The following is a 54,757-nucleotide window of genomic DNA, read 5'->3' as shown; positions in this document are numbered from 1 at the left end:
CCGGCGGGGGCGGGCGACGGGGTACTGCGCGCTCACTTGGCTCTCCTTCTCGCGCCCCGGCGGTTCTGCGAGGGCCTGCGCGGGGTGTCACCCGCGGCCAGGGCCGCCTGACGCTGCTTGGCTCCGAACTCGGCCAGCGCGGCGGCCAGGGCGGAGGCGGACGGCTTGTCGGACATGACGTCGACCCGCAGCCCGAACTCCTCGGCCGTCTTGGCCGTCTGCGGCCCGATGACCGCGATCACGGTGACGTTGTGCGGCTTGCCGGCGATGCCCACGAGGTTGCGCACGGTGGACGACGAGGTGAAGAGCACGGCGTCGAACCCGCCGCCCTTGATCGCCTCACGGATCGGCGCGGGCGGCGGCGCGGCCCGCACGGTGCGGTAGGCGGTGACGTCGTCGCACTCCCAGCCGAGCTCGGTGAGCCCGGCGACGAGCGTGTCGGTGGAGATGTCGGCCCGCGGCAGCAGCACGCGGTTGATCGGGTCGAGCATCGAGTCGTACGGCGGCCACTCGGCGACCAGCCCCTCCGACGACTGCTCCCCCGACGGCAGCAGGTCGGGCTTGACCCCGAAGTCGACCAGGGCCTGCGCGGTCGCGTCGCCCACGGCGGCGACCTTGAGCCCGGCGAACGCGCGGGCGTCGAGGCCGTACTCCTCGAACTTCTCGCGGACCGCCTTGACGGCGTTGGCGCTGGTGAAGGCGACCCACTCGTAGCGGCCGGTGACCAGGCCCTTGATCGCGCGGTCCATCTGCTGCGGCGTGCGGGGCGGCTCGACCGAGATGGTCGGCACCTCCTCGGGCACCGCGCCGTACGAGGTGAGCTGCTCGACCAGGCCGCGCGACTGCTCCTTCGTCCGCGGCACCAGCACCCGCCAGCCGAACAGCGGCTTGGTCTCGAACCACGACAGCTTGTCGCGCAGCGCCACGGCCTCGCCGACCACGATCAGCGCGGGCTCGGTGAAGCCGGCGTGCTTGAGGTCGGCCTGCAGCCGGCCGAGCGAGGACACCACGGTGTACTGCTCGGTGGTGGTGCCGCCGCTGCTGACGGCGACCGGCGTGGTGTCTGGCCTGCCGTTCGCGATCAGCGCCTTGCCGATGGAGACGGCGTCACCGAGGCCGTTGTAGATGACCAGGGTGCCGCGGGTGGCGGCGTGGGCGGCCCAGTCCTGCTCCTGCGCGGCGTCGATCACGCGGAACTCGGGCACGCCGGTCGCCGCGGGGATGCCGGCGTAGGTCAGCACCGCCGTCGCGGGCGGCACGCCGGGAGAGATCTCGAAGTCCACCTCCGCCGCGGTGCAGGCCGCGACCTCCTCGACGATCGAGGAGAACAGCATGGGGTCGCCCTCGCACAGGCGCACCACCATCTGGCCGCGCGCGGCGCGCTGGACGAAGTCGCCCTCGGTGGCGACCTCGACGCCTTCGCGGCAGTGGCGCAGCAGCGGGGCGTGGGCCTCCGCGCCGAGGACCACCGCGTCGGCCTTGCCGAGCAGCTCGGCGGCGCGCAGCGTGAGCAGGTTGGGATCGCCGGGTCCCGCGCCCACGAACGCGACGAAACCGGAGGTTGGACTATCGGAGCTCAATGGGAATGCTCCCCCATCAATCTGTCGGCCCCTTCGGCGATCATCTCGGCCGCGAGGAGGCGGCCGAGGTTAGCAGCCTCCGAAGGAGAGCCGGCGGCGGACTTGCGGACCGCTTCGCGGCCGTCGATGGAGACGACAACAGCGGTCAGGTTCAGAGTGTGCCCGTCATCGACCGCGAAAGCACCCACCGGGGCGGAGCATCCCGCCTCGAGGGCGGCCAGCACGGCGCGCTCGGCCGTCACGGCGGAGCGGGTGGCCGGGTCGTCGAGCACACTCAGGTACTCGATGAGGTCGGGGCGGTCGGCGCGGCACTCGACGGCCAGCGCGCCCTGGCCGGGCGCGGGCAGCAGCTCCTCGATCTCGAAGATCTGCGCGACCTCGGCGCCGCGGCCGATGCGGGTCAGCCCCGCCGAGGCGAGCACGACGGCGTCGAGCTCGCCGGAGGCGACCTTGCCGATGCGGGTGTCGGCGTTGCCGCGGATGGCGACGTATTCGAGGTCGGGGCGCAGCGCGCTCAGCATGGCGACGCGGCGCGGCGAGCCGGTGCCGACCCTCGCCCCCGCCGGCAGGTCGGCGAACTTGCACGGGCCGACCAGGGCGTCGCGGTGGTCGTGGCGGGCGGGCAGGGCGGCCAGCGTGAAGCGCGGGTCCTGCTTGGTCGGCAGGTCCTTCAGCGAGTGGACGGCGAAGTCGACCTCGTCCTCGATCAGCTTGTCGCGCAGCGCGCTGACGAACACGCCCGTGCCGCCGAGCTGCGCGAGGTGGGCCTTGGTCACGTCGCCGAACGTCGTGATGCCGACCAGCTCGATCGTCCGGCTGGTGCGCGCGGTGTAGGCGTCGGCCACCATCTGGGACTGCGTGGTGGCCATGAGGCTGCGGCGGGTGCCGAGCCGGAGCGGGGACGTCACAGCTCCACCTCCCTCACGGCCTCGGGCATCTTGGGATCGAGGTCGAACAGCTCACGCAGCGCCTCCGCATAATGATCGCCTCCGGGGCAGGTGGCGAGCTGCTTGACACGCACGGTGGGCTCGTGCAGGAGCTTGTCGACCACGCGCTGCACGGTCATGGCGACCTCGTCGCGGGCCCGCTCGTCGAGACCGGGCAGCCGCATGCGCAGCCGGCCCAGCTCGGCCTCGACCACGTCCGCCGCCTTGCTGCGCAGCGCGACCACGGTCGGGGTGACCTTGGCCGCCCGCTCGGCGTCGAGGTAGGCGCGCAGCTCCTCGGCCACGAGGGCGCGCACGGCCTGGACGGCGTCGCCCTCGCGGGAGCCGATGCCGGACTCCTGGATCGTCTCCAGGTCGACCAGCGTGATGCCGGGCACGGAGCGGACCGAGGGGTCGATGTCGTGGGGAAGCGCCAGGTCGAGGAGGAACGCCGGCCTGGAAAGCATGTCGGGGGTGATGAGGTGACGGCCCGCGCCCGTGCAGGCGATGACGACGTCGGCCGAGGCCAGCTCGTCGGCGACGGAGGAGAAGTGCACCGCGCGCCCGCCGACCGACTCGGCCAGCCGGGCGCCGCGCTCGTACGTGCGGTTGGCCACGACGATGTCGGTGACCCCGGCGCGCGCCAGCGTGGCGGCGGCCAGCGAGCTCATGGAGCCCGCGCCGATCACCAGGGCGCGCTTTCCGGCCGGCTCGCCCGCCAGGGCGAGGCCGGCGGTGACGAGGGAGGCGCCCGCCTTGTCGATGCCGGTCTCGTGGTGGGCCCGCTTGCCGACCCGCAGGGCCTGCTGGACGAGGTCGTTGAGGGTGGCCCCGACAGTGCCCTGGCGCTGGGCGAGCTTGAGCGCCTGACGGACCTGCCCGAGGATCTGGCCCTCGCCGACCACCATGGAGTCGAGTCCGCACACCATGGAGAACAGATGCTCGACCGCCCGCTCCTCGTAGTGGACGTAGAGGTGCGGCGTCAGCTCGTCGACGGGCACGCCGGAATGCACGCCCAGCAGGTTGCTGATCGACGTGACGGCGGCGTGGAAGCGGTCGACCGTGACGTAGACCTCGACCCGGTTGCAGGTCGAGACCACCATGGCCTCCGCGACGCAGGGATCGCGCTGTACGTCGTGCAGCAGTTTGACGAGAGCGTCACCGGTCACCGAGACACGTTCGAGCAGGGCCACCGGTGCCGTCCGGTGGCTGAGTCCGATAGCCAGAACACTCACTGACTGTCCACTGCCATGAGTGGCCCCCCAGCCTTGCGTTGCTCGTGGAACGCGAGAATCTGCAGTTCGATGGATAGGTCGACCTTACGGACATCGACGGTGTCCGGGACGGAAAGAACAACCGGGGCGAAGTTCAGGATACTGGTCACGCCCACCGCGACGACGCGGTCGCAGACCTCCTGCGCCGCCGCCGCCGGTGTGGCCAACACCACGATCGAGACTCCACGCCGTTTGATCACGGCTTCCAGTTCGTCGATGTGCTCAACATTCAACCCCGCTATGGTGTCGCCCACGACTTCGGGGTCGGCGTCCACGAGCGCCGCGACCCTGAAGCCCCGGGAGACGAACCCGCCGTAGTTGGCGAGCGCGCGGCCGAGGTTACCGACTCCGACGATCGCCACCGCCCAGTCCTGCGTCAGGCCGAGCTCGCGGGAGATCTGGTAGACGAGGTATTCCACGTCATAGCCTACGCCGCGAGTGCCGTACGAGCCGAGATGAGACAGATCCTTGCGCAGCTTGGCCGAGTTGACCCCGGCTGCCGCGGCGAGATCTTCGGAGCTGACGGTCGCGATGCCCCGCTCCGCCATCCCGTGCAGCGCCCGGAGGTACAACGGAAGCCTGGCGACCGTCGCCTCGGGGATGCCACGGTCACGGGGCTGGGACGGGCTCATCACGTGCCGGTGCTCCAGGGAACGGGCGGCTTGGGGACCGCGTGAACGGAATCGAACCGTCTTTCAGGTTAAGCCCTTTGTGAACCGATGCACAAAGTCGGCCGAGGTAGCGTGGCCCTATGCATCGCATCACCTTGCTCGGCAAGCCCGGCTGCCACCTGTGTGACGACGCCCGCGAGGTCATCGCCCGGGTCGCGGGCGAGCTGGGCGTGCCGTGGGAGGAGGTCAGCATCGACTCCTCCGAGGAGCTGAGGGAGAAGTACTGGGAGATGATCCCGGTCACGCTGATCGACGGCGTGCAGCACGACTTCTGGCGGGTCGACGAGAGCCGGCTGCGCGCCGCGCTGACCGGCTAGAACATCACCGTCGGGAGCGGCACCACCTTCGCGGCGTTGACGTTGAGCTCGATGACGTTGGTGGCCAGCACCATCGCCTGCCGCTCGTTGACGAATCTCTCCATGTGCGGCTGGCGCTGGTGGTCGCGGTAGGCCACCTCGTCGCGGTAGAGCTCGTAGACGATGCGCTGCAGCGGGGCCGACTTGACGGCGTGGCAGGCGTACACGAGCGTGTCGGGCTCGCCCCTGCGCACGGCCTCGACGGTGGCCTCGGCCAGCCGGTCGAACGCGTCGCCGGCGCCGTCCATGATCGTGAAGACGGTGAGCAGGCCGTAGATGCTCGGCGACAGCTTGCCCGAGGCGGGCTGCTGCTGGGCGGGCGTGAACAACTCGGCGCCCGGGTAGACGGCGCCGGTGGCCGGGGCGGGCGAGGCCATCGTGTAGTCGGCCGCGGCGCCGTTCATGATGTAGCCGGTCGAGGGGCCGGGGTCGGACGCCGGCGCCATGCGGGCGGCGTAGTCGACCTCCCTGTCGCCCGCCCGGTATTCGGCGACCAGGTCGCCCAGCCCGGAGGCGCGGCGTGGCGGCGCGGGCGGCACGTCGGCGACCGGCACCGGCTCCGGCATCGGCCTGCGCGGCGGGTCGTCGCGGTAGAGCGGACGGTCCTCGGGGATCATGGGCCGCTCCTCGCGGTGGGAGACGCGCTCGTCACGGCGCTGAGAGCGCTCCTCGCGGCGCGAGGGCCGTTCGTCGGGCTCGGGACCGAAATCGTCCTCGTCGTCCTCGTACGGCGCCAGCGGGCGCAGCACGGTGTACCAGACCGCGGCCGCCGCCACTGCCAGCAGCGCCGTGGTGAACAGCGCGGGCACGGTGAAGCGCATCGCCCCCACGAGCGCGAGGCCCGACGGCACGACGACGGCGGTCGCGTGGAGGTTGTCGGTGTCGTACTCGTCGCCGTCGCGCCACTTCAGGCCGGCCACCACCAGCATGGCGAGCATCACGACCAGGTCGATGGTGTGCACGCCGACCAGCAGGTAGGCGGGGGGAAGGTTCCAGTGGTCGGCGCCCGGCGGCAGCGACTTGCCCATCTCGTCGGTCTTCAGCGGGTCGAAGACCATGATGACCACGGAGACGATGGTCAGCGCGATGCCGAACAGCCAGGCCAGGAACCGCGGCGGCACCTTCTCCGCCAGCAGCTGCACGAGCCCGACGGCGAGCCACAGCGGCGCCAGCAGCGATCCCGCCACCTGGTAGACCCGGAACGTCACGTCGCCGAACCCGGCCAGCGAGCCGAGACCGACCGCGCCCAGCGACAGCGCCAGCGCCACGACGGCAACGGTCCACGCGATGAGCCACCCCTCGGATTCCTCGCGTAGTCGTTGGATCAGGGCTCCGGCCGCGACCGCGGCGAGCAGGGCTCCGGCAAAGGCTAGGACAGCAACGAGGATCTCCATGGTGACTCCAATGCTGCCGGACGATGCCTCCAGGCCGGTAGCCGAAGAGGGAACGGGGTCCGGACCACGGTGAGCGCGTACGACGGCGCACCGCGGGTTTCAGGGGTGTGCGCCTCCACGGTATCCGCCGGTGAAGGGATGCCATGCCAGCACCGTGTGGATTGTGGAATTTCCCGTTGATTTCTAGAGTGTTCGAGCACGCCGCACCCCTTACCCCCAGGGATATCGGATGCCTGACTCGTCGCCGTTCGCCGGGCTGCTCGCGCCAGCGATCGCTGGACCTGCCCGGACGGGCGAGCTCGCCGTGCGCGAAGACGTGACCGACGACCTCCGTACGCTGGTGCTGCACGCCAAGAACGGGTGCACGGACTCCTTTGGCACGCTCTACGACCGCTACGTGGACCTGGTCTACCGCTACGTCTACTTCCGGGTCGGCTCCCACCCGCTGGCGGAGGACCTGACCAGTGAGACGTTCCTGCGGGCGTTACGCAAGATCGGCGACTTCACCTGGCAGGGCCGCGACTTCGGGGCCTGGCTCGTGACCATCGCCAGGAACCTGGTGGCCGACCACTTCAAGTCGGGGCGCTACCGGCTCGAGGTCACCACGGCCGAGGTGATCGACGTCCCCCTCGAAGGCTCCCACATCCCCGAGAACGCCGTGGTCACGGCCATCATCAACGACCGGGTGCTGCGCGCCGTCCGAGATCTCAATCCCGAACAGCAGGAATGCGTCGTCCTGCGTTTCCTGCACGGCCTCTCGCTCGCGGAAACCGCGCTGATCATGGGGAAGAAGAGTGGAGCGATCAAAGCGCTGCAGTTCCGTGCCATCCGAGCCCTGGCCAGGGCGCTCAAACAGGACCTGGCGTAACCTCGGCCACCGGGGTCTCGTTAGGAACGGTGTCACGACCGGAGCGGTCAGGGGGCACTCATGAGCAGGGCGCGCAGGCGGCGGGAGCGCGTGCTCGAACACCTCACCGAGCTGCGGGAGATGCCGCTCGGCGGCGGTCCCGCGCCGGCCTTCCGCGAACGTCTGCGCGCCGAACTGGCCTCCGGCGGGCTCGCCGAGCGGCCCGAGCCGGCCGGACGCGTGTCCGGCGTGACCACGGGCGCCCACCGGCGCCCGTCGCGGCGCCGGTCGCTGCTGTCGCAGCTGGCCGCGGTGGGGCTCGCGGGGGCGATGATGGTCTCGTCCTTCGCCACCTACCAGGCCGTGCCGGGCGACACCCTCTACCCGCTCAAGCGCGCCGCCGAGAGCACGTTCGTCCACCTGAGCGCCGACGACGCGGAACGCGGACAGCGCGAGCTCACCTCGGCCGAGACCCGTGCCAAGGAGGTCGCGAGCCTGCTCGGCTCCTCCAGCGGCGGCCCGCTGATCGGCAGGACGCTTAAGGACATGGAGAAGTCGACGCGGGTCGGCATCGAGCGGCTCGAACGCGTCGAGCCGCGCTCGCCGAAGATCAAGAAATTCGCGGAGAAGCAGAAAGAAACCGTCAAGCCGATGTTGCAGGAGCTCGACGACTCCCAGCTCGCCCAGGCTCAGGACTATCTGGACTACATCGACGGTCTGGTCCCCCCTGAGTAGGAAGTTAAGCTGAACCGCATGTGGCGGCTCATGCGACGACGACAGGAAGTGCAGCCGGAGGTCGCAGGCGAGGCCGCGGCACAGGCTGCGGTCACCGTTGCCCCGGTCGAGCCCGACCTGGACGCCGCGGCCTTCTTCGACGTCGACAACACCATGATGCGCGGCGCGTCGATCTACCACTTCGCCCGCGGGCTGGCCACGCGCGGGCTGTTCACCTCGTCCGACCTGTTCAAGTTCGCGGTCGGGCAGGCGGTGTTCCGGCTGCGCGGCAACGAGAACCCGGAGCACATCGCCGTGGCCAGGGAGACCGCGCTGGCGTTCGTCGCCGGCACCAAGGTCGACGACGTCGTACGCCTCGGCGAGGAGATCTACGACGAGGTCATGGCCGACCGCATCTGGGGCGGCACGCGCGCGCTCGCGCAGAGCCACCTCGACGCCGGCCAGCGGGTCTGGCTGGTCACCGCCACGCCGATCGAGCTGGCCCGGGTCATCGCCCAGCGGCTCGGCCTGACCGGCGCGCTCGGCACGGTCGCCGAGACCAGCAACGGCGTCTACACCGGGCGGCTGGTCGGCGACCTGCTCCACGGGCCGGCCAAGGCCGAGGCGGTGCGGGCGCTGGCCCGCCGCGAGGGCCTCGACCTCACCCGCTGCACCGCCTACAGCGACTCCGCCAACGACCTGCCCATGTTGTCGCTGGTGGGGCACGCCGTGGCCATCAACCCCGACAGCGAGCTGCGCGAACACGCCAGGAAGCACGACTGGCCGATCAAGGACTTCCGCACCGGCCGCAAGGCGACGATGGCCGCGTTGCCGATAGCGGCCGGCGTGGGCGCCGTGGCGGGCAGCGTGGCGGCCGGCATCGCCCTGCGCCGCCACTACCGCGACCGCTGACCGCTGCCCGCACCGCCCCCTGCTCAGCGCAGTGTGGCGAACAGCTTGTCCGCGTCCGGCTGTTTCCAGGCGATCCGGTTCTTGTCCTCCGGATGCGGCATCCACGGCACCGAGGCCACGTCGAGCCTGGCCCCCGACAACTCCGTGGCGAGCTGGTACATCGACTCCATGCTGAGATCCGTCCGCACCGACTCGCGAACCTCCTTCAGCAGTTCCTCCAGCTTGACGGGCTCGCCGAGCGCGCTCTTCACCTGGCGCACCATCGCCACCACGACCGTCTGCTGCCGCTTGATGCGGGCGATGTCCGAGCCGTCGCCGTAGTGACGCAGGCGGACGTAGCCGAGGGCTTGCTCGCCGTCGAGATGTGACCTGCCCGCGGGCAGCCTCAGCTTCGACGCCCTGTCGTCCACCGGCCTGGGCAGCGTGACCGTCACCCCTCCCAGGGCGTCCACCATGTCCTTGAAGCCCGTGAAGTCCACCTCGACCGTGTGGTCCAGGCGCAGCCCCGTGAGCTTCTCCAGCGTCGTCCGCAGGCACGCGACCCCGCCGTTGTCGTACGCCGAGTTGATCATGTCCACGCGGGGCGGGGAGGAGCCGCAGCGCGGGATGCGCACCATCGAGTCCCGGGGAACGCTGACGGCGGTCGCCGTCCTCCGGTCGGCCGGCAGGTGGACGATCATGATGGTGTCGGAGCGCGCGCCGACGCCGGCCCGGGCCTGCCCCGGCCCGTACTGCGCGTTGCCCTCCCCCTCGCGCGTGTCCGAGCCGACGACGAGCACGTTGCGGGTGCCGCTCACGTCCACGGGCTCGGCGACGATCGTGCGGTCCGGGTCGTGACGGTCGCCGACGAGCACGACGGGCACCGCGACCGCGACGGACGTCGCGACGGCCACCAGCCCGGCGGCCCACCACCCCGGCCTGCGCCGCCGGCGGCCGGTGAACAGGCGATGCCGCTGGCGGGCCAGCGTCGCCGGCGGCTCGTGCTCCAGCTCGGCCCCGAGGTCGCGGAGCAGCTTCAGGTCGTCCATCGTCACTCCTCCTCCATGGGGTTGGTGTCGCCGAGCGCGGCCCGTACCTTCCGCCTGCCCCTGTTGAGGCGGGAGCGCACGGTGCCCACGGGGATGCCGAGCGCCTGCGCGACCTCCTCGTACGTGAGGTCGCCCCAGGCGATCAGCAGCAGCACGTCGCGGTCCTTGGCGGGCAGCGCGGCCAGCGCGCCGGCCAGCTCCGCGCGCACGGCACGCGCGGTCACCCCGGCGGCCACCCGGTCGGCGGGCGACTCCACCGCGGAGTCGACGGGGGCGCGCAGCAGGGCGCGGTAGCGGGCGGCCTCCTTGCGGTGGTGCCGCGAGACGAGCTTGGTGAGGATGCCGAACAACCACGGGCGGGCGTCGGCGTAGGCCAGGTCGTAGCTCCTGCGGCGGGCGAACGCGATCAGGAACGTCTCCCCGACGAGGTCCTCGGCCTGTTCCGGGCCGAGGCGTTTGGAGACGTAGCGGTAGAGCATGGCGGAGTAGCGGTCGAAGAGCTCGGCGAACGCCTCGGGGTCGGTCCACGAGGCGCTCACGAGCTCGGAGTCCGCACCCCTGACGGCGGGTTGCGTGATCATCTCCGCCCTTCTGTGGGGGATCGGTCACGCATGTCTTGCCGCGACCCGCCTCGCGGGTTCACGGGAGCCGCTCAGAAGAACGGCGGGAAGGCGTGGCCCCGGCGCAGCCGCAGCTCGTTGAGCAGCTGCTGGATCGCCTCGCGGACGTGGTCGGTGAGGTTGAAGACCAGCATGGGGTCGTCGGCCGCCGCGTGGTCGTACTCGTCGGTACGGATGGGCTCGCCGAACTCGATCAGCCACTTCGACGGCAGCGGCACCAGGCCGAGCGGCCCGAGCAGCGGGAAGAACGGGGTGATCGGCACGTAGGGCAGCCCGAGCGTGCGGGCCAGGAACTTCAGGTCGCCGATCTTGGGGTAGATCTCCTCGGCGCCGACGATCGCGGTGGGCACGATCGGCACCCCGGCGCGGATGGCCGAGGCCACGAAGCCGCCCCGGCCGAAGCGCTGCAGCTTGTAGCGCTCGGAGAACGGCTTGCCGACGCCCTTGAAGCCCTCGGGGAACACCCCGACGATCTCGCCCTTGCGCAGCAGCCGGTCGGCGTCCTCGCGGCAGGCCAGCGTGTGGCCGGTCTTGCGGGCGACGTGGCTGAGCACCGGCAGCTGGTAGACCAGGTCGGCGCCGAGCAGCCGCAGCGCCCGGCCGGCCTCGTCGTGCATCGCGACCTGCAACATCAGCGCGTCGATCGGGAGCGTGCCGGAGTGGTTGGCGACGATGAGCGCGCCGCCCTCCTGGGGCACGTTCTTCACCTCGAGCGACTCGACCCGGAACCAGTGGTGGTAGATCGGCCTGATCAGCTCCAGCACGACCTTGTCGGTCAGCTCGGGGTCGTAGCCGAACTCGTCGACCTCGTAGTCGCCGGTGATCCGCCGGCGCAGGAAGGCCAGCGCCTTGGCCAGCGGCTCGGGCTCGGCGTACGACGGCGCCGCGGTGATCGGGATCACCCGGCCGTCCTCCCCGTGCCCGGAAACGCCCATCACCGCGAACCTCCGAACGGCCGCAGCCCCCGCGAACGCAGGAACTCGTCGAACGCCGCGCCGGTGGAGAACTTGGGCCTCCACCCCAGCGCCGCCTCCAGCCGCGAGGTGTCGACCACGCGGCCGTAGCTCATCAGCCTGACCTGCTCGGGGGAGTACTCGACCAGCCCCAGCCTGCGCACGGCGTTGCCCAGGGCCTTGAAGGCGGGGGAGAACAGCGGCATCGACGGCCGCCCCGCCCGCCGCGCGCACTGCGACAACAGCAGCACGCCTGCCCCGGCCACGTTGAACGTGCCGGGGTGATCCTCGGTCGCCATCCGGCGCAACACCTCGACCGCGTCGTCCTCATGGATGAACTGCAGCCTCGGGTCGAAGCCGAACACGGTCGGCAGCACCGGCTGGGTGAAATAACGCGTCAGCGGCGAGTCGACGCCCGGACCCATGAAGTTGGCGAAGCGCAACAACGACACCGTCACGTCGGGACGGCGCCGCGCGAAACCCCGGACATAGCCCTCGACCTCGGCCGCGTCCTTGGCGTAGCCGTGGACGGGACCGCCGACGTGGGGCTCCAGGTCTTCGGTGAAGACCGCGGGATCCCGCGGTGACGAGCCGTAGACGGCGGTGGTGGAGCGGACCACCACGCGCCGCACGGTCGCCGACCGCTGGCAGGCACCGAGCAACTGCATGGTGCCGATGATGTTGTGCTCTTTCATCGCCGCCCGGCCCCCGCTCCTCGACGGAGCGCTGACCAGACTCATGTGCACAACGGTGTCGATGTCCGCGGCCGCGATCACCTGGGCGATGTCGGGGCTGCGCAGATCCACCCGGACGAACTCCGTTCCGCCGAGGGAGATGCCGCCTTCTCGCGTGAGAGAGGGCGGCGGCACGGTGTCCACTCCGATGACACGGGTGATGTCGGGATCTGCCGCCAGAACACTCGCCACCCGGGCGCCTATGTGGCGCGAGACCCCGGTGACTAGCACGGTGTGGGTCATCAGCGCCTCGCAGCTGGCGTCGGTTACTTCTTGTTACGCCGCTGGATGCGCGTCTTCTTGAGCAGCTTGCGGTGCTTCTTCTTAGCCATCCGCTTGCGGCGCTTCTTGATCACAGAGCCCACGGGACCCCCAGGTGGTGATAGCAAGTCTGAACCGGAGTGCGAGCGCACACCGGCTCACAGACTACCGGCGATCCATGGTAGATCGCCCCACCGGGGGTGAGGGCCCGGACGCGCCGCGGCGACCGGGCCTTCCCCGCGTCAGCACTCACGACACGGTCTGACGTGCCGCTACGTCAACCTGCCTCGATGTAGGCCTCCCGGAGATAGTCGTGTACCGCCTGCTCAGGGACCCTGAACGAGCGGCCGACGCGGATGGCCGGCAGCTCGCCGGAGTGGACGAGCCGGTACACCGTCATCTTGGACACCCTCATGACCGTCGCCACTTCCGCGACGGTCAGGAACTTCACCTCGCTGAGAGGTCTTTCGCCTGCACCCATCGGACGCCTCTTCCGCACGTGTTTCCGGGTTATCCCCACTGGTGCCATTGCTCACGCACGTGTACTGCCGTCAGCGTAAGTCGGGACTCCGAGTGCGCAAACCCCCTATTTTCTCAGTCCACGGAGCCGACTGTCAGGCGAACCAGCGAAATCGCTGGCCAGCAGCCAGGCCGAGCACCTCACTTGGACCTTGGAACTGTCCAAGCTGCCACACATAAGAGTCGCCGGAGACCGGTCAAAAGTTGGCAAAGGGACAGCGAGCCTCTTGGAATGCAGGCGCGAAAAGACAGTATCGGGAGGACCGAATTCGACTCAAAGGGCTCGTGAGACCTGTGTGACGAGCCGCTCCGTCAGCGGAGCGTAATAGCGCGGCAACACATTGTCGTCGAGCGGGACCACCACATCGATTTTGCCCTCGGCCTCGCCCACGAAGAGCCCCGGGTCGTTGGAGTCGGCGAAGGCCACCGTCGGCACGCCGGCCTCGCCGGCCGCTCCGGCCCAGCCGTGGTCGGCGATCACCAGGTCGGGCAGGTCGCCGTCGAGTTCTCCGAGCATGTGGCGCATCGGGGCCGCGTCGTGGGTGTGCACGAAGTTGCCCTTGTCGTCGAGCATGGCGACGTCCTGCAGATAGCGGATCCGGCGCGGACGCCCGAACCCGGAGCCGGCGTACGTCCAGCCCTCGGCGGGGGTCACCAGGACGGCGCCGTTCGCCTGGCACAGGGCGGCCAGCGGCAGGTGGACGGCCAGCAGGCCGGTGGGGTGGCCGGTGGCCAGCAGGACGCGCGGCGCGGGCCGCGACAGGACCCCGGCGACCCGCTCGGCCATGGCGTCGATCGCGTCGATCGTCAGGTCGGGGTCGATGGTGTCCTGGCCCGAACGGTGGCCGGGATCGGAGACGACACCCGCCGACTTGGCCATCAGCGCGAGGATGTCGCGGTACGACCACGGCTGGTCGAACGTCAGCCCGAGCGCGTAGTAGGGGTCGCCGTTGGCCAGCGAGCTGTAGTGGTCGAGGTTGTTCTCGCGGGAGGTCGCGACATCGCCGGCGATACGGCTTCGGACAAGGTGCTCACGGAGTTCGTCGCGGCTCAGCACTGCATCTTTCCTCAGGTCAGGGCATGGGATCGAGGCCGTGCAGGGGGAACACCGCATTCCGGGTCGCCATGACAGCACGGTCAATGGGGTCCGCAGGGTCATAACCACCGGACAGGTCGGTGAATTCCGGGTTTCTGCCGTCTGTCATGGTGAGCGGCGCGGTTTCGCCGGTGCGGTCGCGTACGAACTGGCGCCAGCTCTGCGGGGTCGGGGTGGCGGGGTCGACGGGGTGTCCCGCGGCCTCCGCGATGAGGTGCGTCCACGCCCGCGGCACCACCTGCACGAGCTCGTAACCGCCGCCGCCGACCGCGATCCACCGGCCGCCGGCCGCCTCGTGGGCCAGGCGGTGCAGGGCGGCGTACGCGGCGCGCTGGCCGTCGAGGCTCAGCATCAGGTTGGCCAGCGGGTCGAGGGCGTGGCTGTCGCAGCCGTGCTGGGTCACCAGGATCTCGGGCGCGAACTCGTGCACCAGCGGCGGCACGATCGCGTGGAAGGCCCGCAGCCAGCCGGCGTCGCCGCAGCCGGCCGGGAGCGCGACGTTGACCGCCGTGCCGTCGGCGCCGGTCTCCTCGGGGAACCCCGTGCCGGGGAAGAGCGTGCGCGGGCTCTCGTGCAGGCTGATCGTCAGCACCCGGGGGTCGTCGTAGAAGGCCGCCTGCACGCCGTCGCCGTGGTGGACGTCGACGTCGACGTACGCGACCCGGCGGGCGCCCTGGCGCAGCAGCCAGGCGATGGCGAGGGCGGGGTCGTTGTAGACGCAGAAGCCGCTGGCCATGGCGGGCATGGCGTGGTGGAGGCCGCCGGCGACGTTGACCGCGTGCTCGGCCGTGCCCTCCCACACCGCGCGGGCGGCGGCCAGCGAGGCGCCCGCGATCAGTGCCGACGCCTCGTGGACGCCCTTGAACGCGGGGTTGTCCATGGTGCCGAGCCCGGCGCCAGGGTCGGGCTGCCCGGTGGCGGACACGCGCTTGACGGCCTCGATGTAGCCGGGGCGGTGGACCATGGCCAGCTCGTCGTCGGTCGCGGGGACGCAGCCGCCCAGCTCGACCTTGTCGAGCACGCCCAGCTCGCGGGCGAGCGCCATGGTCAGCTCGACGCGCACCGGGGCCATCGGATGGCTGGGGCCGAAGTTGTAGGAGGTGAGGGCGTCGTCCCAGACCACCTGTGCCGTACGGCTCATGCCCGTCCCTCCGCGTGCGCTCCCTCGTTGGCGCCGACGTTACCGCAGCGCGTGCGCCCGGCTGTAGCCCTGGTTTTCACCGCACGGAAAACTCCCCGCAATGTCGAAATCTCATGACTTAGTGTTCTGAACGTGCGCGTGGCACGAAAATTCGTGAAGATCGTGCGTTTCTTGCAACGCCCCCCGGTTCTCGACGCCGCCCTGGTGACGGTGATCTCCATCCCGGCGCTCATCGGCCTGATCTCCATGATCGTGCAGGGTGAGACGCGCACGGCGCTCGGCGCGGCCCACTACCTGCTGGGCGCGCTGCTCCTCCTCATGCGGCGGCGCCGGCCGCTCCTGACGGCCGCGCTGGTGACGGCGCTCGACGTCGCCGGCTTCGCCACGCACCTCGTCCAGGTCAACAACCTGCCCTCGGTCATCGCGTACTACAGCGTGGGGCGGCACACGAGCGGCCGCACGACCATGGCGGGCGCGCTGGCGGGGTTCGTCGTCTACGCCGCGGCGCTGGAGTACTTCTGGCCCGGGCGGGGCAACTGGCTGGGCGCCCTGCTGTTCATGACGGCCGCCGTCGGCGTCGGGGTGATCGTCCGGCTCAGGGCGGAGCTGGCCGAGCGTACCCGGCAGGAGGTCGCGGACGCGGCCGTGCGCGCCGAGCGGCGGCGCATCGCCAGGGAGCTGCACGACGTGGTCGCCCACCACATCACCGTGATCAACGCGCTGGTCGGCGGCGCGCGGGCGACGCTGCCGCCCGGTCAGCAGGTCACCAGGGACGCGCTGGAGAGCGCCGAGCAGACCGCCCGGCAGGCGATGACGGAGATGCGCCGCCTGCTCGACGTGTTACGCGCCGACGGCAACGAGGGGCCCGACGCGGCCACCGGGGTCGGCGCGGACCGGCTGCCCGAGCTGGTCAAGGAGGCCAGGTCGGCCGGGCTGCCCACCGGCCTGACCGTCACGGGTGAGCCCGTCCGGCTGCCCGCCGCCGTGGACCACGCCGTCTACCGGATCGTGCAGGAGGCGCTGACCAACACGCGCAAACACGCGGAGGGCGCCACGGCGAGCGTGCGGCTGGCGTACGAGCCCGGGGCCGTCGAGGTCGAGGTGGTCGACGACGGGCTGCCGAAGAGCGGCGGGACACCCGGGTTCGGGCTCGGCGGCATGGCCGAGCGGGTGGCGTTGTGCGGCGGCCGGCTGTCCACCGGACCCCGGCCGGAGGGAGGATTCCGCGTGCACGCCCGCATCCCGCTGGAGACCACATGATCAAGGTGCTGCTGGCCGACGACCACGCGCTGGTGCGCACCGGCTTCCGGCTGATGCTGGACGCCCAGCCCGACCTGTCGGTGGTGGGCGAGGCCGCCGACGGCGCGCAGGCGGTGAAGCTGAGCCGGCGGCTGCGGCCCGACGTCGTGCTGATGGACCTGCACATGCCGGACATGGACGGCGTCCGCGCGACCGAGCTGATCACCTCGGAGCTGACCGGTGTGCGGGTGCTCGCGCTGAGCACGTTCGACCTGGACGAGAACGTGGTGGCGGCGCTGCGCGCGGGCGCGGACGGGTTCCTGCCCAAGGACGTCTCCCCCGAGGAGCTGATCGAGGGCGTGCGCGTGGTGCACCGCGGCGAGTCGGCCGTCGCGCCGCGCCTGCTGACCAGGCTGATCGGCACGTACGTCCGCGCCACTCCCCCGCGGCCGGCCCCCGCCAGGCTGGCCGGGCTCACCGACCGCGAACGGGAGATCCTCGTGCTCATCGCGCGCGGCCGGTCGAACGCGGAGATCGCGCAGGGCCTCGCGGTCTCCCCCTCGACCGTGAAGAACCACGTGACGAGCCTGTTCGCCAAGCTCGGCGTCAGGGACCGGGCGCAGGCCGTGATCATCGCGTACGAGGCGGCGCTGATCCGCCCCGGTGAGTAGGACCACGCTCCCAGAAGGGCCCCGGCAAGACGGTTCCCCGGCAGGAAGAATCGGGCCTCCCGCGACGGCACGCTGAACCCCATGACAGCGATCCGCGCAACGAACCTGAGCAAACGCTACGGCCGCACCCTCGCCGTGGCGGACCTGTCGTTCGACGTCGAGCCGGGTCAGGTGACCGGTTTCCTCGGCCCCAACGGCGCCGGCAAGTCGACCACCATGCGCATGATCCTCGGGCTCGACCGGCCGTCCGGCGGCTCGGTGCTCGTGGACGGACGGCCGTACGCGGAGTTACGGCATCCGCTGCGCAAGGTCGGCGCGCTGCTGGACGCCAAGGCCGTGCACTGCGGGCGCAGCGCGCGCGACCACCTGCTGGCCATCGCGCAGAGCAACGGCATCCCGGCCGCCCGCGTGGCGGAGGTGCTGGAGACCGTCGGCCTGACCGCCGTCGCCCGACGCCGGATCGGCGGCTTCTCGCTGGGCATGGCGCAGCGGCTGGGCATCGCCGCGGCGCTGCTCGGCGACCCGAAGATCCTGCTGTTCGACGAGCCGGTCAACGGGCTCGACCCGGACGGGATCCTGTGGATCCGCACGCTGATGCGCAGGCTGGCGGCCGAAGGGCGGGCGGTGTTCGTCTCCAGCCACCTCATGAGCGAGATGGCGCAGACGGCCGACCACCTCGTCGTGATCGGCAGGGGCCGGCTCATCGCCGACACGAGCGTGCGGGAGTTCATCGGGCGCAGCTCGCAGGGCTACGTACGCGTCCGCTCGCCCCGGCTCGCCGAGGTGGCCGAACTGGTCAAGATCGGGGAGCTGCGGCCCGACCATCTGCGGGTGACCGCGATGACCCCGCTGGAGATCGGCACCCTCGCGGCGCGGGCCGGGATCCCGCTGGAGGAGCTGACGTACGTGCAGCCGTCGCTCGAAGCCGCGTACATGGAGCTGACCAAGGACAGCCTGGAGTTCACCTCATGATCGACATCATCCGGTCCGAATGGACCAAGATCCGCTCGGTGCGCTCGACGGTGTGGACGCTGGCCGTCACCGCCCTGCTGATGCTGGGCCTGTCCGCCCTCCTCGGCGCCGCGTCCGCGAACTCCGCCGACGAGCCGATGCCGGGCGGCGACGCCGTCGCGATGAGCCTGTCCGGCAGCATGTTCGCCTCGTTGTCCATGGCCGCTCTCGGCGTGCTCGTGATCTCCGCCGAGTACCGCACCGGGGGCATCCGCACCTCGCTCATGGCCGTGCCCCGGCGCCTGCGCCTGCTGACCGGCAAGATCGTGGTCTTCACCGCGGTCGCGCTGGTCGTCTGCGTGGCCGCGTCGGCCGGCGCGATCGCCGTCGGTGTGGCGATCACCCGGCCGCCGTCGGTCGAGATGGCCGAGGTGGTGCGGGCCTCGCTCGGGTGCGGCCTCTACCTGAGCACGTGCGGGCTGTTCGGGCTGGGTCTCGGCACGCTGGTCCGGCACACGCCGGGCGCGATCGTCGCGGCGGTCGCGCTGATCCTGGTGCTGCCCCCGATGACGAACCAGCTCCCGGGCGAGTGGGGCAGGGTCGTCGCCGAGTTCTTCACCACGAACGCCGGCGCGCTGGTGGTCTTCGGCCGGTCCGGCGAGTACCTGGGGCCGTGGAGCGGTTTCGGGGTCTACCTCGCGTGGATCGCCGTCGCGGTGGCCGCCGGCGCGATCCTGCTGCACCGCCGCGACGCCTGAGCGGTGGGCGAGCTCGCGGCCGCGGTGGCCGGTCAGCCCGACGCGAGCTCGCGGCCGCGGTCGCGGGCGGCCTCGATGGCGGCCAGGAACGCGGCCCGCACCTTGTGCCGTTCGAGCTCCGCGATGGCGGCGATGGTCGTGCCGCCCGGCGAGGTGACGGCCTCGCGCAGGATCACCGGGTGCTCGCCCGAGTCGCGCAACATCACGGCCGCCCCGACGATCGACTGGGTGACCATGTCGAGCGCGGCGGCCCTCGGCATGCCGAGCAGGATGCCCGCGTCGACCATGGCCTCGACCAGGTAGAAGAAGTACGCCGGCCCGCTGCCGGACAACGCCGTGGCGGCGTCCTGCTGCGACTCGGGGATGCGCAGCACCTTGCCGACCGGACGCAGCAGCTCCTCGGTGCGCCGCAGGTGCTCCTCCCCCGCGTGGGCGCCGGCCGAGATGACGCTCATCGCCTCGTCGAACCTGATCGGCGTGTTGGACATCACCCGCACCACCGGCACCTCGACCCCGAGCCGCTGCTCCACGAACGCGGTCGTGATGCCGGCCGCGGCGCTGATCACCAGGCGGTCGGCCGGCACGTACGGCGCGATCTCCGCCAGCAGCGTCGCCATGTCCTGCGGCTTGACGGCCAGGATCAGCGTGTCGGCCGCCTTGGCCGCCTCGGCGTTGGAGACCGTGCGCACGCCGTACGTCTCGCGCAGCGTCTGGGCGCGTTCGGCCCTGCGGGTGGTCGCCATGACGTCGTCCGGCTCGAGCCCCGCGCGCAGCAGACCGGACAGCAGGGCCTCGCCCATCTTGCCGGTGCCCAATATCGCGATCATCTTTGTGCCCCTCGACGAATATTGCCTGGTCTGGCAGCGTATCCGGCTAGCGCCGCGACACCAGCGACCGCAGGAAGAACGCCAGGTTCGCCGGGCGCTCGGCGAGGCGGCGCACGAGGTAGGGATACCACTCGTCGCCGTAGGGCACGTAGACGCGCATCCGCGCGCCGAGCTGCGCCTGGCGGGCCTGCTCCCCCGGGCGTACGCCGTAGAGCATCTGGAGTTCGTAGCCGCTCTGGTCGCGGCCCTCGAGCACGGCGAGCGTTGAGGCGATGCGCAGCAGCCGGGGGTCGTGGGTGGCGACCATGGGGTAGGCGGTGCCGGCCATGAGCACTTTCAGGCACCGTACGAACGAGCGGTCGATGTCGATCGGCCGCTTGTAGGCCCCGGGAGCGGTGTAGGCGCCCTTGCACAGGCGTACGCGGGCGCCGCCGAGCTTCTCGCAGCGGTCGAGCGAGTCGGGCAGGTACGCCTGCACGACCACCCCCACGTCGGGATGCTCGCGGCGCAGGGCGGCGTGCACGGCGTGCAGCCCCGGCACGGTGTCGTGCTCCTCGGCGTCGAGCGTCACCGTCATGCCCCTGGACGCGGCGGCGGCGCAGATCTCGGCGGCGTGGCCGAGCGCGAGCTGCTGTGACAGCCGCAGGCCGAGGGCGGTGAGCTTGACCGACACGTCGGCGCCCGTGGGCAGCAGGTCGAGCAGCGCCAGGTAGCCGCGTACGGCCTCCTCGGCCCTGCTCTCGCCGGCGACCTCCTCGCCCAGGTGGGCCACGGTGACGAGCAGGCCCCCGCGGGTCAGGTCGCGCACCACGGCGGCCACGTCGCCCGCGACGTAGCGTTCGACGACACCGGCGGTCAGCGGCGAGGTGGTGACGAGCCGCTCGGCGCGTCGGCTCTTGGAGAGGGCGAGCATGGCCTGACGGAGCACGTGGACCACACTAACTCGCGCCGCTGAACCGGTGACGCGCGTGATCCGTCGTAGGAGTATGCGGACTATGACAACGACTCTTCTGGCCGGTCTGGTGCTCGCGGCGGGCTGCGGCACGCAGGGCGGGTCGTCGGCCGGGCCCGCCGCGACCTCGACGCCGGAGCGGCCGCCGGTCGTGTCGAGCCCGGCCGCCGGCACCCCGTCCACCGCTCCCCCGAGCGGCCCCGAGACCGTGAAGCCGGAGGGTGACGCGGTCAACGTCCGCGAGGTCCGCTGGACCAAGGCCGAGCCCGTGTCGGGCGGCAGGAAGGTCCGCCTCACGTGGTGGTCGGGCGTGGCTCCGTGCACGGTGCTGGACCGCGTCTCGGTGAAGGAGACCGCGAAGAACGTCACGATCACGCTGTACGAGGGCTCCTCACCGAAGGCCAGGGACATGTCCTGCATCATGATCGCGGTCGAGAAGACCACGACGGTCGACCTGGACAAGGCCCTCGGCAAGCGCAAGCTCGTGGACGGCGCCAAACGGTAAGCCTCCCGACAAATCCAGCTACGTCCTGTACGCCACCTCGGAGCGGAACCTTCCTTGGCATGCGCCCCGTTGACCCGGGTATGCGCCGCTGAAACCAGGGAATGCTTTTACGCTCACGAGGGTTGAGTCGAGTAGGCTCAAGTCGTTTGACAAAGACGGCACGCATCCATACGTTGAGTCTGACCGACTCAACTTTGACTACAAGGACGTACTCATGGCACGTGCGGTAGGTATCGACCTGGGGACGACCAACTCCGTCGTCTCGATCCTCGAGGGCGGTGAGCCCACTGTCATCGCCAACGCGCAGGGCTCGCGGACCACGCCGTCCGTGGTCGCCTTCGCGAAGAACGGTGAGGTCCTGGTCGGTGAGGTCGCCAAGCGGCAGGCCGTCACCAACGTCGACCGGACCATCCGCTCGGTCAAGCGGGAGATGGGCACCAACTGGTCCCAGGAGATCGACGGCAAGAAGTTCTCGCCGCAGCAGATCAGCGCCTTCGTGCTGCAGAAGCTGAAGCAGGACGCCGAGGCCTACCTGGGCGAGAAGATCACCGACGCCGTGATCACCGTCCCCGCCTACTTCAACGACGCTCAGCGCCAGGCCACCAAGGAGGCCGGCACGATCGCGGGCCTCAACGTGCTCCGCATCATCAACGAGCCGACCGCGGCGGCCCTCGCCTACGGGCTCGACAAGGAGCAGGACCAGACCATCCTGGTCTTCGACCTCGGCGGCGGCACCTTCGACGTCTCGCTGCTCGACGTCGGCCAGGAGGACGGCCACGGCTTCGTCGAGGTCAAGGCCACCTCCGGTGACAACCACCTGGGCGGTGACGACTGGGACCAGCGCATCGTCGACGAGCTCGTCAAGCGCTTCCAGAACGCCCACGGCGTCGACCTGGCCAAGGACAAGATGGCGCTCCAGCGTCTGCGCGAGGCGGCCGAGAAGGCCAAGATCGAGCTGTCCAGCCAGTCCGAGACGTCCATCAACCTCCCCTACATCACGGCCTCCTCCGAGGGCCCACTGCACCTCGACGAGAAGCTCACCCGCTCGGAGTTCCAGCGGCTGACGGCTGACCTGCTCGAGCGGACCAAGGGCCCGTTCCACCAGGTCATCAAGGACGCCGGCATCAAGGTCTCCGACATCGCCCACGTGGTGCTCGTCGGCGGCTCGACCCGCATGCCCGCCGTCACCGACCTGGTCAAGGAGCTGACCGGCGGCAAGGAGCCCAACAAGGGCGTCAACCCCGACGAGGTCGTCGCCATCGGCGCGGCCCTGCAGGCCGGCGTGCTCAAGGGTGAGGTCAAGGACGTCCTGCTGCTCGACGTGACCCCGCTGTCGCTGGGCATCGAGACCAAGGGCGGCATCTTCACCAAGATCATCGAGCGCAACACGACGATCCCGACGAAGCGCTCCGAGGTCTTCACCACGGCCGAGGACAACCAGCCGTCGGTGCAGATCCAGGTCTTCCAGGGCGAGCGCGAGATCGCCGCGTACAACAAGAAGCTCGCGACCTTCGAGCTGACCGGCATCGCGCCGGCGCCGCGCGGCATCCCCCAGATCGAGGTCACCTTCGACATCGACGCCAACGGCATCGTCAACGTCTCCGCCAAGGACCTGGGCACGGGCAAGGAGCAGACGATGACGATCACCGGCGGCTCGGCGCTGCCGAAGGACGACATCGAGCGCATGATGCGCGAGGCCGAGTCGTACGCCGAGGAGGACAAGAAGCGCCGCGAGGAGGCCGAGGTCCGCAACAACGCAGACGGCCTGGCCTACCAGACGGAGAAGTTCCTCCGCGAGAACGACGACAAGGTCCCGTCCGACATCAAGACCGAGGTCAACGACGCGCTGGCCGAGCTGAAGAAGGCTCTTGAGGGCACCGACACCGACGTCATCCGCACCTCGGCCGAGAAGCTCGCCACGGTCAGCCAGAAGATGGGCTCGGCGATCTACGCCGCGGGCCAGCAGGGCGGCGGCGCCGAGGGCGCTCCGCAGGACGCCGCGTCCGGTGCCGGCCAGAAGGCCGACGACGACGTGGTCGAGGCCGAGATCGTCGACGACGAGCCGAAGGACAAGTGATGCCGCCGCGTGAAAACGGGCACGAGGAGCCGGTGATCCGCGACAACCGCAAGATCGACCCGGAGACGGGCCAGGTCCGCGAGCACGCCCCCGCGGACGGGGCGGCCGAGCAGCCGCCCGCCGCGGAGGCGGCGCCCGCCCGGGCGCCCGCCGGCAGCGAGGAGCTGCAGGCGCAGCTCGCCGAGCGCACCGCCGACCTGCAGCGTCTGCAGGCCGAATATGTGAACTACCGCAAGCGCGTCGAACGCGACCGCGTCGCGGTCAAGGAGCAGGCGGTCGCGAGCACGCTCATGGAGCTGCTGCCCGTGCTCGACGACATCGGCAGGGCGCGCGACCACGGCGAGCTCACGGGTGGCTTCGCGAAGGTGGCCGAGTCGCTGGAGGCGGCTCTCACCAAGCTGGGGCTCACCCCGTTCGGGCAGAAGGGCGACCCCTTCGACCCGATGGTCCACGAGGCGCTGATGCACAGCTACTCGCCGGACGTGACCGAGCCGACCGCGATCGAGGTGCTGCAGCCCGGCTACCGCATGGGTGAGCGGGTGCTGCGCCCGGCGCGGGTCGCCGTCGCCGAGCCCGAGGACGCCCCTCCCGCGTCCAATGACGAAGAAGACAACTGACACGAGGACGAAGGGCCGTAGATGAGCACCAAGGACTACCTGGAGAAGGACTACTACGCCGTCCTTGGTGTGCCCAAGACCGCCACCGCCGACGAGATCAAGAAGGCGTACCGCAAGCTGGCGCGCCAGTACCACCCCGACAGCAACCAGGGCGACGCGACCAAAGAGGCCAAGTTCAAGGAGGTCTCCGAGGCCTACGACGTCCTGTCCGACAGCAAGCGCCGCAAGGAGTACGACGAGGCGCGCACGCTGTTCGGCTCCGGGGTGGGCGGCCAGCGGGCCGGCGGTGGCGGGTTCCCGTTCGACTTCGGCGACCTGTTCGGCGGCACCGGGCAGAGCACGGGCGGGGGCGCGGGCGATCGGCTCGGCGATCTTTTCGGCGGGCTGTTCAACCGGGGTGGGGCCACCCGTACCGGCACCACCACCCGCCCGCGACGCGGCCAGGACGTCGAGTCCGAGGTCACGCTGACGTTCACCGAAGCGGCCGAGGGCACCACCGTGTCGCTCAGGCTGACCAGCTCGGCCGCCTGCACCGCGTGCAGCGGCACCGGCGCCAAGGCGGGCACGACCCCCAGGGTCTGCCCCACCTGTGAGGGCACCGGCGCGGCCAGCCGCAACCTGGGCAACTTCGCCTTCTCCGAGCCCTGCCGCGACTGCAAGGGCCGCGGGCTGATCGTGGACGACCCCTGCCCCGTGTGCGAGGGCAGCGGCCGGGCCAAGAGCACCCGTACGATCCAGGCCCGCATCCCGGCGGGCGTGGCCGACGGCCAGCGCGTCAAGCTCAAGGGCAAGGGAGCGCCGGGCGAGAACGGCGGCCCGGCGGGCGACCTCTACATCCAGACGCACGTCAAGCCGCACGCCGTGTTCGGCAGGGCGGGCGACAACCTGACGATCACCGTGCCGGTGACGTTCACGGAGGCCGCGCTCGGCGCCGAGATCAAGGTGCCGGTGCTCAAGGGCCTGCCGGTCACGCTGCGCATCCCGCCGGGCACGCCCAACGGGCGTACGTTCCGCGTACGCGGCAGGGGCGTCACCCGAAAAGACGGCACCAAGGGCGACCTGCTCGCCACGGTCGAGGTCGTGGTGCCGCAGACGCTCGACGACAAGTCACGCGAGCTGCTCAACGAGTTCAACACCGCGACCGCGGGAGAGGACCCGCGCGCTGAGCTCATTCAGCGAGCCAGAAGCGAGTAAGCCGATGGACGCCAACTACTTCGACCTGTCAGACGACACCCCTGTCTATGTGATCTCGGTGGCCGCGCAGCTGTCGGGCCTGCACCCGCAGACCCTGCGGCAGTACGACCGGCTGGGGCTGGTCAGTCCTGGGCGCACGGCGGGGCGCGGCCGCCTCTACTCCACGAGAGACATCATCCAGCTCCGCGAGGTGCAGCGGCTCTCCCAGGAGGAGGGCATCAACCTCGCGGGGATCAAGCGGATCCTCGAGCTCGAGAACGACAACCTCCGGCTGCGCGAGGAGGTCCACCGCCTGCGCGCCGAGATGCGCATGATCCGGGCTCTGATCCGCTACGAGCTGCCACCGGGGGCCTGAGGACATGGATTACAAGCTCACCCAGAAGAGCCAGGAAGCGCTCTCGGGTGCCATGCGGCGCGCCGCCGCCGAGGGCAACCCCGAGATCTCCCCGGCTCACCTGCTGACCACGCTGCTCTCCCAGACCGGCGGCACAGCCGTGCCGCTGCTGGAGGCGGTCGGCGCCGACTGGCGCGCGATCCGCGCCCGCGCCGAGGAGCAGCTGGCGGCGCTGCCGAAGGCGCAGGGGGCGACGGTGGGGGCCCCGTCTTCCTCGCGCCAGCTGCTGACGGTGCTCAACACCGCCGCCCAGCACGCCAACCGGCTCGAAGACCTCTACGTCTCGACCGAGCATCTCCTGGTGGGCCTGGCCGCCGACGGCGGCCAGGTGGCCGAGCTGCTGAAGTCGCAGGGTGCGACCTCGCAGGCGCTGCTCGACGCCTTCGAGAAGGTACGCGGCAATGCCCGCGTCACCAGCGAGACCCCGGAAGACACCTACCAGGCGCTGGAGAAGTACGGCGTCGACCTGACCGAGCGGGCCCGCAGCGGCAAGCTCGACCCGGTCATCGGCCGCGACTCCGAGATCCGCCGCGTGGTCCAGGTGCTCAGCCGGCGCACGAAGAACAACCCGGTGCTGATCGGCGAGCCCGGCGTCGGCAAGACCGCCGTCGTCGAGGGCCTGGCCCAGCGGATCGTGGCCGGCGACGTGCCGGAGTCGCTGCGCAACAAGCGGCTGATCGCGCTCGACCTGGGCGCGATGGTGGCCGGCGCGAAATACCGCGGCGAGTTCGAGGAGCGGCTCAAGGCCGTGCTCTCCGAGATCAAGGAGAGCAACGGGCAGGTCGTGACGTTCATCGACGAGCTGCACACCGTCGTCGGCGCGGGTGCCGCCGAGGGCGCGATGGACGCCGGCAACATGCTCAAGCCGATGCTGGCCCGCGGCGAGTTGCGCATGATCGGCGCGACGACGCTCGACGAATACCGCGAGCGCATCGAGAAGGACCCGGCGCTGGAGCGCCGCTTCCAGCAGGTCTACGTGGGCGAGCCGTCCGTCGAGGACACCATCGCGATCCTGCGCGGGCTCAAGGGCCGCTACGAGGCCCACCACCAGGTGCAGATCGCCGACAGCGCGCTGGTGGCCGCCGCCGCGCTGTCCGACCGCTACATCACCAGCCGCTTCCTGCCCGACAAGGCCATCGACCTCGTCGACGAGGCCGCCTCGCGGCTGCGCATGGAGATCGACTCCCGTCCGGTGGAGATCGACCAGCTCCAGCGCGGCGTCGACCGGTTGAAGATGGAGGAGCTGGCCCTGTCGAAGGAGACCGACGAGGCCTCCGTGCAGCGGCTGGAACGGCTGCGCCAGGAGCTGGCCGACCGCCAGGAGGAGCTCAACGCCCTCGTCGGCCGCTGGGAGCAGGAGAAGGCCGGCCTCAACAAGGTCGGTGAGCTGAAGAAGCAGCTCGACGAGGCGCGCGGCGCGGCCGAGCGGGCGCAGCGCGACGGCGACTTCGAGACCGCCTCCCGCCTGATGTACGCCGAGGTGCCGCGGCTGGAGCAGGCCCTCAAGGCCGCCTCCGAGGCCGCGCCGCCCGAGAACGCCATGGTCAAGGAGGAGGTCGGCCCCGACGACATCGCCGAGGTGGTCTCGTCCTGGACGGGCATCCCGGCCGGGCGGCTGCTGGAGGCCGAGACGGCCAAGCTGCTGCGCATGGAGGAGGAGCTGGGCAAGCGTCTCATCGGCCAGCGGCAGGCCGTCCAGGCGGTCTCCGACGCCGTACGCCGCAGCCGGGCGGGCATCGCCGACCCCGACAGGCCGACGGGCTCGTTCCTGTTCCTCGGACCGACCGGGGTGGGCAAGACCGAGCTGGCCAAGGCGCTGGCGGAGTTCCTGTTCGACGACGAGCGGGCGATGACCCGGATCGACATGAGCGAATACTCCGAGAAGCACAGCGTGGCCCGGCTCGTCGGCGCGCCTCCCGGTTACGTCGGCTACGAGGAGGGGGGCCAGCTCACCGAGGCCGTCAGGCGGCGCCCGTACACCGTGGTGCTGCTCGATGAGGTGGAGAAGGCCCATCCCGAGGTCTTCGACATCCTGCTGCAGGTGCTCGACGACGGGCGGCTCACCGACGGCCAGGGCCGTACGGTCGACTTCCGCAACACGATCCTGATCCTCACCTCCAACCTCGGCTCGCAGTTCCTCGTCGATCCCAAGCTGGAGAACGACGCCAAGCGCGAGGCCGTGATGGTGGCGGTGCGGGCCGCGTTCAAGCCGGAGTTCCTCAACCGGCTCGACGACGTGATCGTCTTCGACGCGCTCGGCACCGAAGAGCTGACCCGCATCGTCGACCTGCAGGTCGACCGCCTGGCCCGGCGCCTGGCCGACCGCAGGCTGACGCTGGAGGTCACGCCGGCCGCCCGCGACTGGCTGGCCTTGACCGGCTACGACCCGATGTACGGCGCCCGCCCGCTGCGCCGCCTGGTCCAGTCCGCCATCGGCGACAAACTCGCCAAGGCGGTCCTGTCCAGCGAGATCATCGACGGCGACAAGGTCAACGTCGACCTCGGCGACGACGAACTCCTCATCCAACGCGCCTGACCGCCCCCACCCCGCCCGGAAGCGACCACAGCGGGGACCGCGCCGGAGCCGCTGTCACCTGAAGGGTGCACAGCGGCCCGAGCGGGGGTTCAGGCCAGGGCTCGTGAAGGCGCCGCCTCGTCCAAAGGAACGGAGACAGCGCAACCACCGCAGCGCGGGACTGCGCGGAGCGAGGGGTTGCGAGGGAGCTGCCGTCGTCTGGGGGAGCGGAGGGAGCGCAGCGACCGGAGCGGGGGAAGACGGCGGCATCAAAGGCGACCGAGCCGGCCTCGCGAAGCGAGGCCCATAAGCACAGCCATAAGCACGTAAGGTTCGCTTCACTCTTCGGATAAGCGGCGCGCCGCCCGGCGAGCCGCGTCGCTACGGTCACGTTCCGTCAGATCAGCGATACCGATCAGAGGGACGTGCAGTGTCAGTGCAGAAGATCCGGAGCATCGTCGCGACCGCCGCTCTGGCCGCGGGGGTCGGCTGCTTGTCCACCGGCCCGGCGTCCGCGGACTCCTGCGCGACGGCAGACCGCGCGCTGCTGTCGTCCACCGCGATCGCCTCCTACTGCGATCGGCACGCCGCGACGCGGCTCCGTGAGACCGTCTCGGGCAGCGGCCGGTTCGTCACCGATGAGAGCGTCAGGCTGGCCATGGCGGCCGGCGAGCTGGCCCGCGACCTCGGGCTGACCGGCCTCGCGGCGGCGAGGCCGGTGCTCGGCACGGCCGACCTGGGCGGCGTGGCGGCCACCTGGGGCATGCCGGCGCTGACCTCGGCCTCCCCCGCCGGTCTCCCCCTCGCTCCCGACCCGCGCACGCTGAAGGACCTGTCGACCGCGGCGGGCGTCGCCTCGCTGCCGATGTTGCCGCAGGTGCCGGAGATGGCGGAGACGGCGGAGACGACGCTGGGGGTCGGCCTGCCGGAGGTGCGGTTCGACCGCGGCGTGCGCGTCTCCGACGCCGACCTCGAGTCGCCGCCGCACTTCGCCAAGCCCGTGCAGGAGATCGGCGAAGAGGTGATGGACGTGCTGCTGCCGAAGGCGATGGAGAGCGTCGAGGGCACCTCGACGCTGGTGCGCGGCGTCACGGCGATCGCGCCGGGTCTCGGAGCGCGATGAGCCATCCTGTCCGGGCGCGGATCGTGCCTGCCGCGCCCGGCTTCCCATGATCGAAGAGGCCGCGGTCACCGGCGACCGCGGCCTCTTCGCCCAAAGAGACTCAGCGCCCGACGAACTGATGATCGCTGCGGATCAGCCCGTGCTCGTCGAGCACGAGGAAGTCGAAGCCGACGGAGTCGACCTCGCCGGTATCGCGCCTGACCATCTCCCACGTCAGCCGCACGGCGTGATGGTGCCCCTCGGCGCCGGCGCCCGCACGGAAGACATAGGTTCCAGGCGCGACCCACTGCTCGTACGCGCCGGCGACGCGCTCCTCCAGCTCGGCGTGGCCGTGGAATTCGCGGGTGGGCGTGTAGTGGGCGGCGTCCGCCGCGAACAGCCCGGCGACGGCCGCGCGGCGGGTCTCGGCGTCGGGTTCGTTCCAGAGGGCGGCGTAGCGGTGCGCGAGGTCGTTCAGGTCTGTCATGCGATGCTCTCCTCTTTGACACGGGTACGGACGCCGGCGGCGCGCGGCACCAGCTGGACGAGCCCGGCGACGGCCAGGCCGATGGCGATCAGGTAGATCAGCCCGTGCTGGAACGCCTGACTCACCCCGCCAGGCAGGCTGCCGTAGAACACGATCCCGACGATGCCGACGCCGAGCGCCGAGCCGACCTGCTGGGTGGTCGTGAGCACCCCGGCCGCGGCGCCGGCCTGCTGCGGCGCGACCCTGGCCAGCACGGTCCCCATGATCGGGGCGAGCGCCAGCCCCATGCCGAACCCGTCCACGGCCAGCGCCGGCGTCAGCCAGCCGACGGCCGCCCCCGAGGCGACCACGGCCAGCATCGCGACGAGCCCGGCTGCCCTGATCAGCCCGCCCAGGGCGATCGCCTGACGGCCGAACCACGCGACGAACCGGGGTGCGAGCAACGAGGCCGCCAGATATCCCGCGCCGATCGGCGCGAAGATCAGGCCGGCCTGCAACGCGTCCAGCCCGACGCCGTCCTGGACGTACAGGGCGAAGATCAGGAAGTACGCGGACATGCCCATGGTGAAGGCGAGCTGGGTGAGCAGGCCGGCGGTGAAGGCCCGCTCGCGGAACAACGTCAGGTCGATCAGCGGCGACGAGTGCCGCCGCCCGGCGTAGGCGGCGAAGAGCACGACGGCGGCGACCGGCGACGCCCACGTCCACAGCGGCCAGCCCTGCTCGCGTCCCTCGATGAGCGGCAGCAGGATCGCGACCAGGGCGAGCGTGACGAGGACGGCGCCGCCCAGGTCGAGCCGTACGGACGCGCCGGGGCGGCTCTCGGGGACCACACGGCGGGTCAGGGCGAGCGCGGCCACCCCGATCGGCACGTTGACCAGGAAGCACGCCCGCCAGCCGAGCCCGAACAGGTCGGCCTGGATCAGCAGGCCGCCGATGAGCTGGCCGAAGACGGCGGCCAGCCCCATGGTCATGGCGTACGCGTTGAGCGCCCTGGCCTGGGCGGGCCCGCTGTAGGCGGTGCGCAGGATGGCCAGCACCTGGGGGGCGAGCACGGCGGCGGCGAGCCCCTGGGCGACACGGGCGGCGATCAGCGCGCCGGCACCGGGAGCCAGGCCGCAGCCGATCGAGGCGAGGGTGAACAGGGCCAGGCCGGCGGCGAACATGCGGCGCCGGCCGAGGACGTCGCCGAGCCGTCCGCCGAGGACGAGACCCGAGCCGTAGGCCAGGCCGTACCCGGCGACGACCCACTCGATCGCGGCGGGGCCGGCGTGCAGGTCGCGCTGGATGGCGGGGATGGCGACGTTGACGATGAAGAAGTCCAGGATCGTGAGGAACACGCCGGTCAGCACGGTGGGCAAGGTGCCCGCGCGGGGCATGGCGACTCCGATAGATAGAATGGTTGGTATACGCAGAGGCTCATTAGATAGAATGGGCGATCTACTGTCAACCGCGTGCCAGGATCGATGGTGTGATGAGCAGACCCGGACCCCGCGAACGACTCCTCGAAGCAGCGGGCGACCTCACGTACGAACAGGGCGTCCACGTCGGCGTCGATGCGATACTCAAGCGCGCCGACGTCGCGCGGCGCTCGCTCTACCAGCACTTCGGCGGCAAGGAAGGGCTGATCGCCGAGACGCTGCGGCAGAAGCAGACCGGCGTCGCGGCCCGTTACCGCCAGGTGATGGACGACGCCGGCGACGACCCGCGCGACCGGATCCGCGCCGTCTTCGACGAGCTGGAGAAGATCACGACCGCGCCCTCGTTCCACGGCTGCCGTTACACGGCGGCGGAGCTGGCCCTCACCGACCCCGACCATCCAGCCCACGCCGAGGTGCGCGCGTACAAGGACGGGATGCATCAGCTGTTCGCCGACGAGCTGCGCCGGCACGGGCACCCGGCGCCCGATCGCGGCGCCGACCAGCTGCTCGTGCTCGTGGACGGCGTGCTCGCGCACGCCGTCACCCGCCCCGACGCCCACCCGGCACTGGCCGCGCGCGACCTGGCGGAGCTGGTGATCAGGGCATGACGAAGGGGGCCCTGCCGGTCACGGCGGGCCCTCCCGGGGCTCAGGCGTCAGGAGACGAGCGCGTCGAGCTCGTCCTCGGGGAGCCCGAGGTCGACCCGGATGCGATAGCGCGTGCGCAGCACCGCCACCTGTTCGGGATCTCCCTCGTCACACCCCAGGGCCGCCTGGGTCGCCCATTCGAGCCCTCCTTGCAGATCGCCGTAGGCGACCAGCGTCTCGGCGATCGTGTGAGCGGTCGCCGTGGAGACGTCGCCCTCGGCGCGGATCGTCTCGATGACCTCCCTCGCCTCATCAGGCCGGTCGAGCTCGAACAGCGTGTCGGCGATGCCGGCCCGCGGGTCGAAACCCGCGTCGCCACCGTCCTGTACCGCGCGCTGGAAACACTCCATCGCGCGCACGGGCTGGCCCGCCGCTCGCCACTCCTCGGCGGCGAGGACCAGGATGGACGCCCTGGAGACGTCGCCGGAGGAGTAGTCGAGCGCGACGTCGTAGAGCCGACTGGCCAGGGAACTGTGGTCGTCGGCCAGCAGGGCCTGCTCAAGCAGATGATCAAGGTGCTCACGGGTCACATGCGCCACACCGCGAGACTACCGAGCGACTCGGGTCTTTGCCCGGTCAATCCGCATCGCCGGTCCCGCACATATTCGGTAACGTCTCGCCCAATCGCCCGGCGGATAGGCGTGTCCATGCAGGTCGGAGGGCATACAACAAGCACTTTGCCGCCACGCGAGCGGAGGGACTGTATGGGCATGTCCAAGCAGCTGACCTTCACGCTGGCCTGTGCTGTCGTCCTGTCGGCCGTCGTTCCCGGAGTGGCCGGCTATCTGTCGGCCCGTTTCGAGGCCATCGAATCCGCCGAACGCAACCTGCGCGCCATTGAGGCCCGTCTCGACGTGCGCGAGGCCAGAGGTGCGCGTCCGGTCTCGTTCGCGCCCTGCGGGCGCACGCCCGACGCTCCGCGGTTGCAGGAGCTGCCGGCGGCCGCGCTCGGCGACGACGAGAGCAGGAAACGCTGGGCCCGCGACATGCCGGCCTGGCTCGAAGAGGTCGAGCAGGCCGGCCGCAACTGACCGCCTAGTGCGGCGACCACGACTTGAGCTGACGTGACAGGAAGCCCCTGATCAGGTGTTTGGCCGCGTCGATGATCTCGGGGTCGCCGTCGGGGTCACGGCGGAAGGCCAGTTTCAGTACGGCGTCGCCGGCCTCGACCGCCACCAACACGGCCAGGTCGAGCGCCGCGCTGTCGGCCAGCCCGAACTCCTTGAGGAACAGCCCGCGCAGCCGTCCGGCTATCACGGTGTTGTTGTCGGAGTCGGAGTCGAGCAGGTTGAGGTCGACGACGTCGCCGAAGTGCAGGCTCTTGAATCCCGAGACCGTGCGGTGCATGTCGACGTAGATGTCGATGATCGCGTCGACCGCCTCCCACCAGCCGCGGTAGTCCTCCTCGAGGAAGCGGCGGTCGACTCTGCGGACGAACTCCTCGACGTTGCGCCGGGTGAGCTCCTGGGTGATGGCGCGTTTGTCGGGAAAGAACTGGTAGACCGACCCGATCGCCACACCCGCCCGCTCGGCGATGCGTGTGGTCGACAGGGCCTCGTAGCCTGCCTCGTCGAGCAGTTCGGCGCAGGCGTCGAGCATGCGCTCGACACGCCGGGCGCTGCGGCGCTGCGCGGGTCTGCGTCTGAGGGCTTTGGGGGTGGCGCACTCGTCATCCGGTTGCGGCGAAGACACGAACTTATCTTCTCCCGTTTGGGCGATCAATACCTGCCAATTTGCGGATTTCTCGGGGGACGCCCCGACCTGGCCCGTCTGCTCATGGCAGGCGGTGAAATCCCGGACAGGGCATAACCGATTTTCCCCTCCAGGCCGGCCGATACAACAGCCCAATTTCGGTCACGTTCTACAGAGGCCGCCCCCGACTCCCTGACCGGCCGCCCCCGTCCGACCGTGGCGGCGCCTGGGGGGCGGAGAACGTCCCGGCATTCGTCACAACAATGTCCGGCACGCCATATATATCGACGAAATTCCGCGCGAATTCCTCCACTGTTCGACACCGCGGCAACTCCTGTCAGGGTTTCGCGGACAGCCCCGTACAGGAACGCAGCTGCTTCCAGTCGGCCACGGCCTGCGTCCGGGCGGTCCCCTTCATCGGTACGGGAATGCCTCCCTGGATGGTGGCCGGCGTCCAGGCGTCCTTGAGGATCTTGCGGCCGTTGATGGTCAGGGTCAGGACCCCGGTCCTGCCGGTGGTGGCGGGGTTGGAGTTGTAGAAGACGAAGTTGCCCATGCCGTAGTTGACGTACGCGTCGTCCAGGTAGCCGGAGCCGAGCAGGATGTGCGCGTGCCCGCCGACGACCACGTCGGCCCCCGCCTTGACCAGCTTGGGGGCGAGCGAGAGCTGTGCCTCGTTGGGACACTTCTGCAGCTCGGTGCCCCAGTGCAGGTGGACGATCACGGTGTCGGAGTCCTTGCGCGCCTTCTTGACGGCCCGGAGCAGCGCGGCCTCGTTCTTGGCCGAGGCCAGGCCGCCCTGGTCGGCGGTGGCCGTCCACGACTGGATGAACTCGGCGTCCATCACCTGCGTGGCCCCGATGATCGCCACCCGGTTGCCGTTCACGGTCTTGCGAAAGGGCCGGTACGCCTGCGCCGCGTCCTTCCCGATGCCCACGACGGGGAACTTGCTGCTCTTGGCGGCGGCCAGCGAGTCGGCGAGGCCGGTCTGCATGTAGTCCATGCCGTGGTTGTTGGCCATCGACGCGACGTCCACCCCGGCCGCCTTCAGCGCGGTGAACGCGCTGGACGGGGCGCGGAAGGTGTACTGCTTGCCCGGTGCGGGAGTGCCGCCCGTGGTGATGGCCGTCTCCAGGTTGACCATCGCTAAGTCGGCCTTGCGCAGCACGCCCGCGATCGGCCCGAGCGCCGTGCGCGGGTTGGCGAGACGGCCGCGCAACATCCCCTCGAAGTGCACGTCCCCGCCGAAGGCGATGGTGAACGGCCGCCGCTCCGGCGTCGGCTCCTCGGTCGGTTCGGCCGCCACCTGCTGGTCGACGGGGGCCAGCTGCGGCTCCCGCTCCGGCGCCGGGGAGCACGCGGCCAAGGAGGCGACCACGGCGAACAACGGGAGGGCACGGGGGATTCTCATCTGCCGCCACTTCCGCTCGAATCCTGACATATTGGCATCCGAGCATGCCATGCAGGGCGGACTAACGTGCAGGTTCCCCCATCAATGCGGACACAGCCCTACGGGTCTCGTCGTCCAGAGGGGTGTAGACGATCAGTCGGAGCTCGGGCACCGCCGACAGGCTCGTCGTGCTGAAGCGCAACGTCCCGTACTCCACGTGACGGAACGCCTTCACCCTGGGCCCCGGCTCGGCGACGTCCTGCCGGGCCCACAGCCGCGCGAACTCGGCGCTCTCCTCGCCGAGCCGCCGGACGAAGTCCTGCCAGCTGGGGTCGTCGGCGTGCCTGCTGTAGGCGCCCCTGAAGACCGCCACCGAGCGCGCGAGCTCGTTGTCACGATCGAGCAGCAGGGTCGTGGGCGAGGGGTTGAGGCAGCTCTGCCACAACGAGTTGCGCTCGCCTTCCGGCGCGCCGGTCAGCTCGGGGAACAGCCCCGCGTACGCGGCGTTCCAGGCCAGCGCGTCGCAGCGGCTGTTGGCCACGCAGGCCGGCATGTCGCCGAGCCGGTCGAGGATCTCCCGCATCTCGGGCGTCACCTGGCCGCAGTCGACCGGGATCGGCTCCTCGGTCTGGCCCGCCAGACGGTAGAGGTGTCGGCGTTCGGCGTTGTCGAGCCGGAGCGTGCGCGCGATCGCGTCGAGCACCTGGCTGCTGGCGTTGATCGGCCGCCCCTGCTCCAGCCACGTGTACCAGGTCACCCCGACGCCCGCGAGCTGGGCGACCTCCTCGCGGCGCAGGCCCGGCGTGCGCCTGCGGGGGCCGGGGGCGAGATCGACCATCTCGGGGGTGATGCGCTCTCGCCGGCTGCGCAGGAACGCCGACAGGTCCGTACGTCTCGCCTCTGCCACGTTCACCCATCCACTATGGGGGCATACGGCACGGTTTATCCAGTTACCCCTAGTACCAGTATAAAGAGGCTCTCGTTACTGGTATCAGACCTGCCGCAAACTAGTCACCATGTCGCAAACTGCCGCAGTTCCCTCTCCTGTGACTACCAACCCACAGGAATCGAAGGCCGGCGGCCTGCTCCTGGCGATCATCCTCGTCGGGCAGTTCCTGGCCATCCTGAACGTCAACATCGTGAACGTGGCCACCCCCACCATCGAGTCCGACCTGCACTCCTCGGGCGCGGGGCTGCAGATGGTCGTGGCCGGATACACCATTGTCTACGCCGTCCTGTTGATCACGGGAGCCAGGGTCGGCGACCTGTTCGGCTATCGCAGGGCGTTCCTCGGCGGTTTGGCGGTTTTCACGGTCACCACACTCGCGGCGGGCCTCGCACCGGGGACGGGCTGGCTCGTGGCCTTCCGGCTGCTCCAGGGCGCCGGGGCCGCGATGATGATGCCGCAGGTCATGACCTTGATCCAGCGCAACTACCACGGCCAGGCGCGCGGCCGGGCGATCGGCCTGTGGTCGCTGGTGATCAGCGGCGGCATCGTGGTCGGCCAGGCGCTCGGCGGCATCCTGCTGGGCCTCGGCCTGGGCTGGCGGATCCTGTTCCTGGTGCTGGTGCCCGTCGCGGTGCTGCTGCTGGTGGCCGGGATGCGCGTGCTGCCGGCCGACGGCGGCGGCGGCAAGGCGGGGCTCGACCCGGCCGGGCTGGTGACCCTGTCGGCGGCCGTGCTGCTCCTGGTGGTGCCCCTCGTGCTCGGGCGCGACCTCGGCTGGCCGGTGTGGGACTGGGCCTCGATGGGGCTGAGCATCGTGATGTTCGGCGCGTTCGTCGCGATCGAACGCTGGGTCGTGTCCCGGGGCGGCCGTCCCCTGGTGGACGCCCGGGTGCTGCGCGCGCCCGGCATGCGGCCCGGGCTGGCGATCCTGCTGTTCGGCCCGGCCACCTGGGGTGCGTTCCTGTTCGTCTCGGCCCTGCACCTGCAGGGCGACCTGCACATGACGCCGCTCGCCTCCGGGATGATGATGGTGCCCTGCGCGCTGGCCTTCGGCCTGGTCGGGCTCGCCTGGCCGCGCCTGCCCGTCCGGCTGCAGCGCCCGCTCGTGCCCTTCGGCTACGTCGTCGCCGCGCCCGCCTACGTCGGGCTCGGCCTCGCCGCCGGGGGCGGCCTGTCGTACGCGATCATGAGCGCCCTCATCGGCGCCGGGCTGGGCGTGCAGGTCGCGGTGACGAACATGGCGACCGAGCAGGTCGACGGCGCGTACGCGGCCGACGCCAGCGGCGCGCTGCTCACCGTCATGCAGCTCGGCCAGGTCATCGGCGTGGCCACGGTGGGAACGCTCTTCATCAGCTTGCAGGGGCAGAGCGACTCCGCCTCACTGGTCTCCTCTCTCGCCATGGCGGGCCTCGCGGTCCTCGCCGGGCTTAGCGCCGTCTTCCTGGCCCGCCGCCGCGCCATTAACTTGGTCCACTCGTAAACTTGAATAGTTCAACTTAAGGGCGTAGGTTGTCGTCCATGGGGGATGACGACCTGCTCCGGAAGGCCGGGCTGCGGGTCACCGCGGCTCGGCTCGCGATCATGCGGACCGTGCGCGACGGCGGCCACCTCGACGTGGACGACGTCCACCGCGGTGTGCGCCGGCGCGTCGGGCAGGTGTCGCTCCAGGCCGTCTACGACTCGCTGCACGCCCTCCACCGGGCCGGGCTCGTCCGCAAGATCGAGCCCATGGGCAGTCCGGCCCGCTACGAGGCGCGCGTGGGAGACAACCACCACCACCTGGTGTGCCGGCGCTGCGGCACCGTGACCGACGTCGACTGCACGGTGGGCGTCGCTCCCTGCCTAGAACCCGTGGACCACGCGGGTTACGTCGTGGACGAAGCCGACATCACGTTCTGGGGCGTGTGCCCGAGCTGTCAAAGATGATTTCCGGAAGGACCGCGCTATGACGAACAGGCCCATCACCACTGACGACGCGGGCATCCCCGCGCCGAGCGACGAGCACTCGCTCTCCGTCGGCCCGAACGGCCCGCTGCTCCTGCAGGATCACTACGTGATCCAGAAGATGGCCCACTTCAACAGGGAGCGCGTCCCCGAGCGAGTGGTGCACGCCAAGGGCGGCGGCGCCTACGGCACCCTCCAGATCACCGAGGACGTCAGTCAGTACACCAAGGCCAAGCTCTTCCAGAAGGGCGTGGAGACCCCGCTCTTCCTGCGTTTCTCGACCGTCGCCGGTGAGCTCGGCAGCGCCGACACCGCGCGCGACCCGCGCGGCTTCGCGATCAAGTTCTACACCGAGGACGGCAACTACGACATCGTCGGCAACAACACGCCGATCTTCTTCATCCGCGACCCGCAGAAGTTCTCCGACTTCATCCACAGCCAGAAGCGGCGTCCGGACAACCACCTGCGTGACAACAACATGCAGTGGGACTTCTGGACGCTCTCGCCCGAGTCGGCCCACCAGGTCACCTTCCTGATGACCGACCGCGGCACGCCGGCCAGCTGGCGGCACATGCACGGCTTCGGCTCGCACACGTTCCTCTGGTACAACGCCGCCGGTGAGAGGTACTGGGTGAAGTACCACTTCAAGACCGACCAGGGCATCCAGAACTTCACCGCCTCCGAGGCCGCCGCGCTGCAGGCCACGGACCCCGACTACCACACCCGCGACCTGTTCTACGCGATCCAGCGGGGCGAGCACCCGTCCTGGACGGTGAACGTGCAGATCATGCCGTTCGAGGCGGCGGCCGACTACCGGTTCAACCCGTTCGACCTGACCAAGGTGTGGCCGCACAGCGACTACCCCGAGATCACGATCGGCCGGTTCGTGCTCAACCGCAACCCGGAGAACTACTTCGCCGAGGTCGAGCAGGCCGGGTTCGAGCCGGCGAACATGGTCCCGGGCATCGGGCCCTCGCCCGACAAGATGCTGCAGGGCCGGCTGTTCTCGTACCCGGACGCCCACCGCTACCGGATCGGGCCCAACTACCTGCAGCTGCCGGTCAACAAGCCGCGTACCCCCGTCAACTCCTACAACTTCGACGGGCCGATGACCTTCCAGAACCCGGCGGGTCCGGTGTACGCGCCCAACTCCGTCGGCGGCCCCGCCGCCGACCCGTCCCTGTACGAGGGCGAGAACTACCACGTCACGGGCGAGATCGTCCGCTCGGCGTACACCAAGCACGCCGAGGACGACGACTACGTCCAGCCGCGCGCCCTCTGGGAGAACGTCCTGTCCGACACGGACCGCGCCCACCTGGTGAGCAACATCGTCGGCCACGCCTCGGCCCCCGAGGTCACCACCGACATGAAGAAGCGCGTCGTGGAGTACTGGACCAACATCCACAAGGACCTCGGCCACGGCGTAGCCCAGGGCCTCGGCCTCGTCTGACCAGGTAGCCCTGCGACGCGACGGCCACCCGAACAGAAAGAAGCCCTGCCCGCAGTCTGCGGGCAGGGCTTCTCCATTCACTCGCCTTGAGCTCTCAATCCAGCAGGAGGCATCGGGCTGGGGATGGCCCGGTCAACGGTTTTCCAGAGGGCGTGCCGAAGCTTGATCAAACTGGTGCGGGGTGTGCCATGATGTGCGGGTCTTCCGCGCTCGTGGCGATGAGCAGGGGGACTTCGGAGGCGGATGCTTCCGCCCGAACGGCCCTGAAGGTTGTGCCAGCAACTTGCCAGGGCCGTTCTCTCATGAGGCGCTGACCTGCAACGTGTTCAGGTCGAACTCACCCTGGCGGACCCCGGCGGTGAAAGCGGCCCACTCCGCAGGGGTGAAGACGAGGACGGGGCCGTCCTGCTCCTTGCTGTCCCGCAGCGCGACGTTCCCGTCGGCCAGGGGTGCGACCTCAACACAGGCGGATGCGCCGTTGCAGAAGCTGCTCTTCTGCCAGGCCGCCACCTTGGTGTGGATAGACATTTTCTCCCCAATTGTAAAAGGGGGCGCCTTTGGCCCCTTTTCTTGTTGTTTGTCGCTATCGTCGCCACATCATGGCTTTACGCTGGACCAGGACCCGCGACTCGTCCTCGTCCAAAGCCTCCGACCGGATGTGGTCGAAGGCCGCTTCATAGCCTGCCACCCGCCCGAGGTCTTCGACGAAGTCGGCGGAGTAGAGCTGCTCGAGATACACCACGTCGTCGAACGCCGAGAACTTCAGATGGATGAACGCGCCGGTGTTGACCGGATGGAGTGACTCCAGCGGCAGGACGTGGATCCGTACGTGCGGCAGCAGGGAGACCTCCAGGAGGTGCTCCATCTGCTCCCTCATGACCGTCGGCTCACCGAAGCGGCGCATCAGCGCCGACTCGTCGAGCACCACGGTCAGCTCGCACGGATTTTCCCTGTGGAGGACTCTCTGCTGTCGGGCGAGACGCGCCTCCACCCGGCTCCGGACACCGCTGTGCGTGATGCGCGCGATGCCGCGGGTGGCCAGGATGATCTCCCTGGCGTAGTCCTCCGTCTGCAGGGTGCCAGGCACAATCTGGGGTTCCCAGTTGCGCTGGACTGTTGCCTCCGCCTCCAGCCCGAGGAATCTTGTGTACTCCTTGGGCAGGGAGTCTTCGTAATCTTCCCACCAGCCTCGCTGCTCCGCATCTCGCAACAGGCCGAAGAGTTCGTCAAGTTTGTCGCCGTCGACGCGGTAGAGCTTTGCCAGGGCCTTGATGTCGTCGGTGCTCGGCATGGTCTTGGCCGCTTCGATACGGCTCACCTTGCTCGCCGACCAGCCGAGGTCTCGGGCCGCCTTGGCGCCTGTGAGCTTGGAGCGCTCACGAAGGAGGCGTAACTCCTGGCCCAGCCGAAGCCGCCGGACCGTTGGACTGCCCTGCTGCGATGGCACCGTCGACACTCCTTCTCGGGGAATGGAGGTGTAGCCGGAAGGATTGTTTGGGGCCCGGCTTTCGGGGCCGTTCGCTCAATCTTACACTGCAAGTTGCACGAGGAGTCCCACACAGCCTTGCCAGAAGGCTTTCACGGGTAGAGCGTAGTAGGCAAGACAACCTCCGCGAGGCCGCCCGATGTGGATCAGGTTTTCCGGCCGCTGCCGGGGACCACTCCCTGAGCCGATACTTCCGGTGCAACTTGCAGGACAAGAAGCGAAGAAAATTAAATCTTCCGTTGCTCGAAGTATTGCAGCATCGGCAACGTCGGGGGACGATCTGAACCAGGAGGGTTCTCGAGTGGTGAGGAGGCCGAAGATGACGACACGGCCGTACACACCGGGCCTTCCCGCATCGATCAAGCGGCCCTGCGGGGGTCGCGTCACCGGCAACGGCGCCGTCCCGGAAAAGAAGATGTACACCAGGGAGGCCGTTTGCCGGAAGGATCTCACCGTCGACTGACGAATTCCGCGCATCGTTGCTCGATCGAGCACGCACAAAGCCGGACCGAGGCTGATCACCAGGTCACCGCATTATGGGCTGCCACCCTGCGGCCGACCGGTCAATCAGCCTGCGGACCGGCCAAGAAGCCACCTCTGAATTGCCGCGAAAGGGGTCTTCTCATGTACTCACAAGGTACCAAGGCCATCCGCCGAATCAAGTCCCGGATCCGGGAACTCATCACGTGGGCGGACCGCGAAATCTGCATGGAGCCCGACGAGTTCGCCCACCGCAGGGGCTGGACCGTGGCCCGCACCGGGTTCGGATCCCGCCGCTACCGCGACCCACGCTTCGACCAGCTGCGCAGCCGCAGCCGAGTGATCGAGGAGGTGTCCTGACATGTCGAGGAACCCGCGTAACCAGATCTATCCCGCCAGTGAGGACCTCCCCGCCGCCGGCCGCGCGGATCTCCTGGTCAGGCTCTGGCGAGCCCGGACGGAGCTGCTGGTGCTCGCCGGGCTCGGCCTGGTCGCGGTGGCCCTGCTGAACGCCGCCGGAGAAGGGCAGTGGCTGCCGTTCGTCGTGCTGACCAGCGCGATCTCGGCGCCCGCCGCCACCAGGGTGGGCCGGAGCTGGATCAGCGCCCACTTCTGGTGCGTGGTGTCCAGGCACCGCGTCCAGCGGGTCTGCCTGGAGACCACGATGCACACCAGGGTGGGACGGATCCCGCTGGTGTGGTGGATCACGCCGACGAGCGCGGGCGAGAAGGCGCTGATCATGACGAGGGCGGGCATCTCCGCCGAGGAGTTCGAGGCGTACCGCGAGGAGATCGCGGCGGCCTGCTGGGCGCGCAGCGTCAACGTCTACCGCCACCGCACCCGCGCCCAGTTCCTCATCGTGGAGATCGTCCGCCGCGACGAGGCGCCCGGCGCCTTCTCCCCCGGCCTGGAACGCCTGTACGGGCGCCACTCCTGGATCCGGCTGAGGTCCGACCTCGAGGAGCCGCCTGATCTGCGCACCGAGGTCCTCCTGCCGCGTGTCGCCGCCTGAGGCGACACGGTGAAGCCTGGGGATAGGGGCCATTCCCAGGGGTGCAAGCCCCGGAGACCGCGGGGGCTCCGGGGCTTCCCCATGCCCGGGGGACGCGCCAAGATGAGTTCATCTGACGAACTCAGGGAGTCGCGATGACGTCGACCGTCCACCGGACCTGCCCTCTCTGCGAAGCCGTCTGCGGCCTGACGCTCACCCTCGGCGAAGACGGGCACGTGACCAGCGTCCGCGGCGACAAGGACGACCCGTTCAGCAAGGGGTTCATCTGTCCGAAGGGGGCCTCCCTCGGCCGGCTCGACGAGGACCCCGACCGGCTGCGCACGCCGCTCGTCGGCGGTCGGGAGGCGAGCTGGGAGGAGGCGTTCGACGCGGTGCGGGCGGGCCTCGGCCGCGTCGCCGACCGCCGCTCCGTCGCCGTCTACCTGGGCAACCCGAACGCCCACACCATGGCCGGCGCGCTCTACGTCGCCCCGCTGGTCAAGTCGCTCGGCACGCGCAACGTCTTCAGCGCCGCGACCGCCGACCAGATGCCCAAGCACGTGGCCTGCGGGCTCATGTTCGGCCACCCGATGGCGGTCCCCGTGCCCGACCTCGACAGGACCGACCACCTGCTCATGCTGGGCGCCAACCCGCTGGAGTCGAACGGCTCCCTGTGCACCGCGCCCGACTTCCCCGGCCGGCTCAAGGCCCTGCGCCGGCGTGGCGGCCGGCTCGTCGTCGTGGACCCCCGCCGTACGCGGACGGCGGCGCTGGCCGACGAGCACGTGTTCATCCGGCCGGGGACGGACGCGTACCTGCTGTTCGGGATGGTGCACACGTTGTTCGCCGAGGACCTGGTCACGCCGTCGCACGACGTCAACGGGCTGGCCGAGCTGCGCGAGGCGGCCAAGCACTTCCCGCCGGAGGCCGTCGCGCGGCGTACCGGGGTGGCGGCCGAGGTGGTCGTACGGTTGGCCAGGGAGCTGGCGGCGGCGCGTACGGCGGCCGTCTACGCGCGGATCGGCACCTGCACGGCCGAGTTCGGCACGCTGGCCCAGTGGCTGGTGGACGTGCTCAACGTCCTCACCGGCAACCTGGACCGGCCGGGCGGCGCGATGTTCCCCGAACCGGCCACGGAATTCCTCGCCCGGCGCCGCCCGTACGCGATCGGGCGGTGGCGCAGCCGGGTGCGGGACCTGCCGGAGGTGAACGGCGAGCTGCCGGTGGCCACGCTCGCCGACGAGATCGAGACGCCCGGCGACGGCCAGGTCAGGGCGCTGATCACGATCGCGGGCAACCCGGTGTTGTCGGCCCCGCACGGTGACCGGCTCGACCGGGCGTTCGCGGGGCTCGACTTCATGGTGAGTGTGGATCCGTACCTGAACGAGACCACCCGGCACGCCGACGTGATCCTGCCTCCGCCGCGGGTGCTGCAGTCGGGCCACTACGACTTCGCGCTGCTCGGCTTCGCCGTGCGCAACTACGCCCGTTACTCGCCGCCCGCGCTGCCGCTGGACGGGCGGCCGTCCGAGGGCGGGATCCTCGCCCGGCTGGCCCAGATCGCCTCCGGCCTGGACGGCGACCTCGACGCGTACGTCATCGACGACCTGCTGGGCAAGGCCACCCGCACGCCCGGCTCCGGCGTCGAGGGCCGCGACCCGGCCGAGCTGCGCGACCTGCTGGACGGCACGACGGGCGCCGAACGCCGGCTCGACCTCATGCTGCGCCTCGGCCCGTACGGCGAGTGGTCCGGCAAGGGCGACCTGTCGCTGCGCAAGCTCCTCGACCACCCCCACGGTCTCGACCTGGGCCCGCTGGAGCCCCGGCTGGACGAGGTGCTCAGGACGCCCTCCGGGGTGATCGAGCTGGCTCCGGAGCCGCTGGTCGAGGACGTGCAGCGGCTGCGCGCCAAGCTGGCGGAGGAGCCGCCGGAGATGGTGCTGATCGGACGGCGCCACCTGCGCTCCAACAACAGCTGGATGCACAACGTGCCCCCGCTGGTCGGCGGGAGCAACACCTGCACGCTGCAGATCAACCCGGCCGACGCCGCCCGGCTGGGGCTGACCGGCGAGGCGGTCGTGCGCTCGGCGAAAGGCCAGGTCACGGTGGCGCTGGAGCCCACGGAGACGATCATGCCGGGCGTGGTGAGCCTGCCGCACGGCTGGGGGCACAGCGACAGCGCGCAGCGCGTCGCGGCCCGGCACGCGGGCGTCAGCGCCAACACGCTGACCGACGAGACCATGATCGACGTTCCGAGTGGTAACGCAGTGTTCAACGGAGTTCCGGTCACGATTTCACCAACCGGGGTGATCAGCGCACATTAGGGTGTCGCGCGTGACTATCGCGCCAGAAGAGGACCGCCTGAACGCCCAGATCGCCTTCGCCGTCGAGATCGACAAGTTGAAGCGGATCATCCGCCGCAACCACCTGATAGACGGTTCCCGGCGGGAGAACACCGCTGAGCACTCATGGCACGTGGGCATGCTGGCGATGGTCTTCGGCGAGCATGCGCCGCCGGAGACCGACCTGCAGCGGGTGGTCGCCATGTTGCTCGTCCACGACCTGGTGGAGATCGACGCCGGTGACACGTTCATCTACGACCCCGTGGAGGTGGCCGCGCAGGCCGAGGCGGAGCGGGCCGCCGCCGACCGCATCTTCGGGCTGCTGCCCGACGACCAGGGGAAGTGGATGCGGGAGTTGTGGGAGGAGTTCGAGGCCAGGAAGACACCGGAGGCCAGGTTCGCCAAGGCGCTCGACCGGTTCGCCCCGATCCTGGCCAACCATCTCACCGAGGGCGGCACGTGGCCGCTGTTCAAGGTGAAGGCCTCCCAGGTGAAGGAGAAGGTGCGCCTCATCCAGGAGGGCTCGCCCTCGCTGGGCGCCTACGCCCTGCGGCTCGTGGAGCTCTCGGTCGCCAGGGGCCACCTGGCCGAGTGATGCCAGCGAGGCTGGGGTAGGGGACCTGTCGTGAAAGAGCAAGTACGAGCGAACCGCTGGCAGTTGCGGCGTTTCGCCGGGCCCGTTGCCCTCGCCGATCGGCTGGAGAAGTCGAAGGCCATGGACAAACCGGTCAGGGTGCTGGCCAAGGCCGTCCGCCAGCGCCTGCGTCCGGGCCGGCTGCGTGACCTGCTGCACGGCGTCCCCCTCGGCGAGCCGGTGCACCCGCCGCTCGCCACGGTCAGTTTGGGCTGCTGGCTCTCCACGGCCGTCCTCGACCTGGCCGGGGCCGACCCCCGCGCCGCGCGATTGTTGCTGGCCACCGGCCTGGTCAACGCGCTGCCGACGGCGGCGGCCGGGCTGACCGACTGGTCCTCCCTCCATCGCGAGCAGCAGCGCGTCGGCTTCGTCCACATGTTGTCCAACCTGACCGCCCTCGGCCTGTTCTCCGCCTCCCTCGTCGCCCGTGTGCGCGGGAGCGAGCGGCCGGGCCGGGCGTTGTCGTACGCCGGGCTCGCCGTGGGCGGGCTGGGCGCGTACCTGGGCGGGCACCTGGCCTACCGGCAGGCCGCGGGGGCGAACCACGCCCCGCAGGTCACCCACCTGGTGCCGCTCGGCTGGCACGACCTCTGCCTGCTGCGCGACCTGCCCGAGGGGCGGCCGGTGGCGCGGCGGCTCGGCTACATCCAGCTCTTCGTGCTGCGCCGCGGCGAGAACGTGAGCGTGCTCGCCGACCGCTGCCCCCACCTGGCGGGCCCGCTGCACCAGGGCAGGCTCGTGATGGAGAACGGCGACCCCTGCGTGGTGTGCCCCTGGCACGGCAGCACGTTCCGCCTCATCGACGGCTCGGTCAAGCACGGGCCGGCGACGGCTCCCGCGCCCATGTTCGAGACCCGGCTCCGGCGCGACGGCACGATCCAGGTGCGTCCGGGGTTGACCTGAAGTTCGGTTGAGGTTCTACGGTCGGGCCCATGAGCACGATTCTCGTGACCGGCGCGACCGGCAATGTGGGCAGGCATGTGGTGTCCCGGCTCTCCGAGGCGGGGCTGGCGGTGCGGGCGCTCGCGCGGGACCCGGAGCGGGCCGGGCTGCCCGTGGAGACCGTACGCGGTGACCTGACCGCCCCCGAGACGCTGGAGCCCGCGCTGGACGGCGTGGACAGCGTGTTCCTGCTCTGGCCCGGCTTCACCGCCGGCGACGCCGCCGAGGTGGTGGCGAGGATCGCCGACCACGCGCGGCGGGTGGTCTACCTGTCGGCGCTGGGCGCGGACTCCTCCTCCCACTACGGGGAGATCGAGCAGCTCATCAGGCGTTCCGGGCTGAGCTGGACGTTCCTGCGGCCCGGCGGGTTCGCGGTGAACACGCTGATGTGGGCCGACCAGATCAGGCAGGGCGTGGTCCGGTGGCCGTACGGGAAGGCGTCGAGGGCGCTGATCCACGAGAAGGACATCGCGGCGGTGGCCGTGCACGTGCTCACCTCGGCCGGCCACAAGGGCGCCACGTACGAGCTCACCGGCCCCGACGAGCTGACCCAGATCGACCAGGTACGCGTGATCGGCGAGGTGGTCGGGCGCGACGTGCGCTGGGAGGAGCAGCCGCCGGAGGAGGCCCGCGAGCGGCTCCTGGCGGCCTGGGGCGAGCCGGCGTTCGTGGACAGCGCGCTGCGGACCTGGGAGAGCTTCGTGACCGGCCCCGAGCGGGCGACCGACACCGTGCGGCGGCTGCTGGGGCGGCCCGCGCTGGCGTTCCGGCAGTGGGCCGAGGACCACGCCGCCGACTTCAGCTGACCTCGTCGGCGGGGTGCTCCACGAGCGCGAGGATGCGGCTGGACATGAACCTGGCCGTACGCACCGGCGTGCCGCTGCGGGTGACCTCGCTCACCTCCACGAGCCCCCGCCGGTTGGCCACCTCGACCCGCCGGCCCGCGCGGGTGGCCGTGATCTCGTACGTACGGGGAGTGCCGTTGCCGGCGTCGATGACGATCTCCACCCGGTCACCCTTCATGCCCAGCTTTATACCCAAAACGGACTATCCGTACACCAGTACGAGAAGCCCGTCAGGACGCGTCCTTGGGCGGCGTGAAGAGGTTTTCCAGCACCTTGCCCATCTCCGACGGGACGATCCAGACCTTGTTGGCGTCGCCCTTGGCGATCTCCGGCAGGGTCTGCAGGTATTGGTAGGCCAGCAACTGCTGGTCGGGCTTGCCCTCGTGGATGGCCTTGAACACCATGTGGATCGCGTCGGCCTGCCCCTTGGCCCGCATGGCCTGCGCCTCGGCCTCCGCCTGGGCGCGCAGCACCGCCGCCTCCGCCTCGCCGCGCGCCCGCAGCACCGACGCCTGCTTCTCGCCCTCGGCCGCCAGGATCGCCGCCTGCCGCTGCCCCTCCGCGGCCAGCACCGCCGCGCGCTTGTCGCGGTCGGCGCGCATCTGCTTCTCCATCGAGTCCTGGATGGAGGCGGGCGGGTCGATGGCCTTGAGCTCGACCCGGTTGACCCGGATGCCCCACTTGCCGGTCGCCTCGTCGAGCACACCGCGCAGCGCGGTGTTGATGTCCTCGCGCGAGGTCAGCGTGTGTTCGAGGTCCATGCCGCCGACGACGTTGCGCAGCGTCGTGATGGTGAGCTGCTCGACGCCGACGAGGAAGTTCGCGATCTCGTACGTGGCCGCCTTGGGGTTGGTGACCTGGAAGTAGACGACCGTGTCGATGGAGACCACGAGGTTGTCGGAGGTGATGACCGGCTGCGGCGGGAACGACACCACCTGCTCGCGCAGGTCGATCATCTCCTTGACCCGGTCGATGAACGGCACCACGAGGTTGAGCCCGGGCGTCAGCGTGCGGTGGTAGCGGCCGAGCCGCTCGATGACGGCGGCCGTGGCCTGCGGGATGACGCGGACCGTACGGGCCACGCCGAAGCCGACCGCCGCGACCAGGACGAGGGCGACGATGAGCTGCTCCACGGACATGGCCACGCTCCGAAGCCGAGGGAACCGACTCCGTAGATCCTATTTGGTTCGGCCTTGGCGCCGAGGTGGTTCGGCCGGACGCATAAGCAGGGGATCTACAGCGCGCGTGCGTACCAGCGGCCCTCGCCGCCGCGGTCGAGCGTGAGCGGCACGCCGAACGTCTGCGACAGGTTGTCGGCCGTCATCACCGACTCGAGCGGCCCCTGGGCCACCACCGAGCCGTGCCGCAGCAGCAGCCCGTGGGTGAACCCGCTCGGCACCTCCTCCACGTGGTGCGTCACGAGCACCAGCGTCGGCGAGCGGTAGTCGCCGGCCAGCAGCGTCAGACGGCGCACGAGGTCTTCCCGGCCGCCCAGGTCGAGCCCGGCCGCCGGCTCGTCGAGCAGCAGGATCTCGGGGTCGGGCATGAGGGCGCGGGCGATCTGCACCCGCTTGCGCTCGCCCTCCGACAGCGTGCCGAACCGGCGCCTGATGAGGTGGGCCGCACCCATCATGTCGATCAGCTCGACGGCCCTGGTGACGTCGTTGGAGTCGTACTCCTCCGTCCAGCGGCCCATGACGCCGTACGAGGCGGTCAGCACGAGGTCGATGACCTTCTCCTCCGGCGGGATGCGCTCGGCCAGCGCCGCGCTCGCCAGCCCGATCCGCGGCCGCAGCTCGAAGACGTCGGCCTGGCCCAGCCGCTCGCCGAGCACCTCGACCACGCCCTCGGTCGGATAGAGCAACGTGGAGGCGACCTGCAGCAACGTGGTCTTGCCCGCGCCGTTGGCGCCGATGACGACCCAGCGCTCGTCCTCGTTGACCTCCCAGTCGATGCCGCGCAGCAGGGCCGCTCCGTCCCGCCTGACGGCGACGTCCTGGAGCCGCAGCACCTGACCACCCATCCCCGATCCCCTCCTTTGGAGTCACCCTCGGGACAAACCTATTGCAGGGCGAGCGCTTATCGTGGACCGGTGCGCCCTGAATCGACTGTCTGCTCATCCCTGGTCGCCTGGGGCAACGCGTGGCTCGCGGGTCACGCGGGCCTCGACGAGGCGGCCGACCACGTGGAAGCCGCCGGCGGCCCCGTCGTCGCGGGCGACGTCCCCCTGCGCCAGTACCTGGCGAACCTGCGCGTGGGCGGGCTGCGGGAAATGCGGCTCGCCCTGCCCGCGCCGGGCGACCCGCTCGGGCTGTCGGGCCCCCCGCCGTTCAACGCGGCCGCCGTCGACGCCGGGCAGGCCGCGATCGCCGTGCTCGACGACCGCAACCTCGGCCTGGTGCCGACGCTCGACCGGCGCGGATCGTCCTATGTCGGCGTACGCCTGGAGGTGCACGACTCCGGACCCGTACGCCATGATCTGCCGTCGCTGGCGGAGGCCGAGCGGGACCTGTCGGACGCGATGCGCTCGGCCACCGAGGCCCTGGCCTCGGTCGAAGGCCCCATGCCCGGCCGCCCCGAGCGGCTCGCCCGAGGCGGTGAGCTGGCGCCCGGCTACCCCGCCCGCGCCCACCGCGTCTCCACCCTGGCCACGCGGCTGGCCTCCGCGCTGAGCCTGGCCGACGAGCGCGGCCTCACCTCGGGTCAGGCCGCCGTACGCGGAGCGGCCCTGCGCGAGCTCGACCGCGCCGTACGCCGCGCGCTCGTGGCCGCCCACCACGCGATCTTCGAGCCGGTCAGGAACATGTAGCCGTCAGGCCAGGCCGTGCCGCACGGCGTAGAGCGCGGCCTGCGTGCGGTCCTGGACGCCGAGCTTCATCAGCACGTTGGAGACGTGGGTCTTGACCGTCTTCTCGGCCACGGCGAGGCTGCGCGCGATCTCCCTGTTGGAGCAGCCGGCCGCGATGAGGGCGAGCACCTCCCGCTCGCGCTCGGTCAGCGGCACCGGCCCCGGCGCGGCGGCGCCGTCGGAGACGGTCAGCATCGCCTCCGCCGCCTCGGGCGCGAGCAGCACCTGCCCGCCGTGGACGGCCCGCACGGCCTGCACGAGCGCACCAGGGTCGACGTCCTTGTAGAGGAAGCCCGCCGCGCCCGCCCGCATGGCGGGCCCCACGTCGGACCGGTCGCTCACCGAGGTCAGCACGACCACCCTGGTCCGCGCCCCCGTCAGCCGCCGCAGCGCCCCGAGCCCGTCGAGCACCGGCATCTTCAGGTCGAGCAGCAGCACGTCGGGCGCCAGGTCGGCGACCAGCGCGACGGCCTGCTCGCCGTCGGCGGCCTCCCCGACCACGGTGATGTCGTCCTGCAGGTCGAGGAACGTCCGCAACCCCTGCCGCACCACCGGATGGTCGTCGGCGATCAGCACCCGGATCACACGCTCACCTCCACGCGTACGGTGGTCCCCCGGCCGAGGACCGACTCGACCGTCATCACGCCGCCGATCGACTCGGCGCGGTCGCGCATCGACACCAGGCCGAGGCCGCGCGACCCCGCCTGCTCGAACCCGCTCCCGTCGTCGCGCACCGTCAGCACCAGCCTGCCGCCCTCGTACGCCAGGGACACCGACACGGCGCCGGCCCCCGAGTGGCGCAGCGCGTTGTGCAGCGCCTCCTGGGCCACCCGCAGCAGCGCCACCTCCACCTCGGAGTCGAGCGGCGGCAGCTCACCGCACTCGAACGTGACCAGCGACGGATGCAGCCGGTCGAGCAGGCGGACGTGCTTGCGCAGCGTCTCGTTGAGCCCGTGGCGGTCGAGCTCGGCCGGGCGCAGCTCGACGATGACCGCCCGCAGCTCCGACAGGGCCTCCCCGGCCAGCCGCTGAACGCGCTCCAGCTCGGCGGCGGCCTTGTCGGGGGCCTTGCCGAGCAGCGTGCCGGCGGCCTCGGCGCTCAGCCGCAGCGAGAACAGCTTCTGGGTGACCGCGTCGTGCAGCTCCTGGGCCACCCGGTTGCGCTCCTCCAGCATGGCGAGCTCGCGCCCGCGCTCGTAGAGCCTGGCGTTGGTCAGCGCGATCGCGGCGTGCGCGGCGAAGAGCGTCAGCAGCTCCTGGTCGTCCTGGGTGAACCCGCCGGGCGTGCGCTTGTTGGCCAGGAAGATGATGCCGAGCACCTCGTCGCCGTCGCGGATCGGCACACCGAGGAAGTCCTTCATCACCGGGTGGGCCTTCGGCCACCACTCGAACCGCGGGTCCTTGCGCAGGTCGGGCAGCCTGACCGGGTCGCCGTCGCGCAACATCGCGCCGAGCATGCCGTGCTGGCGGGGCAGCGGCCCGATGGCGTCCCACTGCTTGTCGGTGAGGCCCTCGGCGACGAACTCGCCGAACGACCCCTCGTCGTCGGGCACGCCGAGGGCGGCGTAGCGGGCGTCGAGCAACCGCTGTGCCGAGCGTACGATGACCTGCAGCACCTCGCGGACGGACAGGTGGCGGGTGACGGCGAGCACCGCCGAGCTCACCGCCTGCAGGATCTCGTCCCGGTCGGAGGTCACGCGACCAACTCTAGGGTCCTAGGACCATCTGCCGAGCCCCGAGCCGGTCCACGGCCCGATGTCCGCCGGCCGCCGCGTGCCTAGCGTCGGAGCCATGACGAAGACCGCACTCATCACCGGCGCCTCCCGCGGACTCGGCCTCGCCCTGGCGAGGTCGCTCGCCGGCGCAGGCTGGAACCTCGTGCTCACCGCCCGCGGGGCCGGCGACCTGGAACGGGCCGCCGCCGAGCTGGGCGCCACCGCCGTCCCGGGCGACGTGACGGACCCGGAGCACGTCCGGCGGCTGGCCACGGCCGTGCCGTCCCTGGACCTGCTGGTCAACAACGCCTCCGACCTGGGCGTGACGCCGCTGCCGCCGCTCGCGGACTACCCGTTGGCGGCGTTCAGGGCACTGCTGGAGACGAACGTGACCGCGCCCCTCGCGCTCGTCCAGGCCACGCTGCCCGCCCTGCGCGCCCGCGGCGGCGCGATCGTGAACGTCACCTCCGACGCCGCCACCGGCGCGTACGAGGGCTGGGGCGGCTACGGCGCCACCAAGGCCGCGCTGGAGCAGTTGTCGAACGTGCTGGCCGCCGAGGAGCCCGGCGTGCGCGTGTGGTGGGTCGATCCGGGCGAGATGAACACCCGGATGCTCGCCGACGCCGTGGGCGCCGAGGAGGCCGCCTCCGCCGCCGACCCCGCCAAGGTGGCCGCGGCGCTGTCCGACCTGATCGCCGCCCGCCCCGCCAGCGGCAGGGTGAGCCTGCAATGACCGCCGCGCTGGACTTCACGCTGCCGCCCGGCCTGTCGGCCCGCGAACCCGCCGAGGCCAGGGGCCTGGCCAGGGACGCGGTGCGCCTGCTGGTCTCGCGCGGCGACCTGGCGCCGTCCCACCACCTCTTCAGCGACCTGCCCGATCTGCTGGACGCGGGCGACCTGATCGTGGTGAACAACTCGGCGACCCTGCCCGCGGCCGTCCGGCTGGACCGGCTGGCCGTGCACTTCTCCACCTCCCGGCCGGACGGCACGTGGCTGGTCGAGCTGCGCCGCCGCACCCCGAAGGGCACCGAGCCGTACGCCGGGGGCGAGCCGGGCGAGTGGTTGCCGATGCCGGGCCGGGCCACGCTGCGGCTCATCGAACGCGAGACGCCCCGGTTGTGGCGGGCCTCGCTCAACCGGGACGTGCAGGCGTACCTGCGGGTGCACGGGGTGCCGATCCGCTACTCGTACGTGGAGCGGGACTGGCCGATCGAGGCGTACCAGACCGTGTTCGCGACCGTGCCGGGCAGCGCGGAGATGCCGAGCGCGGCCCGGCCGTTCACCGCCCGGCTGGTCACGGCGCTGGTGGCGCGCGGGGTGGGCATCGCGCCGATCACCCTGCACACGGGCGTGGCCTCGCCCGAGAAGGACGAGCCGCCCTACGCCGAGCGGTACGAGGTGCCGGCCGCCACCGCACGGCTGGTGAACCTGGCCCTGGAGAGCGGCAACCGGGTGGTGGCGGCGGGCACGACCGTCGTCCGCGCCCTGGAGACGGCCGCGGACGCGCCCGGACACGTCTCCCCCGCCGCCGGATGGACCCGCCACGTCGTCACCCCGGAGACCGGCGTGCGCGCCGTCACCGGCCTGATCACGGGCCTGCACGAGCCGCGCTCCAGCCACCTGCTCATGCTCACCGCCATCGCCGGCGAGGCGACCCTGGCCCGCGCCTACGAGGAGGCGCTGAGCATGGAGTATCTGTGGCACGAGTTCGGCGACACCCACCTGATCCTGAAGTAATCTCCTTTGCCGAAATTTTTCCCTCCAGAGTCGTGGCCGCCCGCGCACCGGCGCACGAATGCGCAACCTGCCGCACGAGCATCGCGCCGGGCGCAGTACCGTGGCTGGATGTGGACCAGCGCACCCTCCTGATCACCCTGACCGGCCCCGACCGCCCGGGCGTCACGTCGCGACTTTTCTCGGTGCTGTCGAAGTTCCCGGTGACGGTCGCCGACATCGAACAGGTCGTCATCCGCGGCCGGCTCACGCTCGGCGTCCTCGTCGCGTACGCGGGCGGCGCCCCCACGGGCACCGGCAGCACCCTCGGCGCCATGTGGACCTCCGTCGAGCGACTGGCCGAAGACCTCGGCATGGAGATCGAGCTGTCCACCGGTTCGCAGGCCAGGGAGCAGCGCCGCCGCGGCCGCCTGTCGGTCAGCGTGCTCGGCACGACCCTGCAGCCGGCCGCCATCGCGGGCATCGCCGGCCGCATCGCCGCCGCCGGCGCCAACATCGACCGCATCGAACGCCTCGCCCAGTGGCCGGTCACCTGCATCGAGCTGTCGGTCTCCGGCGCCGACCCGGCCGCGCTCCGCGTCGAGCTCGCCGCGGAGGCCGCCGCGCAGGAGGTCGACGTCGCCGTCCAGCGCACCGGCCTGTCGCGGCGGGCCAAACGGCTCATCGTCATGGACGTCGACTCGACCCTCATCCAGGGCGAGGTCATCGAGCTGCTGGCCGCCCACGCGGGCTGCCTGGAGGAGGTCGCCCGGGTCACCGAGGAGGCCATGCGCGGCGAGCTCGACTTCGCCGAGTCGCTCAAGCGCCGGGTGGCCCTGCTGGAGGGCCTGCCGGCCGAGATCTTCGAGCGGGTGCGCAAAGAGGTCGTGCTCACCCCCGGCGCCCGTACGCTCGTGCGCACGCTCAAGCGGCTCGACTACCGTTTCGCCATCGTCAGCGGCGGGTTCACGCAGATCACCGACGGGCTGGTCGAGGAGCTCGGCATCGACTACTCCGCGGCGAACGTGCTGGAGGTCGTCGACGGCCGGCTGACCGGGCGGGTCGTGGGCGAGATCGTCGACCGGCCGGGAAAGGCGCGGGCGCTGGAGAGGTTCGCGCGCCAGGCCGGGCTGCCGATCTCACAGACGGTCGCCATCGGCGACGGGGCCAACGACCTCGACATGATCGCCGCCGCGGGGCTGGGCATCGCGTTCAACGCCAAGCCGGTGGTGCGGCAGGCGGCCGACACGGCGGTCAACACGCCCTACCTCGACTCGATCCTCTACCTGCTCGGCATCTCCCGCGACGAGGTCGAGGCCGCCGACGCGGAGGACGGCGTCCTCACCCCGCGCTGACTCACTGCTCCTTGGGGTCCCAGTGGGTCATCAGGCGGCCCTCGCCCGGCGTGAGCTCCTCCCAGGGCGTCTCCACCCGGATCACCGCGAACGCCCCCGGCCGGAAGACGTAGTCGCCGCCCGCCAGTCCCATGGCCAGCTCGTGCACGCCCGGGTTGTGCCCGCACAACACGACCGTCCGCGCGGCCGGGTCGCACCTCCGGACGAGCTCCAGCAGCTCGTCCGGGTACGCCTCGTAGATGTCGCGCTCGTAGCTGATGTCCGTGCCGGGGAAGGCCAGCTCGGCGGTGCGGCGGGTCCTGAGCGCCGGCGAGCAGAGCACCACGTCGGGGCCGAGACCGGCCGCCCTGAGCTCGTCGCCCGCCCGCCGGGCGTCCCGCTCGCCCCGGTCGGTCAGCGGTCGCTCCCGGTCGGCCAGCCCGGCGACCTGCGCGGCTTTCGCGTGCCGCAGCACGATCAAGGTGCGCAACAGGTCACCTCGTGGCCCACACGGACAGGCCGACGATCACGGCCAGGATGGCGAGCATCGCGAGCAGGATCAGGCCCAGGGTCTTCCCGCCGCTGGGCCGCTTGTCATCGTCCACGCGCCCAGTTTCCCATC

59 protein-coding genes and 1 pseudogene (1 of these 60 cut by a window edge) are annotated in these 54,757 nt (G+C 70.8%); 30 read left to right on the top strand and 30 right to left on the bottom strand.

Annotation, left to right across the window (positions count from 1 at the left end; translation table 11 throughout):
- The 5 genes in view from hemB to C1J01_RS02445 are tightly spaced (at most 35 nt apart) and all read right to left on the bottom strand, a layout consistent with a single transcriptional unit that may run on beyond the window.
- Positions 1 to 36: the start of a porphobilinogen synthase gene (hemB, locus tag C1J01_RS02465; RefSeq protein ID WP_111175485.1), read on the bottom strand. Its footprint begins 948 nt before the window's first position; only the first 36 of its 984 coding nucleotides appear in the window; its start codon is at positions 34 to 36; its stop codon lies off the left edge, out of view.
- On the bottom strand, positions 33 to 1,541 hold the full coding sequence (locus C1J01_RS02460) for a bifunctional uroporphyrinogen-III C-methyltransferase/uroporphyrinogen-III synthase (protein WP_111175483.1): 1,509 nt from the start codon (positions 1,539 to 1,541) through the stop codon (positions 33 to 35). The genes hemB and C1J01_RS02460 overlap by 4 nt, the downstream gene beginning before the upstream one ends.
- 35 nt (positions 1,542 to 1,576) lie before the next feature.
- Complete coding sequence (hemC, locus tag C1J01_RS02455) at positions 1,577 to 2,488, bottom strand: hydroxymethylbilane synthase (protein ID WP_111175481.1); 912 nt, start codon at positions 2,486 to 2,488, stop codon at positions 1,577 to 1,579.
- Entirely contained in the window at positions 2,485 to 3,741 is a 1,257-nt protein-coding gene (locus C1J01_RS02450) for a glutamyl-tRNA reductase (protein ID WP_111175479.1), read from the bottom strand. Before C1J01_RS02450 ends, hemC begins: the two co-directional genes overlap by 4 nt.
- A complete protein-coding gene (locus C1J01_RS02445) occupies positions 3,738 to 4,412 on the bottom strand; it encodes a redox-sensing transcriptional repressor Rex (protein WP_111175557.1) in 675 nt (224 codons plus the stop codon). Before C1J01_RS02445 ends, C1J01_RS02450 begins: the two co-directional genes overlap by 4 nt.
- A 119-nt stretch (positions 4,413 to 4,531) precedes the next feature.
- Between C1J01_RS02445 and C1J01_RS02440 the strand changes: the two genes are divergently transcribed.
- On the top strand, positions 4,532 to 4,768 hold the full coding sequence (locus C1J01_RS02440) for a glutaredoxin family protein (protein WP_111175477.1): 237 nt from the start codon (positions 4,532 to 4,534) through the stop codon (positions 4,766 to 4,768).
- Here C1J01_RS02440 and C1J01_RS02435 read toward each other — a convergent pair.
- Positions 4,765 to 6,201, bottom strand: coding sequence for a putative quinol monooxygenase (locus C1J01_RS02435; RefSeq protein WP_146615451.1), 1,437 nt, complete (start codon positions 6,199 to 6,201; stop codon positions 4,765 to 4,767). The genes C1J01_RS02440 and C1J01_RS02435 overlap by 4 nt on opposite strands.
- 229 nt (positions 6,202 to 6,430) lie before the next feature.
- Between C1J01_RS02435 and C1J01_RS02430 the strand changes: the two genes are divergently transcribed.
- The 3 genes from C1J01_RS02430 to C1J01_RS02420 are packed head-to-tail and all read left to right on the top strand — an operon-like array spanning position 6,431 to position 8,674.
- Positions 6,431 to 7,069, top strand: a complete 639-nt coding sequence (locus tag C1J01_RS02430) for a sigma-70 family RNA polymerase sigma factor (RefSeq protein WP_111175473.1) — start codon at positions 6,431 to 6,433, stop codon at positions 7,067 to 7,069.
- Between the two features lie 60 nt (positions 7,070 to 7,129).
- Positions 7,130 to 7,783, top strand: a complete 654-nt coding sequence (locus C1J01_RS02425) for a DUF5667 domain-containing protein (protein ID WP_111175471.1) — start codon at positions 7,130 to 7,132, stop codon at positions 7,781 to 7,783.
- 30 nt (positions 7,784 to 7,813) lie between these two features.
- On the top strand, positions 7,814 to 8,674 hold the full coding sequence (locus tag C1J01_RS02420; protein WP_235854203.1) for an HAD family hydrolase: 861 nt from the start codon (positions 7,814 to 7,816) through the stop codon (positions 8,672 to 8,674).
- Positions 8,675 to 8,697: 23 nt separating this feature from the next.
- Here C1J01_RS02420 and C1J01_RS02415 read toward each other — a convergent pair whose 3' ends face one another.
- From C1J01_RS02415 to C1J01_RS02380, 8 genes are all read right to left on the bottom strand, one after another.
- A complete protein-coding gene (locus C1J01_RS02415) occupies positions 8,698 to 9,702 on the bottom strand; it encodes an LCP family protein (protein WP_111175467.1) in 1,005 nt (334 codons plus the stop codon).
- A gap of 2 nt (positions 9,703 to 9,704) precedes the next feature.
- The gene (locus C1J01_RS02410) at positions 9,705 to 10,283 is read right to left on the bottom strand and encodes an RNA polymerase sigma factor (protein WP_111175465.1); all 579 of its coding nucleotides are present in this window, start codon (positions 10,281 to 10,283) and stop codon (positions 9,705 to 9,707) included.
- Positions 10,284 to 10,354: 71 nt separating this feature from the next.
- A complete protein-coding gene (locus C1J01_RS02405) occupies positions 10,355 to 11,257 on the bottom strand; it encodes a lysophospholipid acyltransferase family protein (protein WP_111175463.1) in 903 nt (300 codons plus the stop codon).
- A complete protein-coding gene (locus C1J01_RS02400; RefSeq protein ID WP_111175461.1) occupies positions 11,257 to 12,252 on the bottom strand; it encodes an NAD-dependent epimerase/dehydratase family protein in 996 nt (331 codons plus the stop codon). Before C1J01_RS02400 ends, C1J01_RS02405 begins: the two co-directional genes overlap by 1 nt.
- A gap of 23 nt (positions 12,253 to 12,275) precedes the next feature.
- Complete coding sequence (locus C1J01_RS02395) at positions 12,276 to 12,374, bottom strand: 30S ribosomal protein bS22 (protein WP_018654693.1); 99 nt, start codon at positions 12,372 to 12,374, stop codon at positions 12,276 to 12,278.
- A gap of 173 nt (positions 12,375 to 12,547) precedes the next feature.
- Positions 12,548 to 12,751 (bottom strand): helix-turn-helix domain-containing protein, encoded by a 204-nt coding sequence (locus C1J01_RS02390; RefSeq protein WP_026214222.1) that lies wholly within the window; start codon positions 12,749 to 12,751, stop codon positions 12,548 to 12,550.
- A gap of 312 nt (positions 12,752 to 13,063) precedes the next feature.
- Complete coding sequence (locus C1J01_RS02385; protein WP_111175459.1) at positions 13,064 to 13,846, bottom strand: phosphatase; 783 nt, start codon at positions 13,844 to 13,846, stop codon at positions 13,064 to 13,066.
- 16 nt (positions 13,847 to 13,862) lie between these two features.
- Positions 13,863 to 15,026: an acetoin utilization protein AcuC gene (locus tag C1J01_RS02380; RefSeq protein WP_235854202.1), complete on the bottom strand. Its 1,164-nt coding sequence runs from the start codon at positions 15,024 to 15,026 to the stop codon at positions 13,863 to 13,865.
- Between the two features lie 171 nt (positions 15,027 to 15,197).
- Here C1J01_RS02380 and C1J01_RS02375 point away from each other — a divergent pair, with 171 nt between their 5' ends.
- The 4 genes from C1J01_RS02375 to C1J01_RS02360 all read left to right on the top strand — a co-directional run bounded on the left by C1J01_RS02375 (position 15,198) and on the right by C1J01_RS02360 (position 18,645).
- Positions 15,198 to 16,286 (top strand): sensor histidine kinase, encoded by a 1,089-nt coding sequence (locus C1J01_RS02375; RefSeq protein ID WP_146615450.1) that lies wholly within the window; start codon positions 15,198 to 15,200, stop codon positions 16,284 to 16,286.
- Complete coding sequence (locus C1J01_RS02370; protein WP_111175453.1) at positions 16,283 to 16,936, top strand: response regulator; 654 nt, start codon at positions 16,283 to 16,285, stop codon at positions 16,934 to 16,936. The genes C1J01_RS02375 and C1J01_RS02370 overlap by 4 nt, the downstream gene beginning before the upstream one ends.
- Before the next feature lie 81 nt (positions 16,937 to 17,017).
- Positions 17,018 to 17,908 (top strand): ABC transporter ATP-binding protein, encoded by an 891-nt coding sequence (locus tag C1J01_RS02365; RefSeq protein WP_111175451.1) that lies wholly within the window; start codon positions 17,018 to 17,020, stop codon positions 17,906 to 17,908.
- Complete coding sequence (locus tag C1J01_RS02360) at positions 17,905 to 18,645, top strand: ABC transporter permease (RefSeq protein WP_111175449.1); 741 nt, start codon at positions 17,905 to 17,907, stop codon at positions 18,643 to 18,645. The genes C1J01_RS02365 and C1J01_RS02360 overlap by 4 nt, the downstream gene beginning before the upstream one ends.
- A gap of 32 nt (positions 18,646 to 18,677) precedes the next feature.
- Here the strand turns inward: C1J01_RS02360 and proC are convergent, their stop codons facing one another.
- The gene (gene proC / locus C1J01_RS02355; protein ID WP_111175447.1) at positions 18,678 to 19,472 is read right to left on the bottom strand and encodes a pyrroline-5-carboxylate reductase; all 795 of its coding nucleotides are present in this window, start codon (positions 19,470 to 19,472) and stop codon (positions 18,678 to 18,680) included.
- A 46-nt stretch (positions 19,473 to 19,518) separates the two neighbouring features.
- Entirely contained in the window at positions 19,519 to 20,400 is an 882-nt protein-coding gene (locus C1J01_RS02350; RefSeq protein ID WP_111175555.1) for a proline dehydrogenase family protein, read from the bottom strand.
- A 67-nt stretch (positions 20,401 to 20,467) separates the two neighbouring features.
- Here C1J01_RS02350 and C1J01_RS02345 point away from each other — a divergent pair, with 67 nt between their 5' ends.
- The 7 genes and pseudogenes from C1J01_RS02345 (at position 20,468) to C1J01_RS02315 (ending at position 28,849) form a co-directional block, all read left to right on the top strand.
- Positions 20,468 to 20,929, top strand: a complete 462-nt coding sequence (locus tag C1J01_RS02345; RefSeq protein WP_235854201.1) for a hypothetical protein — start codon at positions 20,468 to 20,470, stop codon at positions 20,927 to 20,929.
- A gap of 214 nt (positions 20,930 to 21,143) precedes the next feature.
- The gene (gene dnaK, locus C1J01_RS02340; RefSeq protein WP_111175445.1) at positions 21,144 to 23,006 is read left to right on the top strand and encodes a molecular chaperone DnaK; all 1,863 of its coding nucleotides are present in this window, start codon (positions 21,144 to 21,146) and stop codon (positions 23,004 to 23,006) included.
- Positions 23,006 to 23,623, top strand: a complete 618-nt coding sequence (gene grpE / locus C1J01_RS02335) for a nucleotide exchange factor GrpE (RefSeq protein WP_111175443.1) — start codon at positions 23,006 to 23,008, stop codon at positions 23,621 to 23,623. Before dnaK ends, grpE begins: the two co-directional genes overlap by 1 nt.
- Positions 23,624 to 23,644: 21 nt before the next feature.
- Entirely contained in the window at positions 23,645 to 24,817 is a 1,173-nt protein-coding gene (dnaJ, locus tag C1J01_RS02330; RefSeq protein ID WP_111175441.1) for a molecular chaperone DnaJ, read from the top strand.
- A gap of 4 nt (positions 24,818 to 24,821) precedes the next feature.
- A pseudogene (locus C1J01_RS02325) lies at positions 24,822 to 25,109 on the top strand (heat shock protein transcriptional repressor HspR); the annotation flags it as partial.
- 67 nt (positions 25,110 to 25,176) lie between these two features.
- On the top strand, positions 25,177 to 27,747 hold the full coding sequence (gene clpB, locus C1J01_RS02320) for an ATP-dependent chaperone ClpB (protein WP_111175437.1): 2,571 nt from the start codon (positions 25,177 to 25,179) through the stop codon (positions 27,745 to 27,747).
- 409 nt (positions 27,748 to 28,156) lie between these two features.
- Entirely contained in the window at positions 28,157 to 28,849 is a 693-nt protein-coding gene (locus C1J01_RS02315; protein ID WP_146615449.1) for a hypothetical protein, read from the top strand.
- A 100-nt stretch (positions 28,850 to 28,949) separates the two neighbouring features.
- On the opposite strand, the gene C1J01_RS02310 is transcribed toward C1J01_RS02315, so the two are convergent.
- A complete protein-coding gene (locus tag C1J01_RS02310) occupies positions 28,950 to 29,315 on the bottom strand; it encodes a nuclear transport factor 2 family protein (RefSeq protein ID WP_111175433.1) in 366 nt (121 codons plus the stop codon).
- Positions 29,312 to 30,691: an MFS transporter gene (locus tag C1J01_RS02305; RefSeq protein ID WP_111175431.1), complete on the bottom strand. Its 1,380-nt coding sequence runs from the start codon at positions 30,689 to 30,691 to the stop codon at positions 29,312 to 29,314. The genes C1J01_RS02310 and C1J01_RS02305 overlap by 4 nt, the downstream gene beginning before the upstream one ends.
- A 95-nt stretch (positions 30,692 to 30,786) precedes the next feature.
- Here C1J01_RS02305 and C1J01_RS02300 point away from each other — a divergent pair, with 95 nt between their 5' ends.
- A complete protein-coding gene (locus tag C1J01_RS02300; RefSeq protein WP_181448534.1) occupies positions 30,787 to 31,341 on the top strand; it encodes a TetR/AcrR family transcriptional regulator in 555 nt (184 codons plus the stop codon).
- A gap of 47 nt (positions 31,342 to 31,388) precedes the next feature.
- Here the strand turns inward: C1J01_RS02300 and C1J01_RS02295 are convergent, their stop codons facing one another.
- Positions 31,389 to 31,919, bottom strand: coding sequence for a tetratricopeptide repeat protein (locus C1J01_RS02295; RefSeq protein ID WP_235854200.1), 531 nt, complete (start codon positions 31,917 to 31,919; stop codon positions 31,389 to 31,391).
- Between the two features lie 171 nt (positions 31,920 to 32,090).
- On the opposite strand from C1J01_RS02295, the gene C1J01_RS02290 reads away from it, so the two are divergent.
- On the top strand, positions 32,091 to 32,411 hold the full coding sequence (locus C1J01_RS02290; protein WP_146615448.1) for a hypothetical protein: 321 nt from the start codon (positions 32,091 to 32,093) through the stop codon (positions 32,409 to 32,411).
- Between the two features lie 4 nt (positions 32,412 to 32,415).
- Here C1J01_RS02290 and C1J01_RS02285 read toward each other — a convergent pair whose 3' ends face one another.
- The 3 genes from C1J01_RS02285 to C1J01_RS02275 all read right to left on the bottom strand — a co-directional run bounded on the left by C1J01_RS02285 (position 32,416) and on the right by C1J01_RS02275 (position 35,375).
- A complete protein-coding gene (locus C1J01_RS02285; RefSeq protein ID WP_235854199.1) occupies positions 32,416 to 33,072 on the bottom strand; it encodes a TetR/AcrR family transcriptional regulator in 657 nt (218 codons plus the stop codon).
- Positions 33,073 to 33,409: 337 nt separating this feature from the next.
- Entirely contained in the window at positions 33,410 to 34,483 is a 1,074-nt protein-coding gene (locus C1J01_RS02280) for a CapA family protein (protein WP_111175421.1), read from the bottom strand.
- 61 nt (positions 34,484 to 34,544) lie between these two features.
- Positions 34,545 to 35,375, bottom strand: coding sequence for a helix-turn-helix transcriptional regulator (locus C1J01_RS02275; protein ID WP_111175419.1), 831 nt, complete (start codon positions 35,373 to 35,375; stop codon positions 34,545 to 34,547).
- A 133-nt stretch (positions 35,376 to 35,508) separates the two neighbouring features.
- Here C1J01_RS02275 and C1J01_RS02270 point away from each other — a divergent pair, with 133 nt between their 5' ends.
- From C1J01_RS02270 to C1J01_RS02260, 3 genes are read left to right on the top strand one after another with little or no spacing between them, the layout of a single operon-like run.
- Positions 35,509 to 36,891, top strand: a complete 1,383-nt coding sequence (locus C1J01_RS02270; RefSeq protein ID WP_235854198.1) for an MFS transporter — start codon at positions 35,509 to 35,511, stop codon at positions 36,889 to 36,891.
- A gap of 38 nt (positions 36,892 to 36,929) precedes the next feature.
- The gene (locus tag C1J01_RS02265) at positions 36,930 to 37,337 is read left to right on the top strand and encodes a Fur family transcriptional regulator (RefSeq protein ID WP_111175415.1); all 408 of its coding nucleotides are present in this window, start codon (positions 36,930 to 36,932) and stop codon (positions 37,335 to 37,337) included.
- Positions 37,338 to 37,356: 19 nt separating this feature from the next.
- Complete coding sequence (locus C1J01_RS02260) at positions 37,357 to 38,805, top strand: catalase (RefSeq protein WP_111175413.1); 1,449 nt, start codon at positions 37,357 to 37,359, stop codon at positions 38,803 to 38,805.
- A gap of 300 nt (positions 38,806 to 39,105) precedes the next feature.
- Here C1J01_RS02260 and C1J01_RS02255 read toward each other — a convergent pair whose 3' ends face one another.
- Positions 39,106 to 39,333 carry a DUF397 domain-containing protein gene (locus C1J01_RS02255; protein ID WP_111175411.1) on the bottom strand — a complete coding sequence of 76 codons (228 nt, stop codon included), beginning with the start codon at positions 39,331 to 39,333 and terminating at the stop codon, positions 39,106 to 39,108.
- A 55-nt stretch (positions 39,334 to 39,388) separates the two neighbouring features.
- A complete protein-coding gene (locus tag C1J01_RS02250; RefSeq protein WP_111175409.1) occupies positions 39,389 to 40,252 on the bottom strand; it encodes a helix-turn-helix domain-containing protein in 864 nt (287 codons plus the stop codon).
- 663 nt (positions 40,253 to 40,915) lie between these two features.
- Between C1J01_RS02250 and C1J01_RS02245 the strand changes: the two genes are divergently transcribed.
- From C1J01_RS02245 to C1J01_RS02220, 6 genes are all read left to right on the top strand, one after another.
- Positions 40,916 to 41,131 (top strand): hypothetical protein, encoded by a 216-nt coding sequence (locus C1J01_RS02245; RefSeq protein WP_111175407.1) that lies wholly within the window; start codon positions 40,916 to 40,918, stop codon positions 41,129 to 41,131.
- Between the two features lies 1 nt (position 41,132).
- A complete protein-coding gene (locus C1J01_RS02240; protein ID WP_111175405.1) occupies positions 41,133 to 41,783 on the top strand; it encodes a hypothetical protein in 651 nt (216 codons plus the stop codon).
- A 134-nt stretch (positions 41,784 to 41,917) separates the two neighbouring features.
- Positions 41,918 to 44,086, top strand: coding sequence for a molybdopterin-dependent oxidoreductase (locus C1J01_RS02235; protein WP_111175403.1), 2,169 nt, complete (start codon positions 41,918 to 41,920; stop codon positions 44,084 to 44,086).
- A gap of 1 nt (position 44,087) precedes the next feature.
- Entirely contained in the window at positions 44,088 to 44,699 is a 612-nt protein-coding gene (locus tag C1J01_RS02230; protein ID WP_111175401.1) for an HD domain-containing protein, read from the top strand.
- Between the two features lie 30 nt (positions 44,700 to 44,729).
- On the top strand, positions 44,730 to 45,641 hold the full coding sequence (locus C1J01_RS02225) for a Rieske 2Fe-2S domain-containing protein (protein WP_328589585.1): 912 nt from the start codon (positions 44,730 to 44,732) through the stop codon (positions 45,639 to 45,641).
- A 29-nt stretch (positions 45,642 to 45,670) separates the two neighbouring features.
- Positions 45,671 to 46,486, top strand: a complete 816-nt coding sequence (locus tag C1J01_RS02220; protein ID WP_111175397.1) for an NAD(P)H-binding protein — start codon at positions 45,671 to 45,673, stop codon at positions 46,484 to 46,486.
- Here the strand turns inward: C1J01_RS02220 and C1J01_RS02215 are convergent.
- From C1J01_RS02215 to C1J01_RS02205, 3 genes are all read right to left on the bottom strand, one after another.
- On the bottom strand, positions 46,479 to 46,703 hold the full coding sequence (locus C1J01_RS02215) for a DUF8836 family protein (protein WP_111175395.1): 225 nt from the start codon (positions 46,701 to 46,703) through the stop codon (positions 46,479 to 46,481). The genes C1J01_RS02220 and C1J01_RS02215 overlap by 8 nt on opposite strands.
- Before the next feature lie 52 nt (positions 46,704 to 46,755).
- Positions 46,756 to 47,664, bottom strand: a complete 909-nt coding sequence (locus tag C1J01_RS02210; RefSeq protein WP_220039707.1) for an SPFH domain-containing protein — start codon at positions 47,662 to 47,664, stop codon at positions 46,756 to 46,758.
- A gap of 95 nt (positions 47,665 to 47,759) precedes the next feature.
- Positions 47,760 to 48,548, bottom strand: coding sequence for an ABC transporter ATP-binding protein (locus C1J01_RS02205; protein ID WP_111175393.1), 789 nt, complete (start codon positions 48,546 to 48,548; stop codon positions 47,760 to 47,762).
- 69 nt (positions 48,549 to 48,617) lie between these two features.
- Here C1J01_RS02205 and C1J01_RS02200 point away from each other — a divergent pair, with 69 nt between their 5' ends.
- Entirely contained in the window at positions 48,618 to 49,334 is a 717-nt protein-coding gene (locus tag C1J01_RS02200; protein WP_181448532.1) for an Rv1486c family protein, read from the top strand.
- 3 nt (positions 49,335 to 49,337) lie between these two features.
- Here the strand turns inward: C1J01_RS02200 and C1J01_RS02195 are convergent, their stop codons facing one another.
- A complete protein-coding gene (locus tag C1J01_RS02195) occupies positions 49,338 to 49,958 on the bottom strand; it encodes a response regulator (RefSeq protein WP_111175391.1) in 621 nt (206 codons plus the stop codon).
- On the bottom strand, positions 49,955 to 51,070 hold the full coding sequence (locus tag C1J01_RS02190; protein ID WP_220039706.1) for a GAF domain-containing sensor histidine kinase: 1,116 nt from the start codon (positions 51,068 to 51,070) through the stop codon (positions 49,955 to 49,957). The genes C1J01_RS02195 and C1J01_RS02190 overlap by 4 nt, the downstream gene beginning before the upstream one ends.
- A gap of 94 nt (positions 51,071 to 51,164) precedes the next feature.
- Between C1J01_RS02190 and C1J01_RS02185 the strand changes: the two genes are divergently transcribed.
- From C1J01_RS02185 to serB, 3 genes are all read left to right on the top strand, one after another.
- Positions 51,165 to 51,821: an SDR family oxidoreductase gene (locus tag C1J01_RS02185; protein ID WP_111175389.1), complete on the top strand. Its 657-nt coding sequence runs from the start codon at positions 51,165 to 51,167 to the stop codon at positions 51,819 to 51,821.
- On the top strand, positions 51,818 to 52,825 hold the full coding sequence (locus tag C1J01_RS02180; RefSeq protein WP_111175387.1) for an S-adenosylmethionine:tRNA ribosyltransferase-isomerase: 1,008 nt from the start codon (positions 51,818 to 51,820) through the stop codon (positions 52,823 to 52,825). Before C1J01_RS02185 ends, C1J01_RS02180 begins: the two co-directional genes overlap by 4 nt.
- A gap of 110 nt (positions 52,826 to 52,935) precedes the next feature.
- Positions 52,936 to 54,156, top strand: coding sequence for a phosphoserine phosphatase SerB (serB, locus tag C1J01_RS02175; RefSeq protein ID WP_111175385.1), 1,221 nt, complete (start codon positions 52,936 to 52,938; stop codon positions 54,154 to 54,156).
- A gap of 1 nt (position 54,157) precedes the next feature.
- Here serB and C1J01_RS02170 read toward each other — a convergent pair whose 3' ends face one another.
- Positions 54,158 to 54,625 carry a SixA phosphatase family protein gene (locus C1J01_RS02170; RefSeq protein WP_235854197.1) on the bottom strand — a complete coding sequence of 156 codons (468 nt, stop codon included), beginning with the start codon at positions 54,623 to 54,625 and terminating at the stop codon, positions 54,158 to 54,160.
- Positions 54,626 to 54,757: the final 132 nt, after the last annotated feature.

This window comes from Nonomuraea aridisoli, from assembly GCF_003236395.1.
Taxonomy (GTDB): domain Bacteria; phylum Actinomycetota; class Actinomycetes; order Streptosporangiales; family Streptosporangiaceae; genus Nonomuraea; species Nonomuraea aridisoli.
This window is presented reverse-complemented; position numbering and strand designations above follow the sequence as displayed.

Excerpts from the sequence above, each read along its gene's own strand:
- C1J01_RS02180 (WP_111175387.1), top strand. The coding sequence starts at position 51,818 with ATGACCGCCGCGCTGGACTTCACGCTGCCGCCCGGCCTGTCGGCCCGC.
- C1J01_RS02300 (WP_181448534.1), top strand. The coding sequence starts at position 30,787 with ATGAGCAGACCCGGACCCCGCGAACGACTCCTCGAAGCAGCGGGCGAC.
- C1J01_RS02425 (WP_111175471.1), top strand. The coding sequence starts at position 7,130 with ATGAGCAGGGCGCGCAGGCGGCGGGAGCGCGTGCTCGAACACCTCACC.
- C1J01_RS02440 (WP_111175477.1), top strand. The coding sequence starts at position 4,532 with ATGCATCGCATCACCTTGCTCGGCAAGCCCGGCTGCCACCTGTGTGAC.
- C1J01_RS02415 (WP_111175467.1), bottom strand. The coding sequence starts at position 9,702 with ATGGACGACCTGAAGCTGCTCCGCGACCTCGGGGCCGAGCTGGAGCAC.
- C1J01_RS02240 (WP_111175405.1), top strand. The coding sequence starts at position 41,133 with ATGTCGAGGAACCCGCGTAACCAGATCTATCCCGCCAGTGAGGACCTC.
- C1J01_RS02210 (WP_220039707.1), bottom strand. The coding sequence starts at position 47,664 with ATGTCCGTGGAGCAGCTCATCGTCGCCCTCGTCCTGGTCGCGGCGGTC.
- clpB (WP_111175437.1), top strand. The coding sequence starts at position 25,177 with ATGGATTACAAGCTCACCCAGAAGAGCCAGGAAGCGCTCTCGGGTGCC.
- C1J01_RS02410 (WP_111175465.1), bottom strand. The coding sequence starts at position 10,283 with ATGATCACGCAACCCGCCGTCAGGGGTGCGGACTCCGAGCTCGTGAGC.
- C1J01_RS02420 (WP_235854203.1), top strand. The coding sequence starts at position 7,814 with ATGCGACGACGACAGGAAGTGCAGCCGGAGGTCGCAGGCGAGGCCGCG.
- C1J01_RS02260 (WP_111175413.1), top strand. The coding sequence starts at position 37,357 with ATGACGAACAGGCCCATCACCACTGACGACGCGGGCATCCCCGCGCCG.
- C1J01_RS02245 (WP_111175407.1), top strand. The coding sequence starts at position 40,916 with ATGTACTCACAAGGTACCAAGGCCATCCGCCGAATCAAGTCCCGGATC.
- dnaK (WP_111175445.1), top strand. The coding sequence starts at position 21,144 with ATGGCACGTGCGGTAGGTATCGACCTGGGGACGACCAACTCCGTCGTC.
- C1J01_RS02305 (WP_111175431.1), bottom strand. The coding sequence starts at position 30,691 with ATGCCCCGCGCGGGCACCTTGCCCACCGTGCTGACCGGCGTGTTCCTC.
- proC (WP_111175447.1), bottom strand. The coding sequence starts at position 19,472 with ATGATCGCGATATTGGGCACCGGCAAGATGGGCGAGGCCCTGCTGTCC.
- C1J01_RS02215 (WP_111175395.1), bottom strand. The coding sequence starts at position 46,703 with ATGAAGGGTGACCGGGTGGAGATCGTCATCGACGCCGGCAACGGCACT.
- C1J01_RS02280 (WP_111175421.1), bottom strand. The coding sequence starts at position 34,483 with ATGAGAATCCCCCGTGCCCTCCCGTTGTTCGCCGTGGTCGCCTCCTTG.
- C1J01_RS02220 (WP_111175397.1), top strand. The coding sequence starts at position 45,671 with ATGAGCACGATTCTCGTGACCGGCGCGACCGGCAATGTGGGCAGGCAT.
- C1J01_RS02255 (WP_111175411.1), bottom strand. The coding sequence starts at position 39,333 with ATGTCTATCCACACCAAGGTGGCGGCCTGGCAGAAGAGCAGCTTCTGC.
- C1J01_RS02235 (WP_111175403.1), top strand. The coding sequence starts at position 41,918 with ATGACGTCGACCGTCCACCGGACCTGCCCTCTCTGCGAAGCCGTCTGC.
- C1J01_RS02390 (WP_026214222.1), bottom strand. The coding sequence starts at position 12,751 with ATGGGTGCAGGCGAAAGACCTCTCAGCGAGGTGAAGTTCCTGACCGTC.
- C1J01_RS02365 (WP_111175451.1), top strand. The coding sequence starts at position 17,018 with ATGACAGCGATCCGCGCAACGAACCTGAGCAAACGCTACGGCCGCACC.
- C1J01_RS02430 (WP_111175473.1), top strand. The coding sequence starts at position 6,431 with ATGCCTGACTCGTCGCCGTTCGCCGGGCTGCTCGCGCCAGCGATCGCT.
- C1J01_RS02265 (WP_111175415.1), top strand. The coding sequence starts at position 36,930 with ATGGGGGATGACGACCTGCTCCGGAAGGCCGGGCTGCGGGTCACCGCG.
- C1J01_RS02400 (WP_111175461.1), bottom strand. The coding sequence starts at position 12,252 with ATGACCCACACCGTGCTAGTCACCGGGGTCTCGCGCCACATAGGCGCC.
- C1J01_RS02310 (WP_111175433.1), bottom strand. The coding sequence starts at position 29,315 with ATGACAGACCTGAACGACCTCGCGCACCGCTACGCCGCCCTCTGGAAC.
- C1J01_RS02435 (WP_146615451.1), bottom strand. The coding sequence starts at position 6,201 with ATGGAGATCCTCGTTGCTGTCCTAGCCTTTGCCGGAGCCCTGCTCGCC.
- C1J01_RS02205 (WP_111175393.1), bottom strand. The coding sequence starts at position 48,548 with ATGGGTGGTCAGGTGCTGCGGCTCCAGGACGTCGCCGTCAGGCGGGAC.
- C1J01_RS02405 (WP_111175463.1), bottom strand. The coding sequence starts at position 11,257 with ATGGGCGTTTCCGGGCACGGGGAGGACGGCCGGGTGATCCCGATCACC.
- C1J01_RS02370 (WP_111175453.1), top strand. The coding sequence starts at position 16,283 with ATGATCAAGGTGCTGCTGGCCGACGACCACGCGCTGGTGCGCACCGGC.
- C1J01_RS02360 (WP_111175449.1), top strand. The coding sequence starts at position 17,905 with ATGATCGACATCATCCGGTCCGAATGGACCAAGATCCGCTCGGTGCGC.
- dnaJ (WP_111175441.1), top strand. The coding sequence starts at position 23,645 with ATGAGCACCAAGGACTACCTGGAGAAGGACTACTACGCCGTCCTTGGT.
- C1J01_RS02185 (WP_111175389.1), top strand. The coding sequence starts at position 51,165 with ATGACGAAGACCGCACTCATCACCGGCGCCTCCCGCGGACTCGGCCTC.
- C1J01_RS02445 (WP_111175557.1), bottom strand. The coding sequence starts at position 4,412 with ATGAGCCCGTCCCAGCCCCGTGACCGTGGCATCCCCGAGGCGACGGTC.
- C1J01_RS02380 (WP_235854202.1), bottom strand. The coding sequence starts at position 15,026 with ATGAGCCGTACGGCACAGGTGGTCTGGGACGACGCCCTCACCTCCTAC.
- grpE (WP_111175443.1), top strand. The coding sequence starts at position 23,006 with ATGCCGCCGCGTGAAAACGGGCACGAGGAGCCGGTGATCCGCGACAAC.
- C1J01_RS02345 (WP_235854201.1), top strand. The coding sequence starts at position 20,468 with ATGACAACGACTCTTCTGGCCGGTCTGGTGCTCGCGGCGGGCTGCGGC.
- C1J01_RS02290 (WP_146615448.1), top strand. The coding sequence starts at position 32,091 with ATGTCCAAGCAGCTGACCTTCACGCTGGCCTGTGCTGTCGTCCTGTCG.